This window comes from Sphaerisporangium sp. NPDC049003 (assembly GCF_043197795.1).
Lineage (GTDB): Bacteria > Actinomycetota > Actinomycetes > Streptosporangiales > Streptosporangiaceae > Sphaerisporangium.
Genome location: NZ_JBICTU010000045.1, coordinates 1 through 46501 on the forward strand (window position 1 = coordinate 1; position 46501 = coordinate 46501).

Sequence of the window (46501 nt, forward strand, 5' to 3'; positions counted from 1 at the left end):
TCGGTCACATCAAAGCGCGCCACATCCGAGTTCTATCAGCCATGACCAGCCCGCTACCGGACCCCACCAAGATCCGAACGTCAAACAGCTCCTAGCGGCCTGTCACTCCGGCCGTCCGCCGAGGTGGCGTTCGAGGGATTCGACCTTGGAGGTCATGGCGTCGTCCACGCCCGGTCGCACGTCCGCCTTGAGGACCAGGCTGACGCGGGGGGCGACCTCGGCGACGGCCTCGACGGCGCGCTTCACGACGTCCATGACCTCGTCCCAGTCGCCCTCGATCGTGGTGAACATGGCGTCGGTGCTGTTCGGCAGGCCGCTCTCGCGGACCACGCGGACGGCTCTGGCCACGGGTTCGGCCACGGCCTCGCCCACGCCGAGCGGGGTGACGGAGAATGCGATGATCATCTGTCCATTGTCCACGACGGGAGCAGCGGGGGCGGATAGCCGGGCACCTTGGGCGAGGCCTTCCACGGCTCGTGGATCAGCGGGGCGGGCAGCGCGGCCAGCTCGGGGATGTACTGCCTGACGTACGCGCCGTCCGGGTCGAACCTGTGGGCCTGGCGCAGGGGGTTGAGCACGCGGTTCGGCCTCGTGTCGTTGCCCGTGCCCGCGACCCACTGCCAGTTGCCCCAGTTGTTCGGGATGTCCCCGTCCAGCAGCAGGTCGGCGAAGTGCTCCCCGCCCACCCGCCAGTGGATCATCAGCCGCTTGGTGAGGAAGGAGCCGACGATCATGCGGGCGCGGTTGTGCATCCACCCCTCGGCGAGGAGCTGGCGCATCCCGGCGTCCACGATCGGCACCCCGGTCATGCCCTCCCGCCAGGCCTGGGCGGCGTCCTCGTCGTCGTTCCAGTCCCTGGATCGCGGCCGGTAGTCGCGCCGCGGCAGGTCGGGGAACGCCAGGGCCACCTGGTAGTAGAAGTCGCGCCAGCACAGCTGCCTGACGAACTCCTCGGCGCCCGGCCGGCCCACGGCCCGGGCGGCGACCTCGGACGGCGACACGCAGCCGAACCGGAGGTACGGGCTGAGCATAGAAGTCTGGTCCTCCGACAGCGTGTCGTGCCCCTCGGCGTAGTCGGCCAGGCAGAGCCTCAGCCACAGCTCCAGGCGCCGCCTGGCCAGCGTCTCGCCCCCGCGCAGGTTCCCGAACGGCCGCTGAGGCCGCGCGGGCAGCTCCCCCGGGTCGATCCCGTCGGGCAGGGAGACCACCCTGGGCGGACCGAGGACCGGCCGGTGGGCCGTGCTCGACCAGGCCCGCCAGTACGGGGTGAACACGCGGTAGTGGTCGCCTCCGGCGGGCAGCAGCTCGCCGGGCGGCACGACGGTCACGCCCGGGAACAGCCGGAACCCCAGCCGGTGGGCCTCGCACGCCTCCTTCAGCCGCCGCTCGCGCCGGCGCGCGTACGCGCTGACGTCCGAGGAGGTCCAGATGGCCGACGCGGGCAGCTCGGTCGCGAGACGTACGGCCTCGGCCACCGGGTCGCCCCGGCGTACAACGAGGTCGCCTCCGAGGTCGCGAAGTGACGACCTCAGGTCCGCAAGGGCCTCGGCCAGGAACCCCTGACGGTGGTGTCCACGTATCGCCGGGTCCAGGACGAACAGGGGGACGACCGAGCGCGCCCGCGCGCAGGCTTCGGCCAGCACCGGGTGATCGTGCACCCGGAGATCCCTGGTGAGCAGCACGATGACAGTGTCCACATCCAACTCTTCGGAGATCACCGGCAGGCGGTTGCGTCCGGCGGCGGATACCTTGCGAAGGACTCAGCGAGAGGGGAGCCGAGCGCGGCCGGACGTACGAGCGGTGGCATGGCCGTCCGGGCAGGGGCCGAACGGTTCGGGCAGGTGCCGCCACCTGGCAGGCTGTTACCTCGACGGGCGGCCACGAAAGCGGGGCCTGGACAGAGCGAATGGACGAGCGCACAGGTGAGATGACCGGCGAGCCGGTCGACGAGGGGCCGAGCTACGGCATCGGCGCCGTCGCCCGGCGGCTCGGCGTGCCCGCGCCCACCCTGCGCACCTGGAACCTCCGCTACGGCATCGGGCCGAGCCACCGCAGCCCCGGCGGGCACCGGCGCTACGACGCGGCCGACCTGCTGCGCCTGGAGGAGATGAACCGGCTGATCAGAGCCGGGCTGCCTCCCGCCGAGGCCGCCCAGGCCGCCCTCGGGCGGACTCCTGCGGACCTCGGGCGGCTTTCGGGGCCGGTGGACCGAGCGGTGCCCGAGGCGGGCGCCGTGCGGGTTCCGAGCGCCGCCGTCCTCGCCAGGGCGGCGCTGAACCTCGACGGTGACGCCGTCGTCTCGGGCCTCGGCGCGGCCCTGGACGAGCACGGGGTCGCCTGGACGTGGGAGCGGCTGGTCCTGCCGGTGTTCGACGCGATCACCAGGAGGCAGGACGCGACGGGCGCGGGCGTCGAGATCGAGCACCTGTTCTCCGAGCGGCTGCTGAGCGCGCTGAGCGAGCGTGCCGGCAGGCCCGCCCGTCCGTCGCATCCCCGCGCGATCCTCCTGGCCTGCGCCGAGGACGAGCAGCACAGCCTGCCGCTGTACGCGCTCGCGGCGACGCTCACCACGGCCGACCGCCTGGAGACGCGCATCCTCGGGCCGCGCACGCCCTACCACGCCCTGGCGGACGCCATGCGCCGCCTCGGGCCCATCGTGGTCTTCGTCTGGTCACAGCTCGACGCGACGGGCGATCCCGGGCCCCTCCGGGCGCTGCCGGCGCTGCGTCCGGCGAGCCGGATCATCGTGGGGGGGCCCGGCTGGTGGGACGAGCGCCTTCCCGCCGGGGTCGGCCGCGCGTTCTCCCTGCGGGACGCCGTGACCCAGGTCCGCGCCACGCTTCACTAGATCATCCTCGGGCCGCCGGGCCTGTTCGTCGATCCTTCTTGACCTGTCCAGGCCCTCGTTTTGGGTCTTCTTGGGTTGCGCGCCACACACTCGGAGGTCTATGAATAGGTTTTGAGTAAGTTTCCGCCCCCGAGGAGGGTCCAATGACGGGCACACTCGGCATCCGTCTGGCGAGCGGTGACGACGCCGCTCTCGCGGAGTGCTACCGGACATACGGGTCACTGGTCGCGGCCTACCTGCGCAGGCTCGTTCCCGCGCAGGACATCGAGGACGTGCGGCAGGTGGTCTTCTCAGAGGTGTGGCGCTCGCGGCACCGCTATGATCCGAGCCGCAGCCTTGAGGCCTGGCTGCTCGGCATCGCCCGCAAGCGCGCCATCGACCACCTGCGGGTCCGGGTGCTCGCGACCGTCCCGCTGGACAGTGTGTCGGAGCCGAGGGACGGCGACGGCCGCGAGACGGCCGATGCGTTCGGCAGTCGTGACCAGATCCAGCGGGCGCTCGCGGTCCTGCCCGGGCCGCAGCGCGAGGCGATCGAGCTGGCCTACTACGGCGAGCTCACCCAGAGGGAGATCGCCGAACGGCTCGACGTGCCACTCGGCACCGTGAAGGCCCGCACCGCACGCGGCCTGCACCGGCTCTCGACGATGCTGTCGCCGATCGCGGCGTGAACGAACGGCGTGAACGAACGGCGTGAACGAACGGCGTGAACGGCGAGGGCTCGCGGCCGTCCGGGGCCGCGAGCTCACGCCGCGCGTGGTCATACGGTGAAGGTCAATCCGGCCGGACCACGGCCAGGGAGTGCGGCGGCAGGGAGAGGCCGTCGCCGGTCAGCGCCACCTTAGGGTCGGAGGCGATCAGCACCGTGCCCGGCCCGAGCCCCACGGTCACCGGGGAGTCGCCGAGGTTGGCGGCCACGCGGAACGCGCCCCGGTGCACGACGATCGAGCGATCCCGCTCGCTGAACTCGACGGACACGCGGTCGAGCCGGGGGTCGGCGAGGTCGGGAACCGTCTTCCTGAGCCTGATCAGATCGCGGTACCAGCCGAACAGCTCCTCGTGGACCGGCGACGACAGCTCGCTCCAGTCGAGCTTCGAGCGGTGGAACGTCGCCTCGTCCTGCGGGTCGGGAGCCGTGGCGCCCCAGTCGTCGTAGCCGAAGCCGACGAACTCCCGCTCCCTGCGCTCGCTCTCGCCCTGCGCGAGGTGCGGCTCCACGTGGTCGGTGAAGAACAGGAACGGCGTTCTGGTCCCCCACTCCTCCCCCATGAACAGCATCGGAGTGAACGGCGAGGTCAGCAGCAGGCCGGCTCCGACCTTGAGCGCCTCGGGCGAGAGCCGGTCGCCCATCGCCCGGTTGCCGATCTGGTCGTGGTTCTGCAGCGAGCACACGAACCGGTAGCCCGGGACGCGGTGCCGGTCGACCGGACGGCCGTGCTTGCGCCCCCGGAAGGTGGAGTACGTGCCGTCGTGGAAGTAGGCCGAGGTGAACACCTTGGCGAGCACCTCCATCGGCCCGAAGTCGCAGTAGTAGCCGTGCCGCTCACCGGTCAGGGCGGAGTGCAGGGCGTGGTGCACGTCGTCGTCCCAGGTGCCGGCCAGGCCGTAGCCCCCGGCCTCGCGCGGGGTGATCAGCCGGGGGTCGTTCAGGTCGGACTCGGCGATCAGCGTGAGCGGCCGTCCGAGCGCGGCCGACAGCGCGTCGGTCTCCTCGGCGAGCTCCTCCAGGAAGTGCAGGGCACGCTTGTCGTGCAGGGCGTGCACGGCGTCCAGGCGCAGCCCGTCGACGTGGTAGTCGCGCAGCCACTGCAGCGCGTTGCCGATGAAGTAACGGCGCACCTCGTCGGAGTGCTTGCCGTCCAGGTTGACCGCCTGCCCCCAGAACGAGGACGCGGACTCGTGGAGGTAGGGCCCGAACTGGGCGAGGAAGTTCCCGGACGGCCCGAGGTGGTTGTAGACCACGTCGAGCAGCACGCCGATGCCCGCGCGGTGGCAGGCGTCCACGAACCGCTTGAGCCCGTCCGGCCCGCCGTACTCCTCGTGCACCGCGTAGAGGTCGACCCCGTCGTACCCCCAGTTGTGGCGCCCGGGGACCGGCGGGACCGGGAGCAGCTCCACGAAGTCGACCCCGAGCTCGGCGAGGTGGCCGAGCCTGCCCGCCGCCGCGTCGAAGGTGCCCTCCTTGGTGAACGTGCCGACGTGCAGCTCGTAGATCACCGATCCGGGGAGGTCGCGCCCGCGCCAGGCCTGGTCGCCCCAGGTGAAGCGGTCGTGCTCGTAGACCCGGCTCGGCCCGAAGACGCCGTACGGCTGCCGACGCGTCCTCGGGTCGGGGAACGCCTCGCCGCCGTCGACGCTGAAGGCGTAGTCGGTGTCATGGGAGGCGCCGGGCACCTCCGCCGTCCACCAGCCGTCGTCCCGCCGGACCATCTCGTGCCGGCGCGCCTTGTCGATCTCCACCTCGACGCGGCCCGCCGTCGGTGCCCAGACCTCGAACATGTTCCTCCCCGCAGTGCATCCAGAACCGTGCTCCAGAAAGGAGTGTCCCCGAAGGACGTGACGCCGTTGACCGCCGCCCGCTATTCCCTTTCCAGCAACGCCACGGGATAACGTGCGAGCAGGTGGGCGAACGGGACGCGCCCGGCGTGGGAAGTGCCGGCGAGCACGTCGCGCCACCGGCCCGGAGGCAGGGTCAGCGTCTCGGCACCCCAGCCGCCGCGCCGCTCCAGAGCGGCCGGGAACCGCGTGGCCACCGCCACCGCCTGGTCTCCCCGGGCGAACGCGATGGCGTGCTCGCGGCCCGCGCCCTCCTCGTCGGCTTCGAGCGGGATGTACGGCGCGGCGGGGTCGAGCCTCGCGCGCAGCTTCAGGGCGGACGCGGTGACCAGGAGCTTGGCCGCGTCCCAGGTGTCGCCCGCCGGTGCGTCGAGGAGCGAGCGCCGGTAGGCGAAGTCCACGGGCCGCCGGTTGTCGGGATCGACCAGCGAGAAGTCGGTGGTCTCGCTTCCCTGATAGACGTCCGGGATGCCCGGCATCATCAGCTGCACGAGCTTCTGGCCGAGGGAGTTCGCCTTGGCGTACCGGTCGACGCGCTCGGTGAACGCGGCGACCGAGAGCCCGCAGACGTCGATCGCCCGCGCGGCGAAGTCGCGGACGCCCTTCTCGTACGCGGCGTCAGGGGCCATCCACGAGATCGTGGTCTTGGCCTCCCTGGCCGCCTTGTAGAGGTAGTCGCTGAAGCGCTCGACGCTGATCGGCCACGCCGCCATGAGGTTCTGCCAGGCGAGGTAGTCGAGCTTGGGGTCGAAGGAGACCCGCTCGGACCAGCCGGCCACCGCCTCGGCCCACTCGCCGGGAAGCTCCGACAAAACGGCGAGGCGAGCGCGGACGTCCTCCGACCGCTTGGTGTCGTGGGTCGAGAGCGTGGTCATCGTGTACGGCGCCATGCCGGCGCAGAACGCGTGGAACTCCTCCGCCGAGACGCCGAAGCGGTCGGGCTCGCCGCCGACCTCGTTCAGGCAGGCCAGCGGGTACCAGCGGTAAAGCGCGGTGTCCTCCACGCCCTTGGCCATGACGGGCCCGCAGGTCTGCTGGAACCGGGTGACCGTCTCGGCCGGGCCGGACAGGACCAGATCGGCCGCCCTGGCCACCGCCTCGGGATCGGCACGGCGGGCGGCCTCGGCGGCGGCCGCGCGGATCAGCCTCACGGTCTTCGCGGGAGGCTCCTCTCCCGGGACGGCGTACGCCCGGTAGACCGGCATCGCCGCGAGCAGCTCGACCATGGCCGCACGCAGCTCGGGCACGTCACGGGTGAGCCGGTCGATCTCGCTACCGAAGAACTGCGCCAAGACCTGCTTTTTCGCCTCATAGCGCACGATGTCGTAATCGGCCGGGAAGGCGGTGTGCTGGAGGAACGTGCCGACCAGCGGCGCGGCCCCCGCCGGATCGACGAACAGCCGGGTGACCATGTTGAGCGCGTCGTATCCGGTCGTGCCGTCGCACGCCCAGTCGTCCGGCAGCCGCTCGTCGTCGATGAGGATCTTCTCGGCCACCGTCCACACCGGGGCCAGCTCCCGCAGCCGGGCGAGGTAGGCGCGCGGATCGGCCAGCCCGTCGGGATGGTCGACCCGCAGCCCGGTGATGACCCCCTCCGCCACCAGCGCGAGGATCACCCGGTGGGTGGCGTCGAAGACCTCGGGGTCCTCGACGCGGAGCCCGATGAGGGAGGAGACGTCGAAGAACCGCCGGTACCCGGGGCTCTCCCGCCACGGCACCAGCCGGTAGAACTGGTCGTCCAGCCTGCCGCCGCCCCGCCGCACGGGGAACTCGTGGTCGTAGTAGCGCAGGACGTCGCCGTCGGCCATCACCTCGGCCTCGACGTCGGTGTCGTCGCCGAGCACGGGCATCGCCACCTTGCCGCCGGACCAGTCAATGTCGAACCACCGCACCGAGGGCGACTCGGGGCCGTCCCTGAGGACCTCCCAGAGCCGGGCGTTGGCCGACTCGGGGACGGGCACGGTCATGTGGTTCGGCACGATGTCGGCGATCAGCGGGAGCCCCTTGGCCGCCAGCTCGCGCAGCCCGGCGACGCCGCCGAATTCCTCCCTGATCCGCGAGTGGTCGGTCACGTCGTAGCCGTGGAGCGAGGCCGGCACCGCCTGCAGGATCGGCGAGAGGTAGAGGTGGCTCACCCCCAGCTCGGAGAGGTAGCCGACCAGGCCGGCCGCCTCCCCGAACCCGAAGTCCGGGGTGAGCTGGATCCGGTAGGTCGCCGTGGGCTTCGCGGGGGCCGTGGGACCGGCCGCCCCCGGCTCCCCCGACGCCGCGGGCTTCACCGATTCGGTCACGTCGTGTCCTCCGAACGTCAGACGGGCATGCGTGGGAACCGCTCAGGCACGGCGTAGCACCCGGACCGACCTACCCGCGACGGGCACCTCCTCACCCGCCCGGTACAGCTTGGAGTCGATCGAGATGGGCACCGCGGTGTCGATCTCGGGCACCCACACCTCGCCGAAGTCCTTCGGGATGGTGAACCGGATGATGTCGTGGTGGGCGTTGAACATCAGCAGGAACGAGTCGTCGACGACGCGCCGCCCCCGCCGGTCGGGCTCGGTGATGGCCTCGCCGTTGAGGAAGACGCAGAGCGACTTGGCGTACCCGTTGTGCCAGTCGCCGTCGGTCATCTCCTGGCCCGACGGCGTGAGCCAGGCGATGTCGGTCAGCTCGTCGCCCGACCCGCGCACCGCGCGCCCGAAGAAGAACCTCCTGCGCCGGAACACCGGATGGTCACGGCGCAGCCGCGCGAGCTGCTGGGTGAACTCCAGCAGCAGCCAGTTCTCGCGGACGTCGGACCAGTCGACCCAGCTGATCTCGTTGTCCTGGCAGTAGGCGTTGTTGTTGCCCTCCTGCGTACGGCCCAGCTCGTCTCCGTGGGAGAGCATCGGCACGCCCTGCGACAGGAACAGCGTGGCCAGGAAGTTGCGCTTCTGCTGCTCGCGCAGCGCCTCGACCGCACCGCTGGCCGGGCCCTCCTCGCCGCAGTTCCACGACCGGTTGTCGTCGGTGCCGTCGCGGTTGCCCTCGCCGTTCGCCTCGTTGTGCTTGTCGTTGTACGACACGAGGTCGCGCAGCGTGAAGCCGTCGTGGCAGGTGACGAAGTTGATCGACGCGGCGGGACGGCGGCTGTCGTCCTGGTAGAGGTCGCTGGAGCCGGTGAGGCGTGAGGCGAACTCCGGCAGCGCGGCGTGCTCGCCCCGCCACATGTCGCGGATCGTGTCGCGGTAGCGCCCGTTCCACTCGGTCCACCGTGGCGGGAAGTTGCCCACCTGGTAGCCGCCCGGCCCGACGTCCCACGGCTCGGCGATGAGCTTGACCTGGCTGAGCACCGGGTCCTGCTGGACGAGGTCGAAGAAGGCCGACAGCCTGTCGACCTCGTGCAGCTCCCTGGCCAGGGTCGAGGCGAGGTCGAAGCGGAACCCGTCGACGTGCATCTCGATGACCCAGTAGCGCAGCGAGTCCATGATCATCTGAAGCGTGTGCGGCGAGCGCATCAGCAGGCTGTTGCCGGTGCCCGTCGTGTCCATGTAGTAGCGCTGGTCGTCGTCGACGAGCCGGTAGTAGGCCTCGTTGTCGATGCCGCGCATGCTGAGCGTCGGACCGAGGTGGTTGCCCTCGGCCGTGTGGTTGTAGACGACGTCGAGGATGACCTCGATGTCGGCCTCGTGCAGGGCCTTCACCATGGCCTTGAACTCCAGCACCTGCCCGCCCCGCTCACCCGAGCTGGAGTAGGCGTTGTGCGGCGCGAAGAAGCCGATGGTGTTGTAGCCCCAGTAGTTGGTCAGCCCCCGCTGCTCCAGCGTGTCGTCGGTGACGAACTGGTGTACCGGCATCAGCTCGACCGCCGTGACCCCGAGCCCCGTCAGGTGATCGATGATCTCGGGGTGCCCGAGCGCGGCGTAGGTGCCGCGGATGCGCTCGGGGATGCGGGGGTGCTGGATGGTCAGCCCCCGCACATGCGCCTCGTAGATCACCGTGTCGTGGTACGGCGTCGCCGGCGGCCGGTCGTGCCCCCATCCGAAGAAGGGGTTCACCACGATGGACTTCGGCACGTAGGCGGCCGAGTCGGTGTCCTCGCGGCTGTCGGGGTCGCCGAAGCGGTAGCCGTACACGGCCTGGTCCCACTGCACGCCGCCCTCGATCGCCTTGGCGTACGGGTCGAGGAGGAGCTTGTTCGGGTTGCAGCGCTGCCCGCGCGACGGCTCGTACGGGCCGTCCACGCGGTAGCCGTAGCGCTGGCCGGGGCCGATGCCCGGCAGGTACCCATGCCAGACGAACCCCTCGCACTCGGTGAGCGCGACGCGTTCCTCCTTCTGGTCCTCGTCGAAGAGGCAGAGCTCCACGCGCTCGCCGACCTCGGTGTAGAGCGCGAAGTTCGTCCCCGCGCCGTCATATGTAGCCCCGAGCGGATAGGGGTCGCCGGGCCAAGTTTCGATCATGTCACCACCCGGATAGGGATTTGCCCCATGTTCCCCCGACCATGCCACCCAGCGCAGCTCGGTGAGTCAATCACTTGTCCAAGGGGGACAATGTGCGCTTCTATGTCAAGGACTCTGTGTCACGGTGCGGCTCCGCACGCGTCGCCACGTGATCGTGCGGCACGAGCCAGGCTACTCGACCTCGCCAGGTCGGCCCGCGCCGGACACTCGCCCCCCGGCGGCGCGCGCTGCTTCCCCGCGGATCTCCTCATCCCCTGTGATCTCGGCGAGCAGGGCCAGCACCGGCGCCTCGTACAGCCGGGCGCCCGAGCTCGTGACGAAGGCCAGCCCCTCTCTGAGGTGCCGTTCGGCGAGGGCGGTGTCGCCCAGGACCATGGCCAGCCTGCCGAGGCAGAGCCCGGCCAGCGACCAGCCGAACAGGCCGTCCTTGACGGTGATCCGGTCGTACAGCGCGCGTGCGGCGGCCGTGTCGCCCACGGCCAGGCAGATCTCGCTGAGCGCGTCGGCGATGAACCGGTAGTACAGGTCGTGCTCGACCGCCTCGAACCCGTCGGCGGCCAGTTCCGCGAGGACGGCCCGCGCCTCGTCGCGCCGTCCGCGATCGTCTCCGGCGGCGTCGAGGTCGTCGCCTGCCTCGCTCAGCCCGTCGCCTGCCGCGTCGGGGTCGTCGCCGGCCTCGTTGAGGTCGAGCAGGGCCAGGCAGCGCACGAGCCGCCGGCTCAGGTCGTCCGGCGCTCCGGCCTGCATCCCGTCGGCCACCGCGAGCGCCTCCGCCGCGCGACCACGGCACCGCAGGACGAGCGACCTGAACAGCTGGGTGCGGGAGTCCGGGTCCCCCCGGCCGAGGGCGCCCTCGGGATGGGCCAGCCCCGACTCCTCCGCGCCGGCGAGCGCCTCGTCGAACCGGCCGCGCAGGTACGCCGTGACCGCCTTCTGCCAGGCCGCGAGGCTCAGCATGGCGGGCTGGCGCAGGCTCAGGGCGGTCTCGTACAGCCAGGTCAGGAGCTCGTCGGCCCGGTCGAAGTCGCCCGCCGAGACGCGCATGATGTAGTCGGCCTCGCGTCCGAGCCACTCGTACGGAAGGTCCCCGATCCTCACGCCGACCTCGATGATCTCGTCGACGAGCGCCTGCCGCTCGCGGGGGTCCGCGTCGCCGCGCAGCAGCATCTCGTGGGCGACCAGCGTGCGGAGCAGCGACCGGTCGTCCCCCGACCGCCTGGCCATCCGTACGGCCTCCATGGCGAGGCCGGCGCTCTCGTCCAGCGACCGCCTGTAGTACCCCGCGACCGCCAGCGCCGCCAGGAGTTGCGGCGCCCAGGGCGAGTCGCCGGGCTGGTCGCGCAGGACCCGTTCGATGCGGGCGGCGAACCGGTCCATGCCGGCCCACTCCTCGAACATGAGCCAGTAGATCAGGTCGGAGAAGCCGAGGGCGGCCCGCGCGAGCCTGTCGATGTCGCCCATCTCCTCGGCGAGGGCGGCGGCCTCGTCCAGCGTGGCCCGCACCGCCGTGCTCATCCCGGCCGCCGCCTGCGCCTCCGCCAGGTCGAGGAGCAGGTCGCAGCGCAGGGCAAGGTCACCGCCGGCGGGCTCGCCGGTCAGCCGTACGGCGTGCCCGAGGTGCTCCACCGCGTCCTCGTGGGCGAGCTGGCCCGTGGCGTGCGCCGCGGCCTGGCGGGAGTACTCGATCGCCTTGGCGGCCGTCCCCGTGAGGACCAGGCCCTCGCGGTAGTGGTGGGCGATCTCGGCCGGGGGCGCGTCTCCGCGGCGCTCCAGCACGGCCGCCACCTGGGCGTGCAGGCGGCGCCTGCGCAGCGGCGCGAGACCCGCGCGCAGGACGTCCCGGACGATGTCGTGGACGAAGCGATGGCCGATGGGCGGCTCGGCCCGCTCGGCGAGCAGCCTGGCCCGCACCGCCGCGTCGAGGATGTCGAGCACCTGGTCCTGGGGCACGCCGGCGGTGTCGGCCAGCACGTCGAGCAGCACGTCCAGCCGGGCCTCCCGGCCGAGGAGCGCCGCCGCGGTCAGGACCTCGCCGGTGTGGGGAGGCAGCGCGGCGACGCGTCCCATGACCACGTCGGCGACGGCATCGGGCGCCGCGACGCCCTCGCCCAGCCGCACGACCTCGCCCAGGAAGAAGGGGTTGCCCGCCGTCAGCCGCGCCATCCGGCCCGCGAGCGCCGGATCGGCGCCTTCACGGCCGAGGTACTCGCCGATGTCCCCTTCCGACAGGCCGGCCAGCGTGATCCGCTCGGCGTGCGGCAGCCGTACAAGGGCCGGGAGGTGGCGCGAGAGCGGCTGTGCCACGTCGGTGTCGCGGTAGGTCGCCACCACGGTGAGCCTCGGACAGGCGCGGGTCGTCGCCAGGAACTCCAGCAGCCCGAGCGAGGAGGCGTCCGCCCACTGGAGGTCGTCGAGGACGACCAGCACGCGGCCGTACCCGTTCACCAGCCGGACGACCGCCTCGTACAGCGGGAAGCCCTCCCCCGCGCCCACCAGCTCGGCCAGCTCGCCGTCGCGCCCGGTGAGCTCCCGCACGGCCTGCGCCCACGGCCAGAACGGCGGCGCGCCGCTGCCGTCCCAGCACCGGCCGAACACGACCGTACGGCCGGCCGCGCGGGCGGCCCGCGCGGCCTCCTCGGCGAGGCTCGTCTTGCCGATCCCCGGCTCTCCCGCGATCAGCACGACCCTGTGGTCCGCCGCGGCGACGGCCTCCGACAGCAGTGCGGACTCCCGCCCCCTGCCGACCAGTGGCGGCGCCTCGGGCACGGGGGCCGCGGGCGCGGCGGGGGCTGCGGGGGCTGCGGGCGCGGCGGTGACCGTGCCGCGAGGGATGAGCGAGGGGTCCTGGGACAGGATCGCCCTCTCCAGCTCGCGCGAGCTCGGATCGGGGTCCAGACCCAGCTCCTCGACCAGCAGCCGCCGCCCCTCGGCGAGCGTGGCGAGGGCGTCGGCCTGCCGTCCTGCCTGGTAGAGCGCGTGGGCTCGCAGGCGGCGCAGGCGCTCGCGCAGGGGAAGCGCGGCGAGGAGCCTGGTCAGCTCGGGCACCATCCCGGCCCCGATGCCGAGGCCGAGCTCGGCCTCCGCGGTGTCCTCCACCAGCGCCAGCCTCAGCTCGCCGAGGTGGGAGATCTCCTCACGCGCCCAGGAGTCCTCCTCGAAGCCCGACAGGGGATCGCCCCGCCACTCGGCGAGCGCGCGGCGCAGCTCGTCCCTGGCCCCGGACAGGTCGCCCAGGCGGAGCAGCCGCGCCCCCTGTGCCGCGTGCGTCCTGGCCCGCGTGAGGTCGAGGCTCTCGGCGGGAATGACCAGGGCGTAGCCGCCGAGCTTGCTCACAAGGACGCGGGGGGCCACCGCCCGGACGCGTCCGGGTTCCAGGATGCGGCGGAGCTTGGAGACGTAGGCCTGCACGGTGTTGAGCGCGCCCGCCGGCGGCTCGTCCTCCCAGAGCGCTTCGATGATCCTCGAAGGGCTCATCGGGCGAGGTGAGGCCAGCATGCACATGGCCAGCACGGCCTGTTGCTGGTGCGGTCCGAGGTCCAGGGCGCTCTCGCCGTCGGCGAGCACGCAGACAGGACCAAGCAGGCGAAACTCCACGCAGCTCCCTTGGATGCCCCGGGCGTACGGCCCGATAGTAGCCAGTGCCAACCGGTTCGCATACGGCGAAGCTGGCACGGTCCACCCGATGCGATGGAATGCCCTCTCAAAGGGCGAGGCGCTGCCGGTCGGGCGACCGGGGCGGCTCAGGCGCTTCTGGCGACCTGGGCGGCTCAGGCGCTCTTCCTGGCGGCCGGGGGCTCGAAGAAGTTGAGCAGGCCGTCGCCCTTGCAGGTGCGGCACGTGCGGCCGCCGGCCCCCCTGCCGTCTCCCCCGCAGGTGCAGCAGACGACCACCCGGTCGAACCGGGGGTCGCGATAGGTGTGCCTGGTCCGGTACCGGATGATCGCCCAGCCCTGCACCCACGCGAACCCGTCGATCTCAGCGAAGACGGCGTCGCTGAGCTCCCAGTGGCGGGCCATCGCCTGCTCGCGTATGAGGGTCCAAAGGTTGACTGCGATCCCGGTGGGGCTGACATTCATAGAGGATCGTCCTCTCGTCCGGGTTGCGCGGGTGTTCCGAGCAGGACCGATGCCCCAACCACCGGTCCAGCCTTGAGTCGGCTCCGAACCGGCCGCGCGGCTCGCCGCGCGACCACCCCGTCCCGCAGGGGGCGCCACCCCACGATGACGACTTCACAGGGGAGGCATCTGCTGCGTTAGGGGCTACCCATCTCTTTACCCTGGTTCGTGCCAAGAGCAACCGCCAATGGCAATTGCCACAGGAAAGTGTCGTCGGCGGATACCTTCGGCGTCCACCACAGGCGAATAGTGTTAGCTGTTAGCAATGGGAGCTGCCTGGGCGAACTCGGGAGCACGCGGCGACGGCCGCATCAGGAAGAGGTGAGCGTCGATGGCCGGGGCGAATCCGACCCTACGGCGTCGCCAGCTCGCCACCCAGCTCCGGCGGCTTCGCCAGGACACGGGACTCAGTATTGAGGAAGTGGCCCAGAGGCTCGAGTGCTCACCCGCTAAGATCAGCAGGATCGAGACCGCGCGGCGAGGGGTGATCCCCCGCGACGTGAGAGACCTGTGCCATATCTATGGCACGGATCAGACGGAGGTCGACGCCCTCATGGCCATGGCCAGAGAGGCGCGCCAGCCAGGCTGGTGGCAGACATACGACGAGCATGAGTTTCGCCTCTACATCGGCTTGGAGGCAGAGGCCTCATCGATCACGAGCTACGACACGTGCGCCGTACCCGGCCTGCTACAGACGCCGGATTACGCGAGCGCGATCATCCGGGGTGTCCTCCCGGGTATCGAAGAAAAAGTGCTCGTGGAGCGCGTAGGTGCCCGCATGAAACGGCAGGAAGTTCTTCATCAAGAACACGCTCCCACTTATTCCGTTCTTCTCGACGAGTCAGTTCTTCATCGCTCGATCGGCGGCAGGGAGGTGATGTACGGCCAGCTGGAGCACCTCGTCGCGATTGCCCGGCCAACCCACATCACCACCAGGGTCATCCCATTCAGCGTCGGGGCGCACATTGGGTTCAACAGTGCGTTCACCATATTGGAGATGTTCGATCCTGGAGTACCGGACATCGTATACACGGAAGCCCTGACCCAGCTTCAATATTTTGACAGGCCCACCGATCTCGCCATGTTCAGAGAGGCGGTCGAACGCCTTATGGCGGTGAGCCTCGATCCAGAGGGTTCCATGGCGCTGATCGCAGAAGTCAACCAGAAGTACGCGCCGTGATCAAGCGGCATGGCGCTCACGTTCGTACACTCACTTGATGGCATAATGCCGGATATGGGTACCAGTCTGAGGTGCCCCTATCAAGTCAACCAGCCATCAGGAGAATCAATGAGGTTCTCGCCGACCACGAGGTACACTGACCTCGCATGGCGTGTAGCCAGGGATTGCAACACCTCGAACTGCGTGGCCATCGCAGTTACGGACGGGATGGTCGCCGTTCGAGACTCGAAGGACCCTTGCAGCCCTGTGCTTCTCTATACCGAAAGCGAATGGCAGGCTTTCATCAACGGCGCGAAGAACGGCGAGTTTGATATGCAACGTCTCGTCGAGCAGTAAGATCCGATTAGACAAAGAGCCGAGATGGTCATCGCATCCCATCTCGGCTCTTTTCCGTAGAATCATTGGCCAGCTTCTTGAGGATATACACGACACCGCTCAGCATAACCGTCCAGAGAATTCCCCTATAGACGCTACGGCGGAACAGAGTGGCCGGTTCGGCGTCAACGCCCAGCTCACCTGGCTGGACATCCTGGGACGCCTTCACGGTCGACGCGAGCGCTTTCGCGTACTCACAGTCCACGATCTTGAAGAACCTCCGTTGCCTGATCGTCCCTCTGGTACCCAGCTTCCACGCCGAACGAGCGCCCCGCCACCAGTCCCGCATGAACGGGACCTGAAATGCCTCGGCGAGAAGCTCTCCTCGTAGCGACCCTTCAGAAACGATGCGCGACTCGTATGCCATCCGAAAGTAATTCATCTGCAGGACCGCGTAGACGTGCCGCCGAGCGATGTCCACCTCCATTTCATCGGGAAGGCCCAGGAAAGGCATATACAACGCTGGATCATCGATGGCCATCCTCAGCAAGTCTGAGTGATGACCTCGCACGGCCTGCAGCCTGTTTGACTTGGCCTCGCCGGCCTGTATCACGAGTGACACCGTGACGGCGATAAGGGCAAGGGCAGAGAATATGGCGGCGACCGCACCATAGGTCTGTCCAATATTACTTAACCGCACCCAATCCAATACTCCGATCCTCTCCGGAGAACTGAACTCATCGATGATCACAGGGGAGGCGACCACCACGAAGAAACCAGCCATGGAGATGACCAGTATCAGCAGGCCCTGAAGTGTCCTTCGAAATTTCAACTACGCCCCTCGGCTCTGGCTCCCGGCCGTACAGGCGAAACCATGTAAGGAGTGACCTGTCAGCCTCTTGCGGGTGCGTATCCAATAGAAGAATGCACTCTTCCATCAAGTTGGTCACAGGCTAGCTCACCAACACGATTGAATCGGGCGTCATCAGCGAAAAGGTGCATGAGTCAGGAACACGGCGCCCTATCCTCTGTAATCTCACGGAGTGCACCACAGTCCGGCGAGTGATCGTTTCGTGGCTTCGCGCATCGCGGTGGTCTTGGCCGGTCCTTCACACCGAACCCCCGGCCCATACCGCCGGCTTTCCTTCAGGCTGAGCATCGCGGACATCCAGGAACGGCGGTTCGACCTCGAACGGCTCGGGGCCGACAGGCGCTAAGCCCCATACCTCTGCTACGTTGGCCGCGTTTGCGGAAGAACGTACGGTAGCCCGAGACCTTCCCCCTGAAGGATTTCCCCGGAGGATACACAGATGGGCGGATTCAAGAAGTTCTTGATGCGCGGCAATCTGGTGGAGCTCGCCGTCGCGGTCGTCGTCGGCGCCACATTCAGCGGGCTGGTCCAGGCACTGGTGACCGACCTGGTGACACCGCTGATCGGCGCCGTCACGGGCGGCAGACAGCCTGACTTCTCGAAGTACTCCTTCACGCTCAACGGCTCGGAGTTCAAGTACGGCGACTTCGTCAACCACCTGCTGACCTTCCTCATCATCGCCGCGGTGATCTACTGGCTGGTCGTCATGCCGATGACCCGGCTGATCGGCTTCTTCGACCGCGACAAGCAGTCGGCCGAGAAGCGGTGCCCCGAGTGCCTGAGCGACATCCCGATCGACGCCCGCCGCTGCGCGTTCTGCACCGCCGAGCTCAGCCCGGTGCCGGCCAACGACCGGCCCCCGGCCTGACCCCCCGGTCGGCGCGGGCCCGGACGGCCCGCCTCCGGACGGCGCGGGCCCGGACCAGATCTTCCTCGCCTCACCGTCTCTCCCGGGTGCGGCCGCCGCGGGTGGCCGTACCCGGCTGAGAACAGGTGGGAAGAGGCAGGAATAGCCCCTGTTCAGCCTGGGTTGTTTTGGGTTGTGAGTGATCTGATCCGTGGTGTCGCCCGTGGTGAGTCGAGCGTCCCGCTCTCCATCCTCGATCTGGCCACCGTGGGCCATGGCGACACTCCCACAGACGCCCTGAGGACGACGACCGAGCTCGCGCGGCGGGCCGAGGACTGGGGATACCACCGGTTCTGGGTGGCCGAGCACCACGGGATGCCGAGCGTCGCCAGCTCCTCCCCCGCCGTGCTCCTCGCCCATCTCGGCGCGAACACCCGCGACATCCGCCTCGGCTCGGGCGGCGTCATGCTGCCGAACCACGCTCCCCTCATCATCGCCGAGCAGTTCGGCACCCTGCACGCCCTCCACCCCGGACGCTTCGACCTCGGCCTCGGCCGCGCGCCCGGCACCGACCAGGCGACCGCCCGCGCGCTGCGCCGCACGGCCACCCCGGACGCCGACGACTTCCCCCTGCAGCTCGCCGAGCTCATCGCCTTCCTGGACGACAACTACCCGGCCGGGCACCAGTACGAGCGCATCCGGGCCGTCCCTGGCGAGGCGAGCGCCCCCGGCTCCGGGCGCCCCCCGATCTGGCTGCTCGGCTCCAGCGGCTTCAGCGCCCAGCTCGCCGGGCTGCTCGGGCTGCCGTTCGCCTTCGCTCACCACTTCAGTGCGGCCAACACGTTGCCCGCGCTGGAGATCTACCGCTCGGCCTTCACGCCGTCCGCGGTGCTCGACAGGCCGTACGCGATGATCGGCGTCAGCGCGGTGGCGTCGGACACGCCCGATGAGGCGCTTCGCAGGGCACGCACGGGCGCGCTCGGCATGCTGCGGCTGCGGCGCGGCCGGCCCGCTCCGCTTCCCACGCCGGAGGAGGCCGAGGCGTACCCCTACAGCCCCGTCGAGGAGCAGTTCGTCCGCGACTGGCTGGCGAACGTCGTCTACGGCGACCCGGCCACCGTGCGCGCGGGTCTTTCGGCGCTGCGCGAGCGTACGGGCGCGGACGAGCTGATGATCACCACCGGGGTCCACGGGGGCGAGGCGCGGCTGCGCTCGTACGAGCTCATCGCCGACGCGTACGGCATGACCAAGCCCGTACATACGTCATAAAACGGCTAAATAACCACTAAAGGCGATAAATATGCCCAGAGTGGGCATATCACCCAGCCAGGGGCCGGTCAGAACGACCGGTCCCACACGAGACCCCGGGTAACATCCCGGTAACGCGGGCGACCGGCCTCCGCCGGTCGCCTCACCCCGCCCCGCGGAGTTGAGCAGGCAGGCCGGGGTGTGCCACTCGCGCCCGTCGCGGCGCCTCCGGTCCCGGCGTCCCCCCACTTCACCAGGAAACTCTGACTGGGACCTTTCTTCGACTGGAATATGTCCGTAACATCGCCTCCAGATCGGCGTGGAACATTTATCGGAAACATCTGTTGACACGCAAGAAACACTGTTATTGTAATGGGAGCGCTCCCACGCCTTCGCGATATACCTTGAAAGCGGAGGAAGCCGGATGGCTGACCAGCCCACGCTTGCCCAGGTAGCAGCCGAAGCAGGGGTCTCCCCCGCCACGGCCTCACGTGTTCTCACCGGATCCGTCCGCGTGAGCACCTCCACCCGCCGCCAGGTCCATGACGCGATGTCACGTCTGGGTTACGTGCGGCACCGCGCGCCCCGCGGGACTTCGGCCCGGCGGTCAGATCAGCTTGTCGCGGCGGTGATCTGCGAGCACACCCAGCGCATGTTCTCCGAACCGTTCTACGCACGACTGCTGTCCGCCGCGGACGAGGTCTTCACCAGCTACGGGGTGCCCTTCGTCGTCATGACCGCCACACCGGCGACCTCGACGATCGCCGCGCCCCCGCTCGTGACGGGATCCTTCGACGGGGTCCTGCTCGCGGGCGCCAGGGAACGACATCCCCTCGCGGTCACCCTGGCCGCCTCGGGGATCGCCGTTCGGAGCGCCGGGCGCCCTCCGGACGGCATCGATCTGCCCTTCGTCGACATGGACAACTTCGACGGAGCCCGCCAGGCGGCCGAGCACCTTCTGCTGACCAACCGGCGGGCGATCACGGTCATCGCGGGGCCGCCCACGCTGCCCGGCGCGCGAGATCGCCTCGACGGCTTCCTCAAGACGCTCAACGCGGCGGGGATGAGCGACGTCCCCGTGGCGTACGGCGACTTCACCCACGCGTCGGGCGCGCACGCCATGCAGTGGCTCCTGCAGCGCTCGCCGCACCTCGACGCGGTCTTCGCCGCCTCCGATCCGATGGCGGCGGGGGCGATGCAGGCGCTGCGGCGGGCGGGACGCCGGGTGCCCGACGACGTGGCCGTGGTCGGGTTCGACGACGCCCCGCTCGCCAGGCACACCTCTCCGACGCTGACCACCGTCCGCCAGCCGGTCGAGGAGCTCGCGGTGCTCGCGGCCAGGATGCTGCTCATGTCGATCACCTCCGAAGACGAGGTCCCGCACGGCAACCCGATTCTGCCCACGGAGCTGGTGGTCCGTGAATCAACTTGATTCGGGAGGCATGCGGGAAGGTGATGTGCTCACGCGCAGATACCGGCTCGTCGAGCAGATCGCGTCGGGGGGGATGTCCGCCATCTGGCGGGCGTTCGACCAGTCGCTTCACCGTACCGTCGCGATCAAGGTGCTGGACGGCAGCGTCGGAGGCGACCACGGTGGTCGCGACCTCATCCGGAGGGAGGCGCGGGCGACCGCCCGCCTGATCCATCCGGACGCGATCGAGGTGTACGACTACGGCGAGACGGTCACCGCGCGCGGCCGGCTCGCCGCGTACGTCGTGATGCGCCTGCTGGACGGCCGGCCGCTGTCGGAGAGGATCACCGAAGGCCCGCTGCCCTGGCGGGAGGCCGCGGTCATCGGCGCCAGGGTGGCGCTGGTGCTCTCGGCCGCCCACCAGCGCGGCATCGTCCACCGCGACGTCACGGCCGAGAACGTCCTGCTCACGCCCGAGGGCGCCAAGCTGCTCGACTTCGGGATAGCGGCGTTCGTGGGCGAGCAGGTCGACAAGCGGCTGGCCGACTTCGGCACCCCGCCGTACGTGGCGCCGGAGCGCCTGACCTGCGCCAGCGTGCACCCCGCGGTCGACGTGTACGCGCTCGGCGTGCTCCTCTACGAGATGCTCACCGCCGCTCACCCCTATCCGGAGACCACCTGGGAGGCGCTGGAGACGGCCCGCCGCATCGGCCCTCCCCCGGCGCCGAGCGGGGTGCCGGGCCTGCCGCCCGAGGTGGCCGAGCTGTGCAGGAGCTGCCTCGCCCAGGAGCCCGGCGATCGGCCAAGCGCACAGCACGTGGCGGAGACGCTCACCGCCTCGCTGAGCGCCTCGGTCGCCGCCGGTCGTGAGACGGCCGCGTGGATGCGGCGGGCGCGGATGGCCTCCGTCGCGGTCGCCGCGCTGGCCACCTGGACCGCCGCCCTGCTGTGGATCCGGCCGGACCTGCCACCGCCGATCGCGGCGGCCGTGAGCAGCCGGTCCACCGAGGCGGGGCCGAGCCGCACACCGGCTCCCGAGGGCACCGGCCGGCGGTCGGGCGCGCCGGCCGAGCCGATCTCCGAGGCCGGCGGGCGCGAGGCCGTGGACGGATCCCCCTCCCCGTCCAGGTCCTCCACCCCGCCGAGGTCGCCCGGCTCCTCGCGGTCTTCCGGCTCGTCGAACCCGCCCACCGCCGAGCCGCAACGTACGACCCCCGCTGAGCCGGAACGTACGACCCCCGCCGAGCCGGAACGCACGACCTCGGCCGGGCCGGAACGTACGGCCGCTGACGGGGCGGAGCGTACGGCCGACCCGGCCGGCACCCGCGCCCTTCCGACGCTCACCCAGGCCGTGGGACGGTTCGACGCGACCCTGGAGGCCGGCGAGACGACCGGCGCCATCCGCGCCGACGTCGCGCTCGACCTGCGGCAGGTGGTCCACAACCTTCTGCAGTCGCTGGGCGACCCCGGCGAGGGGCTGAAGGGCGTACGCAGGAAGCTCGACGAACGGGCACGCGAGGGGGGCCTGACACCCGGCGTCCACGCCGAGCTGTCACGGGGGCTCACCCTGATCGGCGCCGCGCTCCAGAAGGCCGCCTGAACGGCCGCCGGGCACGGGCCCGGCGGCCGTTCTCCATATCCTGTATCCCGCCCAAAACGGCGCGCGACAAAACCGCATGCTTTACTCGAATACTTTCTCCGGCATTCGCGGAAATGGTCGCGGGACCCCTTTTCATGAATAGGGGTCCCGCGACCGTTTGAATGTCCTTGACTACGGGGTCCTGACTATGATCTACCCGATCGCACAGGTGGATCCGTTGACCGTGAAGGCCGCCGGAGGGGTGTTGGTCCCGCTGTAGGACCCGTTGAATCCGGCCGACGTGGACTGCCCGGGAGCCAGAGATCCGTTCCATGACAGGTTCGTCGCCGTCACGTCGGCGCCGCTCTGCGTCCAATTGGCCGACCAGCCCTGGGTGATCTTCTGGTTGCCGGGGAACGTGAACTTCAGCGTCCACGACGACCAGGCTGAGGTCCCGGTGTTGGCTATCGCGACGTCGCCGGTGAAACCACCGCCCCAGCTGTTCGCCTTGTAGGTCACCTTGCAGGCGGCGGTGCCGCCGGTGTCGGGCAACGTCGTCACCGTGACCGTTCCCGACCTCGGCCCGACCTGCCCGGCCGTGTCGAGTGCCACGACCGCGAACGTGTACGCCGTGGCGGGGGTCAGGCCCGTGAGCGTCAGCGTGGTCGTCGCGGTCGAACCCGCGGTCGTCGCGGTGCCGCCCTGCACGCGCAGCACGTCGTACCTGGCCACGCCGTTGTCGTCGGTGGCCGGCGTCCAGGTCAGCGTGGCGCCGTTCTTGGTGACGCCGCTCGCCACCGGGGTGCCGGGCGCGGTCGGCGGGGTGTCGCCCGGCGGGGTGGTCGTGGTCCCGGACTTCTCCGCCGCCCAGTTCGCCAGCCAGGCGAAGGCCGACTGCCAGTTGACCGCCACCTCGTTGACCGAATAGGCCTCGATGTCGTCGACGTAGCACTTCTGGGGCTTGCATCCGGCGAGCCGGGACGCCGCCACCGGGTCCTGCAGGCCGCTGTTCGGGCCACCGGAGATCGCTCCGGGGGGCGCGGTCGGCCGGGAGGCGTTCAACTGGTGGGCCCAGAACCGGTGGTGCACGTTCTGCACCGCCTGCTCGCCGTACCCCGCCACGTACGACTGGTTCAGCGGGTTGCGCCCGAGAAGGTAGTTCACCGTGTCGAAGACGCCGTTCTTGTACTTCGCCTGCTGGGTGAGGTCGTACGCCAGCCCGAGGACCATGCCGTTGTTGGCGATCAGGCCGTTGGAACCCCAGACGTAGGTGCCGTCGGTCTCGCGGTACGGCGCGGGGTAGGCCTGGCCGTTCATCTGGGCCAGCAGGGTGTCGGCCGTCGAGGTGAGGGCCGACTTGACGGCCGCGACGTCCGCGGCGGGCAGGCCGTTGGGCACGATGGCGAGCGTGATGTCGCCGAGCGCCCCGACCGATCCCCAGTCGAAGCCCCTGGCGTTGAAGCTCCTGCCCTTGTACAGCGACGAGCCGGTCAGGTCCGTCTTGTAGGCGTCCTTGCCTGTGGTGGCGTACAGCTCGGCCGCCGCCCAGTAGAACTCGTCGGTGACGCTCCTGTCGTCGTAGGCGCCGCCGCCGGTGCTGTCGGTGGCCGGCGCGTACACGGCCGGGTTGGCCTTGGCCGCCGCGTAGGCCTTCTCGGCCGCGGTGAGACAGGTGGCGGCGAACGCCGCGTCCAGGGTCTTCCACACGCGCGCGCACTGGCCCGCCACCGCGGCGAGGTTGAGGGTCGCCGCGGTGCTGACCGGGTGGAGGTGACGCGGCTGGCCGTCCTGGTCGGGAGCGGTGCCGAGGGAGGTCCACTGGTCGTCGTGGATCTTGTGGAAGGCCATGCCCGTGTTCGCCCTGCCGTCCGGCACCTGCATCTTCAGCAGGAAGGCGACCTCCCAGCGGGCCTCGTCGAGGATGTCGGGCACCCCGTTCGCGCGCTCGGGGATGGCCAGCTTGCCGTCTCCGAGGGCCGTCGCGTCGCCCAGTGCCTTCGCGCGCTCGTACTCGTCCACGAGCTGCCACGCGGCGATGCCGCCGTTGACGACGTACTTGCCCTGGTCGCCCGCGTCGTACCAGCCGCCGCGCACGTCGAGGGTGTACCCACAGCTCGACAGGCAGCCGACGTTGTTGTCGCCCTGGTTCGGCGCGACGTTCAGGTGCCCCGCCGGACGGGCGTACGTGCCGCCCACGTAGGCGGCCTCGATGGGGATGCCGCTCCGCTGGTGGTAGAAGAAGGCGAGCGAGTCGTACCGGAGCTTCTTGATCGGGTCGGCCGAGATGTCGAAGGGATAGCTCGTCTCCGAGCCGACCGACAGGGTGTAGCCGGTGCCCGGCGTGTCGTACGACGAGAAGTCGATCAGCTGGACGGTGTCGCCCGAGTCCGCGTCGGCTCCCTTGACGGTGGTCTGGCCGGTGGCGACCGCCGTCCCCGAGGAGTTCCTCAGGGTCCAGGTGGACGGCGTGCCCTGGGTGGTCACGAGGGTGGCGCGCTTGGGCACGCCGGGCACGTACGCGACCTGGTTGACCTTGACCTGGGAGCCCGCGGCGAGGGCAGGTGAGGCGGTCGCCGTGACTCCGGCGGCGGCGACCAGCAGCGCGGTCACGGCGCCGGCCAGGCCGGACCAGGGACGGCGGCCGGGGCGGCGCGGATGAGGTCTCACAGGTTCATCTCCCAGCGGATGTGAGGGCGGCGATCCCGACCGGGGGACCGGTGGGAGCGCTCCCAGATTCGGGAAAGTCCCCGGCTCCCACAAGGGCGGCGCCGGTGCGAACGAAGGCGCCCGCAGGACGGGCGATCCCTTGACCACGGAGAACTTTCGGGGTGCCCGGCGGCCGGCCGCCGGCGCGGTCTGAAAGTTTCACGGCCTTCCCCCCGCCGCGGGCGCCCGGCATGAAAGTTACATACGCCCGCGCAGGTCATAGCGGGAACGGTTCCACTCACGGTTGACGTGCCGGAAAAGTGCGCCGAAGCATGACGAGCGCGGCCCGGTCGCACAGCGCGGCCCGGCATGTCCGGCCACCGGCCGGCGACCCCGGCCGCATCCGGTCGCGACCACCACGCCCCCCGGCGGTGCCATCGCGCCTCGCCTCATTGATGAAGGGCACCCGATGAAATCTCCATGGAGCGGCAGGAGGTGGCAGGCCGCGCTCACCGTGGTCGCGACCACCGCCGCCACCACCGCGCTGGCGGTCACGCTCGGCTCGGCCCCCGCCCAGGCGGCGGGCGGCACCGGCACGGGCTATCTCCACACCAGCGGCAACAAGATCGTCGACAGCACCGGCGCCACCGTCCGGCTGACCGGCATCAACTGGTTCGGCATGGAAACCGATAACAAGACCTTCCACGGGCTGTGGGCGAACAACCCCTGGAAGAGCCAGCTCGACCTCATGGCGAGCCTCGGCTACAACACCATCCGAGTGCCGTTCTCCGACGACGCCATCAAGCCCGGCGCGGTCGCGACCAGCGTGAACACCTACTCCAACCCCGATCTCGTCGGGCTGTCGCCCATCCAGATCCTCGACAAGGTCGTGGAGTACTCCGGGAGCAAGGGGATGCGCATCATCCTCGACCGCCACCGGCCCACCTCGGCAGGGCAGACCGCGCTCTGGTACACCTCGGCGGTCCCCGAGACCACGTGGATCAACGACTGGAAGTCGCTCGCGCAGCACTACGCCGGCAACACCACCGTCATCGGCGCCGACCTGCACAACGAGCCGCACGCCGACGGCACGGAACCGCAGAGCACCGGCTCCTGCTGGGGCTGCGGCGACACCGCCCGCGACTGGCGGCTCGCAGCCGAGCGCGCCGGGAACGCCATCCTGTCGGTGCAGCCCAACTGGCTCATCTTCGTGGAGGGCGTGAGCTGCCCGAGCGGTGGCAACGCCAACACCTGGGACAACATCCCCGACGAGCCCTGCGGCTGGTGGGGCGGCAACCTCTCCAAGGCCGGGGCCTTCCCGGTGCGGCTGAACGTGGCCAACCGGCTCGTCTACTCGCCCCACGAGTACGCGACCTCGGTCTACCACCAGGCGTGGTTCGACGACCCGGCGTACCCGGCGAACATGCCCGCCATCTGGGACCAGTTCTGGGGCTACCTGTACAAGCAGAACATCGCGCCCATCATGATCGGCGAGTTCGGCACCACGCTGGCCAGCAACATCGACAAGGTGTGGCTCCAGGAGCTGATGAAGTACACCGGCACCGGCGTGAACGGCATGTCCTTCACCTACTGGTCCTGGAACCCGAACTCCGGTGACACCGGCGGCATCCTGAAGGACGACTGGACGACCGTCGACCAGGCCAAGCAGAGCATCCTGCAGCCGTACCTCATCCCGCCCGCGGGCGGCGGCGGGGGCGGCAGCCCCTCGCCCTCACCCTCGGCGACCCCGACCCCGACCCCGACCTCCACCACCTGCGGGACGACGTACGCGGTGACGAACTCCTGGTCGGGCGGGTTCCAGGCCGGGCTCACCGTGAAGAACAACGGCACCGCGACCTGGAACAACTGGTCCGTGAGCTGGACGATGCCGTCCGGGGTGACCCTCGGCAGCGGCTGGAACGCCACGGTCACCCAGAGCGGCACCACCTTCACGGCGAAGGCCCCGACCTACGCGGCGAGCCTCGCCCCCGGCCAGTCGGTCGTCGTGGGCTTCACCGCCAACGGACCCTCCACTCCCGGCCCGTCGAACATCATCTGCTCGTAACCCGGGTCCCCCACGGGCCCAGCGGGCCCGCCGACGCCGACGAGGGCGTGCCAGAACCGGCACGCCCTCGTTTCACGTCCAAAGCCAACTTTATGTCGCGCGCGGGACAAAAACCGCGTCACTTAAATAGCTCCCATGCCATCCAACACCGGGTGACATCTTCTTTTTATCGGCAGATGGGCCCGGATTTAAATCTTCCGCATGTCGCATAACGATGGTGACGCCGGCGGTCAGTACGGTGGATCCGGAGGCGCATCATCGTCAATGCGTTTTCACATAGCAATACCAAATGCAAAGGACCGCTTTATGAAATATGCCAGTCGGCCTCGCGGGCCACGACGTTTCGTCCGTTCCTTGCTGGCAGCGGCTCTCCCGGCGATGGTCGCGATGGGAGTCGTCGTCGCGACACCGCATGCCGCGAGCGCCCAAGCCGCGCCGGTCGCGCTCGGCGCGGCCTCGACCTTCGGGGTTCTGGCCGGGACAACGGTCACGAACACCGGCGCGACGGTCGTCACCGGGGATCTCGGCGTCAGCCCCGGCACGGCGGTGACCGGCTTTCCGCCCGGCACCATCACCGGAGCCAGGCACGCGGGCGACCCGGCCGCCGCCGCGGCGCAGGTCTCCCTGACCGCCGCCTACAACGACGCCGCCTCGCGGACTCCCGCCACGACGGTGCCGACGGAGCTGGGTGGGACCACCCTGACGCCCGGTGTCTACAACTCCGCCTCGGGCACCTTCCAGATCACCGGGAAGCTGACGCTGGACGCGCAAGGCGACCCGAACGCGGTCTTCATCTTCCAGACGGCCTCAACGCTGGTCACCGCGTCCGCGAGCACGGTGACCCTCGTCAACGGCGCCTCGCCGTGCAACATCTTCTGGCAGGTCGGCAGCTCTGCCACTCTTGGGACCAACTCCAGCTTCGCCGGGAACATCCTCGCGCTGACCTCGATCACCGTGACCACCGGCGTGACCGTGAACGGCCGCGTCCTTGCCCGCAACGGCGCCGTCACCCTGGACACGGACGCGATCACCGTGCCCGCCTGCCCGGTTGTGACCATCATCCCCACCACCACGACCGTGACCTCGTCGTGCGCGACCCCCGGGTCCCAGGGTAAGCCGATCACCCTGACCGTGACGGTGAGAACGGCCAGGGGGACCATTCCGACGGGCCAGGTCATCTTCACCAGCGACGGCGTCAGCCTGGGCACGATGACGCTCAACGCGAGCGGGCAGGCCACGCTCAAGCCGAACCTGGCGGAAGGCGCGCGCCGGATCGTCGCCAGCTACCTCGGCACGGCCACGCTGAGCCCCAGCCACTCGGCACCGCTGGTCCTGCGGGTGGGTCCCGACAGCGCGTGCCCGAAGTGTGTGGAGAAGGCGAAGGAGGGGGCGAAGGAGGGGGCCGAGAACGCCGAGCCTGACAAGACGCTCCTCAACCATCGCGGGGACCGGGAGCACCATCACAGGAAGCACGGTCGCCTCGTCACCGTCCAGACCCTGCACACGCTCCACGGCGTGATCCACGAGGGCGGGGGCGGCGGGCACCACTCCACCTACCACGCGGGGTCCGGGCACCATCCCGTTCACCACAAGGTGCATTACAAGGCTCACAAGAAGCCTCGCGTGCACCACCACTATTACAAGCCGCGCCCGCACGCCGGCGTCACCGGATGACGTGAGGTCCTGAAACAGCCGTGGGGCCCGTCCGCTTTCGCCGGACGGGCCCCACGCATTTCCGGGCCTGTGATTCTCAGAGGGTTACGGCTCTCGCTTACGAGGGCATTTTTCCCGGCTATTTCGCCGGCGTGGCGCCGCCGCCCGGATTTCCGCTTTCTCGTGTTCGGATTCGCCTGTGCCCGGCTCAGGTGAGGGCCGGCGGTGAGCCGGGGCCGTCGCCCTCGGTCCGCTCCGAGGCCGTCTCCTCCGGCACGGCCGGGGCGTCCTCCCTCTGCCGGCGGTCGAACTCCTCCTCCAACTCGCTCGTGCGGGACGCGAAGTCGTCCAGGGCGTCCTCCGAACCGCGCAGCAGCGTCTCCGTCCATGACTCCTCGAGCTCTCTCAGCTCGTCGCGCAGATCTCGCACGCTCAGGTTTCTCGGATCGACTCTGTTCATGACACCACCTTGTACCCATGGACCCGAATCAGTCACCTCCTGACAAAGCGGCATATCTCACACTCGCTGCGTAACCGGAGGGGGTCACCGGACGTCCTTCCCCCGCCACCACCAGGTGGCCTGTCATGATCCACCGACCTGCGACCGGGCCCGCGCGGGCTTCCCGGACCGAGGATCATCGACCTGAAAGTTTCAGGAGCGGACGGGCGCCAGGCCTAAGGCCCGCGTAAGAACGGGCAGGCTGGCGAGGCCAGGCGTGTCCACGGGCTGAAATCTGCCTGACACGTCATTGACATCTTTGTCGTACTCACCAGAATCCGATGTGGGAGCGCTCCCATATCACACCACCATCCTCACCCGGTACGAGACCGACGCTGCGCCAACTTCTGTACCATCCATCGCCTTTCATCACTTTGGAGTACGTCCAGAATGTCAACATCATCGTTAGGGGCGGGAGCGCTCCCACGTTCACGGATGAAAAGACGTGGCGTGTGGGTCGCGCTGACCAGCCTGGCGGCCGGCCTCTTCACCGTCCTGGCCTCCGTACCGGCTTCCGCGGCCGTAGCCTGCACGGTCGACTATGTCGACAACAACTGGGGTGGCGGCGGCTTCGGCGCCAGCCTCAAGGTCACCAACAAGGGCGACGCCTGGACCAACTGGACCCTGACCTTCACCCTCCCCGGGAACGAGAAGGTCTCCCAGGGGTGGAGCGCCGACTGGACACAGAGTGGCCAGAACGTGACGGCCAAGAGCCTGAGCTGGAACGGCGCCCTCGGCAACGGCCAGTCGACGGACATCGGCTTCAACGGCTCCTACACCGGCACCTACGCCGGTAAGCCGACCGCTTTCACGGTCAACGGCGTCGCCTGCAACGGCGGCACCCCCGTCAACCAGCCGCCCACCGTGAGCCTGACCTCACCGACCGCCGGCCAGACCTTCACCGCGCCCGCCACGGTCAACCTGGCCGCGACGGCCGCCGACAGCGACGGCACGGTCTCCAAGGTCGACTTCTACAACGGCACCACGCTGCTGGGCACGGACACCACCGCTCCTTACACCTACAGCTGGACCGGAGTCGCGGCGGGCAGCTACTCGCTCACCGCCAAGGCGACCGACAACGCCGGCGCGGCCACCACGTCCACCCCGGTCGGCATCACGGTGAGCGGGACCACGGCCTCCACCATCGTCGTGAGCCCGACCACGATCATCGTCCCCGAGGGCGGCACCGCGACGTACACGGTGAAGCTCTCGAAGGCCCCGACGGCCAACGTGACCGTGACGACCACGAAGGCGAGCGGCGGCGACCCCGACCTCACCGTGCAGTCGGGCGGCTCGCTGACGTTCACGACCGCCAACTGGAACACGGCGCAGACCGTCACCATCGCAGCGGCCGAGGACGCCGACACCACGGCGGGCACGGCGACGTTCAACTCGGCGGCGTCCGGATGGACCACCGGCTCGGTCACCGCGACCGAGGCCGACAACGACGGTTCCACCGGCGGCAACGAGTACATCACGCGCTTCACCACGCTTTACAACAAGCTGCACGACCCGGCCAACGGGTACTTCTCACCGCAGGGCGTGCCGTACCACTCGGTCGAGACCCTGATGGTCGAGGCGCCCGACCAGGGCCACGAGACGACCTCCGAGGCGTTCAGCTACATGCTGTGGCTTGAGGCGGTGTACGGCCAGGTCACCGGCACGTGGACCAGGTTCAACGACGCCTGGGCGACGATGGAGAAGTACATCATCCCCGCCACGGCCGACCAGCCGACGAACTCCTTCTACAACGCCAGCAAGCCGGCCACCTACGCCGGTGAGTGGGACGACATCAAGCAGTACCCGTCGAAGCTGGACGGCAACGTCTCGGTCGGCGTCGACCCCATCGCGGGCGAGCTGAAGAACGCGTACGGCACCAGCGACGTGTACGGCATGCACTGGCTGCTCGACGTCGACAACACCTACGGCTTCGGCCGCTGCGGCGACGGCACCACCAAGCCCGCCTACATCAACACCTACCAGCGCGGGCCTGAGGAGTCGGTCTTCGAGACCGTGCCCCAGCCGTCGTGCGACACCTTCAAGTTCGGCGGCCCGAACGGCTACCTGGACCTGTTCACCGGTGACAGCTCCTACGCCAAGCAGTGGAAGTACACCAACGCCCCCGACGCCGACGCGCGCGCCGTCCAGGCCGCCTACTGGGCGTACACGTGGGCCACCGCGCAGGGCAAGGGCTCGCAGGTCTCGGCCACGGTGGCCAAGGCCGCGAAGATGGGCGACTACCTCCGCTACGCGATGTACGACAAGTACTTCAAGAAGGAGGGCTGCACCAGCACCTCCTGCGCGGCGGGCACCGGCAAGGACAGCTCGGCCTACCTGCTCTCCTGGTACTACGCCTGGGGCGGCGCGTCCGACACCTCCGCCGGCTGGGCCTGGCGCATCGGCTCCAGCCACAACCACTCCGGTTACCAGAACCCGCTCGCCGCCTGGGCCCTGTCGAACGTGGACGCGCTCAAGCCCAAGGGCGCGACCGCCGTGGCCGACTGGAGCACCAGCCTGACGCGGCAGCTTGAGTTCTACCAGTGGCTGCAGTCCGCCGAAGGCGCCATCGCGGGCGGCGCGACCAACAGCTGGCAGGGTCACTACGCGGCCCCGCCGACCGGCACGCCGACCTTCTACGGCATGGCGTACGACTGGCAGCCCGTCTACCACGACCCGCCGTCGAACCAGTGGTTCGGCTTCCAGGCGTGGACGATGGAGCGGGTGGCCGAGCTCTACTACGCCACGGGCAACACCGCCGCCAAGTCCGTCCTGGACAAGTGGGTGGCCTGGGCCATGGCCAACACCACGGTGAACGCCAACGGCACCTTCCAGATCCCCTCGACGCTGCGGTGGACCGGCCAGCCGAACACCTGGACCAACCCCCCGACGCCGAACACGGGTCTGCACGTCACGATCGCCGACTACACCAACGACGTCGGCGTGGCAGGCGCCTACGCCAAGGTGCTGATGTACTACGCCGCCAAGGCGAACAACACGGCGGCGAAGAACATGGCCAAGGCCCTGCTCGACGGCATCTGGGCCAACAACCAGGACGCCAAGGGCGTCTCGGTGCCGGAGACCAAGGCCGACTACAACCGCCTCGACGACCCGATCTACATCCCGGCCGGCTGGACCGGCAAGATGCCGAACGGCGACCCGATCAACTCCAGCTCGACCTTCATCTCCATCCGGTCCTGGTACAAGAACGACCCGGACTGGCCGAAGGTGCAGAACTACCTGAACGGCACGGCTCCGGCCCCGACGTTCAACTACCACCGGTTCTGGGCGCAGGCCGACGTCGCCATCGCCCTCGCCGAGTACGGCCGGCTCTTCCCCTGATCCGACCGGCCCGGGTGCGGTGGTGCCTGACACACCACCGCACCCCCTGAAGGGCGGAGTGCGGTGGCGCCTGACACGCCACCACACCCTCTCGATGGGCGGGGTGCGGTGGGCCTGACCCCCACCGCACCCCGCTCGCCCCCATCTCACGACCGCTCCGCTGTCAGCTCCACCAGCGTTTCCAGCCCGAGAGGCGATCGATGTCCCTCAGACGCACGCTCACCGGCCTGGCGATCCTCGTCGCGTCGGCCACCATCTTCCCCGTGCTCACGTCCTCGGCGGCTGCGGCGCCCGCCTTCAACTACGGCGAGGCGCTGCAGAAGTCGCTGTTCTTCTACGAGGCCCAGCGCTCGGGCGACCTTCCGGCGGCCAACCGCGTCACGTGGCGGGGCGACTCGGGGATGAACGACGGCAAGGACGCCGGGCTCGACCTCACCGGGGGCTGGTACGACGCGGGCGACCACGTCAAGTTCGGCCTGCCGATGGCGGCCAGCGCGACCATGCTCGCCTGGGGCGGCGTCGAGTACCGTGACGCCTACCAGAGCTCGGGACAGCTCCCCTACCTGCTCGACAACCTGAAGTGGGTCAACGACTACCTCATCAAGGCGCACCCCTCGCCGAACGTGCTCTACGGCCAGGTGGGCAACGGCGGAACCGACCACGCGTGGTGGGGCCCGGCCGAGGTCATGCCGATGAGCCGCCCCTCGTACAAGATCGACGCGACGTGCGGCGGATCGGACCTCGCGGGCGAGACGGCGGCGGCGATGGCGGCCTCCTCGATGGTCTTCCGCCCGACGAACGCGGCCTACGCCGACACTCTGGTCTCGCACGCCAGGCAGCTCTACACCTTCGCCGACACGGTCAGGAAGAAGTACAGCGACTGCATCACCGACGCGGCCGGGTACTACCAGTCGTGGAGCGGCTACAACGACGAGCTGGTCTGGGGCGCGATCTGGCTCTACCGGGCGACCGGCGAGGCGTCGTACCTGACCAAGGCCGAGACGTACTACGACAACCTCGGCACCGAGCCGCAGAGCACGACCCGCTCCTACAAGTGGACGATCGCCTGGGACGACAAGTCGTACGGCGCGTACGTGCTGCTCGCCAAGCTCACCGGCAAGCAGAAGTACGTGGACGACGCCAACCGCTGGCTCGACTGGTGGACCGTCGGCGTGAACGGCGCCAAGGTGAACTACTCGCCGGGCGGTGAGGCCGTACTCGACCAGTGGGGCTCGCTGCGCTACGCCGCCAACACCGCGTTCACCGCGCTCATCTACAGCGACTGGCTGACCGACGCCACCCGTAAGGCGAGATATCACGACTTCGGGGTCAGGCAGATCAACTACGCGCTGGGCGACAACCCTCGCAAGTCTTCCTACATGATCGGCTTCGGCGCGAACCCGCCGCGGAACCCGCACCACCGCACGGCGCACGGCTCCTGGTCCAACAACCTCAACGAGCCGGCCGACAGCAGGCACATCCTGTACGGCGCGCTGGTCGGCGGGCCGACGACCGCCAACGACGCCTACACCGACAGCCGCAGCGACTACGTGATGAACGAGGTCGCGACCGACTACAACGCGGCCTTCACCGGCGCGCTCGCCCGGCTCTACAAGGAGTACGGCGGCGCCCCGCTCACGAACTTCCCCGTCGCCGAGAAGCCCGACGGACCGGAGATCTACCTCCAGGCCTCGGTCAACTCGACCGGCACGACCTACACCGAGATCAAGGCGCTGGTCGTGAACCACTCGGCGTGGCCCGCCCGCGCGCTGACGGACGGCGCCTTCCGGTACTACTTCACGCTGGACGGCGACACCACGCCGAGCCAGATCACGCTGTCCTCGGCCTACACCCAGTGCAAGCCGCCGACCGGGCCGACCCTGGTGTCGGGCAAGGTGTACTACGTCACGATCGACTGTTCCGGCACGGCCATCGCGCCCGCCGGCCAGTCGGAGTCGCGGCGCGAGGCGCAGTTCCGCATCGCCAGCTCGTCGGGGTCCTGGGATCCATCCAACGACTGGTCGTACACCGGCGTGGCCACCACTCCCGGCTCGACCCCGGTCACCGTGCAGAACATCCCGCTGTACTCGGGCGGCACCAAGATCTGGGGCGACCCGCCGGGCGCGCAGCCCACCCCCAGCCCGACGCCCACCCCCACGCCCACGCCGACCCCCTCGCCCACCCCGACTCCCACCCCGACTCCCACCCCGACCCCGACCCCGACGCCGACCCCGACGCCGACGGCGGGCACCGCGTGCGCGGCGACGTACAAGGTCACCAGCACGTGGCAGGGCGGTTTCCAGGCCGACGTGGCGGTGCGGAACAGCGGCAGCACGGCGATCACCGCCTGGACCGTGGCGTGGACGTTCCCCAGCGGCCAGACGATCACACAGATCTGGGGTGCCACCCACACGCAGACCGGAGCGGCCGTGTCGGTGAGGAACCTCAACTGGAACGGCGGCCTGGCGGCCGGCGGGTCCACGTCGTTCGGCTTCATCGCGAGCCTGAGCGGCGCCAACGGAGTCCCGGCCTCCGTGACCTGCACGCCCGCCTAGCCCCCTCGACCGTGGTCTCGATTTGCCCTGGGAGCGCGAGACCACGGCCCGGCCGGGCCTCAGGAAGGCCCGGCCGGGCAGTCCCCACCACCGAAAAGCGGCGCCAACGGCCAGACCTGCTCCTGACCATCATCCTCAACGGCCGGGCCGCACCTCGGCCTGGCGATCGGCCACGCTCTCCCCGGCACCGGACCCCGGGGGGAGCGTGCCTTCCTCCCGCGTGCGGGAGAAGGCCAGGCCGGTCGCGAGCACGGCGAAGGGCAGGACCATGAGCACGTAACGGTGGTCGAAGTCGGCGGTCATCGCCGGAAGGACCAGCAGCGCGAGCCCGCTCGCCAGGGCGAGGAGCGCGTCGGCCCGCCGCCGCCGCGCCTGAAGGACGACGCCCGCCAGCCCCACGGCCAGCAGGACGCCCAGCAGCGGTCCCGGCACGTGGATCCACCTCTGGTAGGCCACCATCGCGCCCGCGAACGGCTGTACGACCCGGGTCTGCGCCGGCCCGTCCTCGTAGTCACGCGCGGCCTCGGCGGCGGTGAGGTCGTCCTTCACCTCGTAGGTGGGCAGGGTGGTCTGGGTGCCGGCGAACTCGTAGGACTTCACGAGGTTCGCGGAGGGGTGCGGCAGCCGCGTCCAGGAGAAGGCCTTGACGGCGTCCCGGAAGACGGTCACCGCGTAGTCCAGCGGCTGCGCCTCGATGGCGTGGAGCGCGAACCGGCGGGTGAGGGTATTGGCCTCGTCGCTGAACATCGGCATCCGCCGTACCGGCGAGCCGGGCGTCCAGATGTAGCGCGAGGCGGCGATCCGCTCGTCCACCGGGACCGTCGGGCACAGCCACCTCACGGCCGCCGGCGGCCTGATCTCGGAGCAGTCGGCGAAGGTCATCGTCCGCGCCCACAGGTACGTGCCGTCGGCGCTGCTCAGCCCGAAGCTGCCCTGCTCCGCGCGGTACCAGGTGGCGTAGGCGCCGAGGGGGACGACCATGGCGAGCGCCGCCGCGACCACGCCCCGCCACCCGGCCCGGCGCAGGAGCAGGCAGACCACCACCACGACCAGCAACGGGACCCCGACCGTGCGCATGACCGCCGCGCACCCGAGGAGCGCCCCGGCGGCGGCGCCCCAGGGGACCGTGAGCACCGGGCGCCACAGCAGGATCGCGGCGGCCACCACCAGGAGCGTCGCGAACAGCACGTCCGCCATGATCATGTGTTCGAGCTGGATCTGGTACGCGTCGAGGAGCAGGGGCGCCGCGAGCAGGGTCGCGCCCCAGCCGGGCAGGCCGTACCTGCGCAGGAGCGCGTAGACCACGACGGCGGACAGCAGCCCGAGCAGGTGCTGGAGGGCGACGACCAGCGTGGTGCTGTGGAACGGCTCCAGCGCCCAGAGGAACAGCGAGTATCCCGAGCTGCGCGACCGGCTCGGCCACAGCTCCAGCGCTCCGGAGACGTAGGAGTAGGAGTCGCCGTCGAACCAGATCGCCCGCCGGTAGCCGAGCATCGCGCACAGCCGTACGAGCGCCGCCGCGACGAGCGCGAGGCCAAAGAACAGGTGCTTCCGCACGACGGATCTGATCACCGGCACTCTCCCCTACTCGGCTGCGTGGCCTCCGAGGGTACCGATATGCACCTTATGGGCGTCCTATCTCAGGATTTTCCCAGCCTCCAGCTCCCGGCAGCAGACGCGTGATCGCTGGGCAAAAGCGCTCACATCCGCCGATAGTCAAACAGAATGGTTGAGTCGCATACCGAGCGGAACGGGGGTTCCCATGACACGGGCTGTCCGGCTGGCCGTCGTGGCGGGCGTTCTCGCGTGCGCGGCGGGATCGGCGCCCCTGCTCCACGGTGAGCCCAACCGGGTGCTGGAGATCGCCTGGGCCATCCAGCGCGGCCAGGAGCAGTCGCGGTGGCCCGGCGGGGAGATCCCGTACGTCTGGGGCGGCGGGCACGCGGCGCGGCCCGGCCCCTCGCTCGGCACCTGCCAGGGTTACAAGGGTTCGGTGAAGCCGTGCCCGGCCGCCACCACCCGCGGCCTGGACTGCTCGGGACTGGCCCGATGGGTGTACCAGCTCGCCTACCAGAAGGACGTACTGGGCAACGGCACCACCGACGACCACGTCCGCCTCCTGCGCAGGATCCCGGCCGTGAAGGCCCGGCCAGGCGACCTGGTCTTCTACGGCAAGATCCGCAAGCGGACGGTGAAGACCCACCACGTCGGCATCTACATCGGCGGCGGGAAGATGATCAACGCCCTCCGCACCGGCACCACCGTCCGCACCGACCGGGTGACCCTGCTCCCCGACCTCGTCGGCTACTACAGATACGACGGCTGACCCTCCGTGGTCGCCGGCCTCTCCGCCGGGGCGCGGGCCGCCGACTCCCTCATCCGCTGGTAGGCCGCGCCGAGCAGCGTCGCGGCGGCGGCGTTGCCGAGGGCGATGGTCCAGCCCACCGGTCCGAGGGGCCGGCTGCCGAAGAACCCGCTGACGCCCGGCAGGGTGACCACCAGCCACAGCACGGCGAGCGACGCCAGCGAGGCGAGCACGACCACCTTGTCACGCCCGCCTCCCGCCACGGTCTGGAAGAGCTGCGCGGACACGAGCGCGACCAGCCCGATCGTGTCCGCACGTCCCCGGGTGCCGGTCAGCCGGCCGGCGAGCCAGGCCGCGGTGGCGGCGCTCGCCGTGACGACCGCGCGCAGGTAGATGTCCCGGGTCAGCGACGCGCCGAGCGAGGCCTCCGGGCCCTCGGCGAGCAGCTTCTCCGGGTCGGTCGACGCGGGCGGCCGTACGGCGACCGCCAGGGCGGGCACCATGTCGGTGAGCAGGTTCACCAGCAGGAGCTGGCGGGCGTTCAGCGCACTCCCGCCCGCGAGGAGGCCGGACCCCACCGTGAAGACGATCTCCCCGACGTTGCCGCCGAGAAGGATGCTCAGCGAGTCGCGGACCGAGCTCCACATGGCCCTGCCCTCGACGATCGCGTCCACGATCGTCTCGATGCGGTCGTCGGTCACCACGAGGTCGGCGGCGGCGCGGGCGGCGGGGGTGGCGCGGGAGCCGAGCGCGATCCCCACGTCCGCCATGCGGATCGCGGGCGCGTCGTTGGCGCCATCGCCCGTGACGGCCACGACCTCCCCGGCCCGGCGAAGGCAGGTGACGATCCGGGCCTTGTGCGCCGGGGTGGTGCGGGCGAAGACGGCCACCTCAGGCAGGACCTTGGTCAGCGTGTCGTCGTCGAGCCCGTCCAGCTCGGGGCCGGTCATGACGCGCCCGCCGTTCAGGACCTCCAGCTCCGCCGCGATGGCCTCGGCGGTGCTGGGGTGGTCTCCGGTCACCATCACGATCCGTACCCCGGCGCGGACGAGCCGGCTGACGCTCTCCCTGGCCGTCGGCCGCACCGGGTCGGCCAGGCCGAGGAAGCCCAGGAAGCACAGGTCGTCGATACGGGACTCGTCGAGGTCGCCCCGGTCGGAGGCGGGCCGCTCGGCGACGGCGAGCACCCGGTAGCCCTGGTGCGCCAGCCTGTCGACCTCGCGCTCCAGCTCCCGCCGCCCGGCCTTGGTGAGAGGGACGACCTTGGACCCCCTGAGCGCCTTGTCGCAGTGCGTGAGCACGATCTCGGGGGCGCCCTTGACGCTCAGCAGGTGCCCCCGCTCCGTACGGCCGAGAACCGCGTGGTAGCCCCGCCCCGGCTCGAAGGGCATCTCGTCGACGCGTTCCCAGGTCCGCGACCCTTCCGCAGGGGTGACGCCCAGCCGCTGGGCCCCGTCGAGGACCGCGCGGTCGGTGGGATGGGCGATCACGCGCCCCCCGCCGGACAGCGGGCTCGCCCGGACGGCCGCGGCGAGGATCCGCCTGAGCTGTTCCGTGGCCTCCTCCACGGGCCGGCCCGCACGCCCGTCCGACACGTACCGCAGGCTGATGTGCCCTTCGGTCAGCGTCCCCGTCTTGTCGAAGCAGAGCACGTTGACGCGCCCGAGGGCCTCGATGGTGGAGGGGTTCCGTACGAGCGCGGCCCGCTTCGACAGCCGCCGCGCCGCGGCCAGCTCGGCCACGGTGGCGACGAACGGAAGCCCCTCGGGCACGGCGGCCACGGTGAGGCTGACGGCGGGCGCGAGGGCCGAGGCCAGCGGCCGTCCCCGGAGCAGGTCGGTGAGCAGCAGGACGGCTCCCGCGCCGATCGAGAGCGGCAGGATCCGCCGGCTCAGCTCGCGGAGCCGCAGCTCCACTCCGGTCGGCGGGCTCGGCTCCCCGGCGAGCCTGGCGCTGCGACCCGCCTCGGTCAGGTCGCCCGTCGCCACGATCACCGCCCGCCCGCTGCCCGCGGCGACCGTGGTGCCCTGGTAGACCATGGAGGTACGGTCGGCGACGGCCGCGGCGACGGTCGGCGCCGCCGTCTTGGTGACGAGCTGCGACTCTCCGGTGAGCGTCGACTCGTCCACCTCCAGGCCGACCGCCTTGATGACGCGCGCGTCGGCGGGCACGGCGTCGCCCGCGCGGAGTTCCACCACGTCGCCGGGGGCCAGATCCTCCCGGGTCGCGGCCTCGACGCCGCCAGGACGACGCAGCCGTACGTGGACCTCGGTGGCCTCGGTCAGGCGGTGCAGCGCCCGGTCGGCCCTGAACCGCTGCACGCCCCCGAGGAAGGCGTTGATGACCATCACCCCGCTGATCATCACCGCGTCGAGCGCCGAGCCCACCAGGGCCGAGATCCCGGCGCCGGCGGCGAGCGCGGGAGTGAGCGGGTTCGCCAGCTCCTCCACCGTCGTCTGCGCGAGCGACTGCGGCCCCTCGGCCTCGGTGGTCCCCGCCTCGTGCCTGCGCCGTACGGCGTCGGCGTCGGGGATCCCCTCCGACGACGAGCCGAGCCGCGACAGCACCTCCTTGACCGACATCGCGTGCCAGGGGGTGGCGTCGGCGCGCAGCGGGGTCGGCACCCGAGCGGCGGCGCGGCCCGCCCACTCGCCCAGGCTGACGGCGGCCAGGGACACGAAGGCGTTGACGTAGTGCGCGCGGCGAAGCGCCGTCGCCTCGGGCCCGGCCATCGCGAGCAGGCCGCCGACGACCGCCGCCATGGCGCCGAGCCGTACGCCGTTCCGGCTGGCGCCCACCGCCCGTGGCAGGCAGTTCAGGAACAGGTGGACGCCGGAAGGCTCGCCGGCGACGTCCGCGTCCCACGGGACGTCCGCCTCGGCCATGTCCGCCACACCGACGCCGATGTCCGCCTGGGCCAGCGCCTGCCGCGCGCCTCGTGACACCACGACCACGCCATGGCCCCGCGTCTGGAGGTCGCGCACCCGCTCGGCCAGTTCGGCGCCGCCGGGGAGCACCTGTCCGATCGCGAGCCGCTGGGCGAGTCCTTCGTCCCCCGCCAGCATCACCGTGCCTGCGGCCTTCGCCGCCGCGACGATGGCCACGGCCAGCGGATCGATCTCCCGCGCCAGGCCGACGACGGCGATCGGCGTGCCGTTCCTGCGCACCTCGATGGCGCGCAGGCCCCGCTCCCGCCATACGGCCGCGTGCGCGGGGGGCAGGCTGGCGAGGTCGGCGAGCGGTGCGGTGGACCAGCCGTCGCTGGACCGGTTCCCTCCGGGGTCCGCGAAGTCGACGAGGGAGTACAGCCGGGCGTACAGCTCGCCGGTCTTCACGCCTTCCCCGAGCGGCTCGACCCGGTCGATGCTCCAGGAGCCGGTGGTGAGGGAGTCCGCGTCGAGGATCACCGTGTCCATCCGGTCCATCGCGCGCAGCACACCGGCGTCCAGGACGATCGTGTCACGCGCGCACAGCGCGCGGCCGACCGCCCCCGCGTACGCCTCCCGGGTCATGTAACCGGCCCTCGGCGTGGCCGAGACGAGGATCGACAGCGCGCGCCCGGTGCCCGGAGAGGCGATCCGCGCCACCCCGTAGGCGGCGACGGCCACCGGTCCTGCCACTCCCGCGTACCGCTCGACGGGTCCGTGCGGCAGGTGCTCCCGGCGTGGCCGGGCGGCCGCCCTGATGTGACGGTAGCCGCCGGGCCTGTCCGCCAGCCGCTCCTCCAGCTGTTCCCAGGCACGCCGCTCGGTCGTCGCCTCCACATACCGGCACAGCGACACCGACGCCTGCGCGACCAGTCCGAGCGGTCGCAGCGTGAGCGTCTGGGAGACGAGGTTGACCGTGGTGAACAGGGCGTTGGCGGGCCCTCGGCCGAGAACGAGGTCGAGTCGCTCACGCAGGAACGGGGTGGAGTTCACCAGGTGCGACACGGCGGGCACGACCGGATGAAGCCCCCGTATCCTCGCCAGTCTCCCTGCCGCCACCAGCCCGAGCGCGGTGACGCCCGCGGCGAGCCGGATCGTCGCGCGCATGTGCTCCTCGACCAGGCGGACCGGCGACTGGTGCGCCCTCTCCTCCTGCGATTCCAGCTCCGTGACGATCGCCAGTAGCTCGTCCTGGTCGACCGCGCCGGGGTCGCACCGCACGAAGACCCAGCCGAGACGGCCGTTGACCTCTGCCCGTTCGACGCCGGGCAGCGCGCCCAGCCGCTCCTCCAGCCCCCACGCCGCGTCCCCTGTGCCCGGGGCGCCGATGGCGTGCAGGTCGATCCGCAGCCCTCCGGGGCAGGTGACGATCCTGCGAGGGCACGGAAGGAGGTCCCGGAGGGGATCGGGCAGCACGTCCCGCAGCAACGAGACGGACGACCCCAGCGCCCGGGTCAGGAACATCCGGCCCTCCAGCAGGCGCACCCCATCACCCCTCAACGCAGGAAGCGGGGGGCCTCCCACCGAGGCACCCTCAGACGCGGTGCCCCAATGGCCGAAATGCCGTCCTCGACACTGTTCCTCCATCCAGCACCACATAAACCCAGCTCAGCGCGCGGCCTAGGCGAACGAGACGGGGCAGGTCCTACACGGCGAGCAACTGGTTATCCAACTGGTGCTTGATCACCATGGGTGAGACCTGGAAGTGTTCGGCGACCACCTCCAGATCGTCCTGCACCGCCGCCTCGGGAGCGTCGCCGAGAAGCTCACTGATGCCCGCGGCCGGGGCGAGCAGTTCGGCCGCGAATGCCCGCTCGACCTTCTGTCGGTCGGTGTAGGCGGTGGTGACGAGGAAGATCGGCTCCGGTTCCCACAGATAGTGCCAGAGCGCCCGGGAAAGGGTGAACCGCTGCGAACCAACCGGAGGGCCCGGTCGCATGACGACCAGCGGGCCGGATCCCTCGGCTGCTCCTCCGACCGCGCACCGAGGACGCCGTCTCCCACTCCCACCGGATCTTCAACTCCGGAACCGTCGTCATCGGTCACCGCCCTCACTGATCTCGTTGAGCTTCTCCGGCCACTCATCTTGATCGAGCGGATATCCCTTGTACTGACCGAGCTCCCGATTGACCAGCCTCGCCTCGTAAATCACATATCCAGGCGGTGCCATGCGTAGCGAGGGAACTCCCCCTCCCAAGGCGCGCCGACGTTGCCGCACGCGATCGTCTCTCGCAACCAACCGGTGATCTCCACCGGATCGGTGAACTTGGGATCACATTTGCTGGCGTCCGCCCGTAACTTCGGCTGCCCCGCGAACGAAGGGTACGACTTGTGCTCGCCACTGCCGACATAGGAAACACGCTCGGCGAGCGTCTCCAGAGACACGTCTTCTGGTGGCGACAGCAGACTCCTCCGGAGGGGGCGACGGCGCTTGGGGGCACGCATGGAGTCATTATGGCGGGGGACTTTCCGCGTGTAGGGCGGCTTCGAGAGGTCCGCTCGCCCCCTTCGCCTCAGCCTGGACTTACGATGCGATCGGTCCTGGGACGGAGTCGGCCGTCGGCTGGGGTGCCTGCCGCGGGTCTCTGGTCAGCGCTGGCCCAGGCGCGCGGGCGAGTGTGAAACGTCGTGCTGGTGTCCGGACGGCCGATGGACATCGCCTCGCAGGTCGGCGGGTGGAACGCGCTGGTGGCCGCCTGGCTGCCCGGCACCGAGGGCGGCGGCGTCGCGGACGTGCTGTTCGGCGACTACGCGCCGACCGGAAAGCTGCCGATGACCTGGATGCGCGAGTTCGCCCAGCAGCCGATCAACGCGGGGGACGGCAAGCCGGCGCTGTACGACTACGGCTACGGGCTGACGTACTCGACGTCCACCCCCAGTCCGACGCCGACCCCCACGCCCACGCCGACCGTGACCCCCACCCCCACCCCCTGCTCGACGGTGTAGCGGGTTAATGACATTTGTCCTGGTCAACTATGGAAGATCAACACTGCGCCGATCCGCGGCGGTGCTGACAGAGTGGAGAGGTGGAAAACGCTGACCTCTCCCTCCGGCCGCCGCGGCATCGTGTCAGCCGCACCGCGATCTGGTTCTGGGGAGTGCGAGCCGCCCTGGGGTGGCTCGCACTGATCGCCGCGCAGATCCTGTGGGCCCTCTCCGACGGTGGCGACCGCGCCGTCCACCTCACCGTCCTCGCCGTCACCGTCGTGCTCGGCCTGGTCCACGTGACCGTGATGCCGTGGTGGCGGTACCGGGTCCACCGCTGGGAGACCACGGCCGACGCCGTCTACACCCAGTCGGGATGGCTCCAGCAGGAGTGGCGCATCGCGCCGATCTCGCGCATCCAGACCGTGGACAGCGAACGCGGGCCGTTGGAGCAGCTCTTCGGGCTGGCCAACGTCACGGTCACCACCGCGTCGGCCGCGGGGCCGCTGCGCGTCCACGGCCTCGACCACGGCACGGCGCAGCGCCTGGTGGACGAGCTGACCGCCGACATCCAGGCGACGACCGGAGACGCGACGTGACCGGTACGGGCCCCGAGGTCGACTCCGGCACGGGTCAGGCCGCCGTCGTACCGCAGGCGGGTGGCGTACCGCAGGCGGGTGGCGATCCGGCCGCGTGGCGGCGGCTCAGCAGGCGCATGCTGGTGATCCATCCCTTCCAGGAGCTGGTGCGGAGCGCGCCCGCCCTGATCGGCCTGCTGGTGGCCGGTTCCACCCAGGACGGCAAGGGGCACCTGTGGAGCCTCGCCGCCCTCGGCGTCATGCTCGTCCTCGGCACGCTGCGCTGGTTCACGACGACGTACCGCGTCATGCCGCAGTACGTCCAGGTGAGGAAGGGCCTGCTGCGCAGGAAGGTGCTGACCGCGCCGCGCGATCGGATCAGGACCGTCGACGTCACCTCCCACGTGCTTCACCGCCTCCTCGGGCTGGCCAGGGTCGAGATCGGCACCGGCCGTTCCGACAGGAAGGGCGGCGGCACGCTCAAGCTCGACGCGCTCCACGCGACCGAGGTCGAACGGCTGCGCGACGAGCTGCTGCACCGCCGCCCCGCCCCCTCGGGCGCCTTCGCCTCGGGCCGGCCCCTCACACCGGTCGCCGCCGGTGGAGCCGCCGCCCCCGGTACGGACTCCCGTGGTCCCGGAGCGGACGCCCGCGATCGGGGAACGGACGCCCGCGGTTCCTCACCCGCCGCCGAGACCGAGCTGGCCGTGCTGCGACCGGCGTGGATCCGTTTCGGCCCGTTCACCCTGTCGGGACTCGTCGCGGTCGGCGTGCTGGCCGGTTTCGTCTCGCGCATCGCGTCCGAGGGCAACGTCGACCTCCTCTCGATAGGGCCGGTACGGCAGGTGGCCGACTGGTTCGGCCGGGGAGCGCTCTGGCTGCAGGTCGCGGGCTCGGTGGCGATGCTGGCGGTGTTCGTCGCCGTCGCCTCCACGCTCGGGTACGTGCTCGCGTTCTGGCGGTTCCGGCTCACCCGTACGGCCGGCGGCACCCTGCACGTGACCCGTGGTCTCATCACGACGCGGGCCACCACGCTGGAGGAGCGCCGCCTTCGCGGGGTCGAGCTCAGCGAGCCGTTGCTGCTGCGCGCGGCGAGCGGGGCGCGGGTCATCGCCGTAGCCACCGGCCTGCGGGTCGGGCGCGGCGCCCAGCGCGGCGGTTCGATGCTGCTGCCGCCCGCGCCGCGCGCCGAGGCCCAGGCCGTGGCCTCCCGCGTGCTCGGCACCGCGGGCCCGCTCGCGGCGGAGCTCACTCCCCACGGCCCGGCGGCCCTGCGCCGCCGCTTCACCCGCGCCCTCGCCTTCTGCGGAAGCGTCACGGCCGTACTCCTGGCCCTGTGGTACTGGAAGGGGCTGCCCGCCTGGACCTGGCAGGCGGCGATCGTCGTGACGGTGGCGGCCATCCCCCTGGCGGCCGACCGCTACCGGAGCCTCGGCCACACGACCGCCGAGGGCCACCTCGTCACGCGATGGGGCTCGGTCGTACGGCGGCACGTGGCACTGGAACACGAGGGGATCATCGGGTGGAACCTCCGGAGGTCGTTCTTCCAGCGGCGAGCGGGCCTAGTCACCCTCACGGCGACCACCGCGGCGGGCCGCCAGGGGTACGGCGTGTGGGACGTCGAGCTGGCCGAGGCGCTGCGGCTCGCGGACCAGGGGATTCCCGGGCTCCTCACCCCGTTCCTCGTGAACGGAGGCCCGGCGGGCCGTTAGTCTCCCGAGACCAGCGCGTGCGCGTAGTCCCCCAGATCGCGGGCACTGGACCCCCGGCCGCGCGTAACGGCCGCCGACCGGCTCCGATGGCACGGGGAACCGGCGGGGAAGCGGGAGGGAACGAGCCTCATGGGTCTGGCTAGAAGGTTCGGCGACCGGTTCGGACGCAAGGGCCGGCGGCTGCGCACGGTGGCCAGGGACGCGTTCGGGTGGAAAGATCTCCGGCCGGGGCAGCAGGAGGCGATGGAGCACCTGCTGGCCGGGCGTGACGTGCTCGTCGTCATGCCGACCGGCAGCGGCAAGTCGGCGGTCTACCAGATCCCGGCCCTGCTCCTCGACGGCCCGACGGTCGTGGTGTCACCGCTGATCGCCCTGCAGCGCGACCAGGTGGCCGGGCTCGCCGAGGCGAACGCCGGGGGCGCCGTCGCGGTGAACTCCGCGCAGTCCGACGGCACCAGCGACGCGTCGTTCGACCAGCTTCGCGCGGGCACCGCCGAGTTCATCTTCCTGTCCCCCGAGCAGCTCGCGAAGCCCGAGGTCGTCGACCGGCTGCGGGCGGCGCGGCCGTCGCTGATCGCCATCGACGAGGCCCACTGCGTCTCGGCGTGGGGCCACGACTTCCGGCCCGACTACCTGCGGCTGGGGCAGGCCATCGAACGGCTCGGCCATCCTCCTGTGGTGGCGCTGACCGCCACCGCCGCTCCCCTGGTCCGCGACGACATCCTCACCTCCCTCGGGCTGCCGGACGCGCGGCAGGTCGTACGGGGGTTCGACCGGCCCAACATCGACCTCGCGGTCCGCCGGTTCGTCCACAAGGACGCCAAGCGCCGCGCGCTGATCGAGGACGCCGCCTCCCGCCCGGGTCTCGGCCTGGTGTACGTGGCCACGCGCCGCGCCGCCGACGAGTACGCGGGCGCGCTGCGGGACACGGGCCGCCGGGCGGCGGCCTACCACGCGGGGATGAAAGCGGCCGACCGTCACCGGGTCCACGAGCTGTTCCGCGACGACGAGCTGGACGTGGTCGTCGCCACCTCGGCGTTCGGCATGGGCATCGACAAGCCGAACGTCCGGTACGTCCTGCACTCCGACCCGCCCGAGTCCCTGGACTCGTACTACCAGGAGATCGGCCGCGCGGGACGCGACCAGGAGCCCGCCTCGGCCGTCCTGTTCTACCGGCCAGAGGACCTCGGCATCCGCAGGTTCTTCGCCGGGGGCCGCGTGGACGAGGAGCTGCTGAAGCGCGTGGCGACGCTCGTCCGCGAGCACGGCGGGACCGTCCCCGCTCCCGAGCTGAGAGACCTGCTGGACGTGGGGCCCTCCAAGCTGACGGGCGTGGTCAACCTGCTGGAGCGGGTCGGAGCCGTCACCGTCACCGAGAGCGGCGATCTGCGCTCGGTCGCCGGCGGGCCCTCGCCCGACCGCGCCGCCGCCGAGGCCGCCGGGCTGGACGACACCCGGCGCCGGGTGGACGAGTCGCGGATCGAGATGATGCGCGGCTACGCCGAGACGACCGGCTGCCGGCGACGGGCGCTGCTGGAGTACTTCGGCGAGCCGTATGAGCGGGCCTGCGGGAACTGCGACACCTGCCGATCGGGCGCGACGGACCCCGCCGCCCCGGCCGAGCAGGTGGGCGAGGGTCCCTTCCCGATGCACGCCAAGGTCAGGCACAGCGCGTGGGGACCCGGGGTGGTCATGAGCCGGGAGCCCGACCGCGTCACGGTGCTGTTCGAGGACGTGGGCTACAAGACGCTCTCCCTGGAAGCCGTCGAACGCGACAACCTCCTCGTGCTCGCGAGCTAGTGTCGTGCACCTGAAATCTGTCGGATAATTTCTTATTCTGATGTGTATGAGGCATCCAGGTCCGTCTGCGGTACCGATCGAGTTAACCGAT

At 70.4% G+C, this 46501-nt stretch carries 31 protein-coding genes; 17 read left to right on the forward strand and 14 right to left on the reverse strand.

Features of this window, described 5'->3' with window-relative positions; translation table 11 throughout:
- Window positions 1–102: 102 nt before the first annotated feature.
- Together ACGFIV_RS33265 and ACGFIV_RS33270 are read right to left on the reverse strand one after the other, a co-directional pair.
- Window positions 103–405 (reverse strand): MTH1187 family thiamine-binding protein, encoded by a 303-nt coding sequence (locus ACGFIV_RS33265; RefSeq protein ID WP_358550529.1) that lies wholly within the window; start codon window positions 403–405, stop codon window positions 103–105.
- The gene (locus tag ACGFIV_RS33270; protein WP_392838953.1) at window positions 402–1697 is read right to left on the reverse strand and encodes a cryptochrome/photolyase family protein; all 1296 of its coding nucleotides are present in this window, start codon (window positions 1695–1697) and stop codon (window positions 402–404) included. Before ACGFIV_RS33270 ends, ACGFIV_RS33265 begins: the two co-directional genes overlap by 4 nt.
- A 209-nt stretch (window positions 1698–1906) precedes the next feature.
- Between ACGFIV_RS33270 and ACGFIV_RS33275 the strand changes: the two genes are divergently transcribed.
- Together ACGFIV_RS33275 and ACGFIV_RS33280 are read left to right on the forward strand one after the other, a co-directional pair.
- A complete protein-coding gene (locus tag ACGFIV_RS33275; protein WP_392838955.1) occupies window positions 1907–2848 on the forward strand; it encodes a MerR family transcriptional regulator in 942 nt (313 codons plus the stop codon).
- 143 nt (window positions 2849–2991) lie between these two features.
- Window positions 2992–3516 carry an RNA polymerase sigma factor gene (locus ACGFIV_RS33280; RefSeq protein ID WP_392838957.1) on the forward strand — a complete coding sequence of 175 codons (525 nt, stop codon included), beginning with the start codon at window positions 2992–2994 and terminating at the stop codon, window positions 3514–3516.
- Between the two features lie 103 nt (window positions 3517–3619).
- Here the strand turns inward: ACGFIV_RS33280 and treZ are convergent, their stop codons facing one another.
- The 5 genes from treZ to ACGFIV_RS33305 all read right to left on the reverse strand — a co-directional run bounded on the left by treZ (window position 3620) and on the right by ACGFIV_RS33305 (window position 13916).
- Window positions 3620–5344, reverse strand: a complete 1725-nt coding sequence (treZ, locus tag ACGFIV_RS33285) for a malto-oligosyltrehalose trehalohydrolase (RefSeq protein ID WP_392838959.1) — start codon at window positions 5342–5344, stop codon at window positions 3620–3622.
- An 80-nt stretch (window positions 5345–5424) separates the two neighbouring features.
- A complete protein-coding gene (gene treY / locus ACGFIV_RS33290) occupies window positions 5425–7692 on the reverse strand; it encodes a malto-oligosyltrehalose synthase (RefSeq protein WP_392838961.1) in 2268 nt (755 codons plus the stop codon).
- 42 nt (window positions 7693–7734) lie between these two features.
- A complete protein-coding gene (gene glgX / locus ACGFIV_RS33295; RefSeq protein ID WP_358550517.1) occupies window positions 7735–9840 on the reverse strand; it encodes a glycogen debranching protein GlgX in 2106 nt (701 codons plus the stop codon).
- A gap of 171 nt (window positions 9841–10011) precedes the next feature.
- Complete coding sequence (locus tag ACGFIV_RS33300; protein WP_392838963.1) at window positions 10012–13434, reverse strand: BTAD domain-containing putative transcriptional regulator; 3423 nt, start codon at window positions 13432–13434, stop codon at window positions 10012–10014.
- Window positions 13435–13607: 173 nt separating this feature from the next.
- Complete coding sequence (locus ACGFIV_RS33305) at window positions 13608–13916, reverse strand: hypothetical protein (protein WP_358560567.1); 309 nt, start codon at window positions 13914–13916, stop codon at window positions 13608–13610.
- Window positions 13917–14286: 370 nt separating this feature from the next.
- On the opposite strand from ACGFIV_RS33305, the gene ACGFIV_RS33310 reads away from it, so the two are divergent.
- Together ACGFIV_RS33310 and ACGFIV_RS33315 are read left to right on the forward strand one after the other, a co-directional pair.
- Window positions 14287–15135: a helix-turn-helix transcriptional regulator gene (locus ACGFIV_RS33310; protein ID WP_358560565.1), complete on the forward strand. Its 849-nt coding sequence runs from the start codon at window positions 14287–14289 to the stop codon at window positions 15133–15135.
- Between the two features lie 108 nt (window positions 15136–15243).
- Window positions 15244–15471 carry a DUF397 domain-containing protein gene (locus ACGFIV_RS33315; RefSeq protein WP_392838991.1) on the forward strand — a complete coding sequence of 76 codons (228 nt, stop codon included), beginning with the start codon at window positions 15244–15246 and terminating at the stop codon, window positions 15469–15471.
- Between the two features lie 28 nt (window positions 15472–15499).
- On the opposite strand, the gene ACGFIV_RS33320 is transcribed toward ACGFIV_RS33315, so the two are convergent.
- On the reverse strand, window positions 15500–16234 hold the full coding sequence (locus ACGFIV_RS33320) for a DUF6082 family protein (RefSeq protein WP_392838966.1): 735 nt from the start codon (window positions 16232–16234) through the stop codon (window positions 15500–15502).
- A gap of 526 nt (window positions 16235–16760) precedes the next feature.
- Between ACGFIV_RS33320 and mscL the strand changes: the two genes are divergently transcribed.
- The 4 genes from mscL (at window position 16761) to ACGFIV_RS33340 (ending at window position 21427) form a co-directional block, all read left to right on the forward strand.
- Window positions 16761–17189, forward strand: a complete 429-nt coding sequence (gene mscL / locus ACGFIV_RS33325; protein WP_358560559.1) for a large conductance mechanosensitive channel protein MscL — start codon at window positions 16761–16763, stop codon at window positions 17187–17189.
- A 174-nt stretch (window positions 17190–17363) separates the two neighbouring features.
- Window positions 17364–18437: an LLM class flavin-dependent oxidoreductase gene (locus tag ACGFIV_RS33330; protein WP_358560557.1), complete on the forward strand. Its 1074-nt coding sequence runs from the start codon at window positions 17364–17366 to the stop codon at window positions 18435–18437.
- A 403-nt stretch (window positions 18438–18840) separates the two neighbouring features.
- Window positions 18841–19848 (forward strand): LacI family DNA-binding transcriptional regulator, encoded by a 1008-nt coding sequence (locus tag ACGFIV_RS33335; protein ID WP_358560555.1) that lies wholly within the window; start codon window positions 18841–18843, stop codon window positions 19846–19848.
- A gap of 10 nt (window positions 19849–19858) precedes the next feature.
- Window positions 19859–21427 (forward strand): protein kinase, encoded by a 1569-nt coding sequence (locus tag ACGFIV_RS33340; protein WP_392838970.1) that lies wholly within the window; start codon window positions 19859–19861, stop codon window positions 21425–21427.
- A gap of 192 nt (window positions 21428–21619) precedes the next feature.
- Here ACGFIV_RS33340 and ACGFIV_RS33345 read toward each other — a convergent pair whose 3' ends face one another.
- Entirely contained in the window at window positions 21620–24073 is a 2454-nt protein-coding gene (locus ACGFIV_RS33345; protein WP_392838972.1) for a glycoside hydrolase family 9 protein, read from the reverse strand.
- Between the two features lie 448 nt (window positions 24074–24521).
- Here ACGFIV_RS33345 and ACGFIV_RS33350 point away from each other — a divergent pair, with 448 nt between their 5' ends.
- On the forward strand, window positions 24522–26117 hold the full coding sequence (locus tag ACGFIV_RS33350; RefSeq protein ID WP_358549323.1) for a cellulase family glycosylhydrolase: 1596 nt from the start codon (window positions 24522–24524) through the stop codon (window positions 26115–26117).
- A 354-nt stretch (window positions 26118–26471) separates the two neighbouring features.
- The gene (locus ACGFIV_RS33355; protein ID WP_358549326.1) at window positions 26472–27791 is read left to right on the forward strand and encodes an ice-binding family protein; all 1320 of its coding nucleotides are present in this window, start codon (window positions 26472–26474) and stop codon (window positions 27789–27791) included.
- 187 nt (window positions 27792–27978) lie between these two features.
- Here ACGFIV_RS33355 and ACGFIV_RS33360 read toward each other — a convergent pair whose 3' ends face one another.
- Window positions 27979–28230, reverse strand: coding sequence for a DUF6158 family protein (locus ACGFIV_RS33360; RefSeq protein WP_358549329.1), 252 nt, complete (start codon window positions 28228–28230; stop codon window positions 27979–27981).
- Between the two features lie 474 nt (window positions 28231–28704).
- Here ACGFIV_RS33360 and ACGFIV_RS33365 point away from each other — a divergent pair, with 474 nt between their 5' ends.
- The gene (locus ACGFIV_RS33365) at window positions 28705–31608 is read left to right on the forward strand and encodes a glycoside hydrolase family 48 protein (RefSeq protein WP_392838975.1); all 2904 of its coding nucleotides are present in this window, start codon (window positions 28705–28707) and stop codon (window positions 31606–31608) included.
- Window positions 31609–31808: 200 nt separating this feature from the next.
- Window positions 31809–34163, forward strand: a complete 2355-nt coding sequence (locus ACGFIV_RS33370) for a glycoside hydrolase family 9 protein (RefSeq protein ID WP_392838977.1) — start codon at window positions 31809–31811, stop codon at window positions 34161–34163.
- Window positions 34164–34298: 135 nt separating this feature from the next.
- Here the strand turns inward: ACGFIV_RS33370 and ACGFIV_RS33375 are convergent, their stop codons facing one another.
- Window positions 34299–35735 (reverse strand): hypothetical protein, encoded by a 1437-nt coding sequence (locus ACGFIV_RS33375; protein ID WP_392838979.1) that lies wholly within the window; start codon window positions 35733–35735, stop codon window positions 34299–34301.
- A gap of 190 nt (window positions 35736–35925) precedes the next feature.
- Here ACGFIV_RS33375 and ACGFIV_RS33380 point away from each other — a divergent pair, with 190 nt between their 5' ends.
- Window positions 35926–36489: an NlpC/P60 family protein gene (locus ACGFIV_RS33380; protein ID WP_358559482.1), complete on the forward strand. Its 564-nt coding sequence runs from the start codon at window positions 35926–35928 to the stop codon at window positions 36487–36489.
- Here the strand turns inward: ACGFIV_RS33380 and ACGFIV_RS33385 are convergent.
- From ACGFIV_RS33385 to ACGFIV_RS33395, 3 genes are all read right to left on the reverse strand, one after another.
- Window positions 36471–40880 (reverse strand): HAD-IC family P-type ATPase, encoded by a 4410-nt coding sequence (locus ACGFIV_RS33385; protein ID WP_392838981.1) that lies wholly within the window; start codon window positions 40878–40880, stop codon window positions 36471–36473. The genes ACGFIV_RS33380 and ACGFIV_RS33385 overlap by 19 nt on opposite strands.
- 160 nt (window positions 40881–41040) lie before the next feature.
- On the reverse strand, window positions 41041–41334 hold the full coding sequence (locus ACGFIV_RS33390) for an ImmA/IrrE family metallo-endopeptidase (protein ID WP_392838983.1): 294 nt from the start codon (window positions 41332–41334) through the stop codon (window positions 41041–41043).
- A 209-nt stretch (window positions 41335–41543) separates the two neighbouring features.
- Window positions 41544–41840 (reverse strand): hypothetical protein, encoded by a 297-nt coding sequence (locus ACGFIV_RS33395; RefSeq protein WP_392838985.1) that lies wholly within the window; start codon window positions 41838–41840, stop codon window positions 41544–41546.
- A gap of 189 nt (window positions 41841–42029) precedes the next feature.
- Here ACGFIV_RS33395 and ACGFIV_RS33400 point away from each other — a divergent pair, with 189 nt between their 5' ends.
- The 4 genes from ACGFIV_RS33400 to ACGFIV_RS33415 all read left to right on the forward strand — a co-directional run bounded on the left by ACGFIV_RS33400 (window position 42030) and on the right by ACGFIV_RS33415 (window position 46410).
- Complete coding sequence (locus ACGFIV_RS33400; protein WP_358559478.1) at window positions 42030–42341, forward strand: glycoside hydrolase family 3 C-terminal domain-containing protein; 312 nt, start codon at window positions 42030–42032, stop codon at window positions 42339–42341.
- Between the two features lie 80 nt (window positions 42342–42421).
- Window positions 42422–42919, forward strand: a complete 498-nt coding sequence (locus ACGFIV_RS33405; protein ID WP_358559477.1) for a PH domain-containing protein — start codon at window positions 42422–42424, stop codon at window positions 42917–42919.
- Window positions 42916–44610 carry a PH domain-containing protein gene (locus ACGFIV_RS33410; protein WP_392838988.1) on the forward strand — a complete coding sequence of 565 codons (1695 nt, stop codon included), beginning with the start codon at window positions 42916–42918 and terminating at the stop codon, window positions 44608–44610. The genes ACGFIV_RS33405 and ACGFIV_RS33410 overlap by 4 nt, the downstream gene beginning before the upstream one ends.
- Window positions 44611–44739: 129 nt before the next feature.
- Window positions 44740–46410, forward strand: coding sequence for an ATP-dependent DNA helicase RecQ (locus tag ACGFIV_RS33415; protein WP_358552777.1), 1671 nt, complete (start codon window positions 44740–44742; stop codon window positions 46408–46410).
- The last annotated feature ends 91 nt before the right edge of the window (window positions 46411–46501 follow it).

Excerpts from the sequence above, each read along its gene's own strand:
- ACGFIV_RS33360 (WP_358549329.1), bottom strand. The coding sequence starts at position 28,230 with ATGAACAGAGTCGATCCGAGAAACCTGAGCGTGCGAGATCTGCGCGAC.
- ACGFIV_RS33390 (WP_392838983.1), bottom strand. The coding sequence starts at position 41,334 with ATGCGACCGGGCCCTCCGGTTGGTTCGCAGCGGTTCACCCTTTCCCGG.
- ACGFIV_RS33280 (WP_392838957.1), top strand. The coding sequence starts at position 2,992 with ATGACGGGCACACTCGGCATCCGTCTGGCGAGCGGTGACGACGCCGCT.
- ACGFIV_RS33350 (WP_358549323.1), top strand. The coding sequence starts at position 24,522 with ATGAAATCTCCATGGAGCGGCAGGAGGTGGCAGGCCGCGCTCACCGTG.
- ACGFIV_RS33265 (WP_358550529.1), bottom strand. The coding sequence starts at position 405 with ATGATCATCGCATTCTCCGTCACCCCGCTCGGCGTGGGCGAGGCCGTG.
- mscL (WP_358560559.1), top strand. The coding sequence starts at position 16,761 with ATGGGCGGATTCAAGAAGTTCTTGATGCGCGGCAATCTGGTGGAGCTC.
- ACGFIV_RS33310 (WP_358560565.1), top strand. The coding sequence starts at position 14,287 with ATGGCCGGGGCGAATCCGACCCTACGGCGTCGCCAGCTCGCCACCCAG.
- ACGFIV_RS33335 (WP_358560555.1), top strand. The coding sequence starts at position 18,841 with ATGGCTGACCAGCCCACGCTTGCCCAGGTAGCAGCCGAAGCAGGGGTC.
- ACGFIV_RS33315 (WP_392838991.1), top strand. The coding sequence starts at position 15,244 with ATGAGGTTCTCGCCGACCACGAGGTACACTGACCTCGCATGGCGTGTA.
- ACGFIV_RS33395 (WP_392838985.1), bottom strand. The coding sequence starts at position 41,840 with ATGCGTGCCCCCAAGCGCCGTCGCCCCCTCCGGAGGAGTCTGCTGTCG.
- ACGFIV_RS33305 (WP_358560567.1), bottom strand. The coding sequence starts at position 13,916 with ATGAATGTCAGCCCCACCGGGATCGCAGTCAACCTTTGGACCCTCATA.
- ACGFIV_RS33340 (WP_392838970.1), top strand. The coding sequence starts at position 19,859 with ATGCGGGAAGGTGATGTGCTCACGCGCAGATACCGGCTCGTCGAGCAG.
- ACGFIV_RS33365 (WP_392838975.1), top strand. The coding sequence starts at position 28,705 with ATGAAAAGACGTGGCGTGTGGGTCGCGCTGACCAGCCTGGCGGCCGGC.
- ACGFIV_RS33370 (WP_392838977.1), top strand. The coding sequence starts at position 31,809 with ATGTCCCTCAGACGCACGCTCACCGGCCTGGCGATCCTCGTCGCGTCG.
- ACGFIV_RS33415 (WP_358552777.1), top strand. The coding sequence starts at position 44,740 with ATGGGTCTGGCTAGAAGGTTCGGCGACCGGTTCGGACGCAAGGGCCGG.
- ACGFIV_RS33380 (WP_358559482.1), top strand. The coding sequence starts at position 35,926 with ATGACACGGGCTGTCCGGCTGGCCGTCGTGGCGGGCGTTCTCGCGTGC.
- glgX (WP_358550517.1), bottom strand. The coding sequence starts at position 9,840 with ATGATCGAAACTTGGCCCGGCGACCCCTATCCGCTCGGGGCTACATAT.
- ACGFIV_RS33275 (WP_392838955.1), top strand. The coding sequence starts at position 1,907 with ATGGACGAGCGCACAGGTGAGATGACCGGCGAGCCGGTCGACGAGGGG.
- ACGFIV_RS33320 (WP_392838966.1), bottom strand. The coding sequence starts at position 16,234 with ATGGCTGGTTTCTTCGTGGTGGTCGCCTCCCCTGTGATCATCGATGAG.
- treZ (WP_392838959.1), bottom strand. The coding sequence starts at position 5,344 with ATGTTCGAGGTCTGGGCACCGACGGCGGGCCGCGTCGAGGTGGAGATC.